This is a genomic window from Salinarimonas ramus (genome assembly GCF_014645695.1).
GTDB lineage: Bacteria > Pseudomonadota > Alphaproteobacteria > Rhizobiales > Beijerinckiaceae > Salinarimonas > Salinarimonas ramus.
This window is the reverse complement of record NZ_BMMF01000018.1, coordinates 1-51162: the sequence shown is the minus strand read 5'-3', so window position 1 is coordinate 51162 and position 51162 is coordinate 1. Positions and strand designations below refer to the sequence as shown.

41 protein-coding genes and 1 pseudogene are annotated in these 51162 nt (G+C 70.6%); 26 read left to right on the top strand and 16 right to left on the bottom strand.

Annotated elements, in window-relative coordinates; genetic code table 11:
* A pseudogene (locus IEX89_RS24560) lies at window positions 1-172 on the bottom strand (porin); the annotation flags it as partial.
* Window positions 173-1075: 903 nt separating this feature from the next.
* On the opposite strand from IEX89_RS24560, the gene IEX89_RS23100 reads away from it, so the two are divergent.
* Entirely contained in the window at window positions 1076-1540 is a 465-nt protein-coding gene (locus tag IEX89_RS23100; protein WP_188915648.1) for a Ros/MucR family transcriptional regulator, read from the top strand.
* 108 nt (window positions 1541-1648) lie between these two features.
* On the opposite strand, the gene folD is transcribed toward IEX89_RS23100, so the two are convergent.
* On the bottom strand, window positions 1649-2524 hold the full coding sequence (gene folD, locus IEX89_RS23095; RefSeq protein WP_188915647.1) for a bifunctional methylenetetrahydrofolate dehydrogenase/methenyltetrahydrofolate cyclohydrolase FolD: 876 nt from the start codon (window positions 2522-2524) through the stop codon (window positions 1649-1651).
* A 76-nt stretch (window positions 2525-2600) separates the two neighbouring features.
* Here folD and IEX89_RS23090 point away from each other — a divergent pair, with 76 nt between their 5' ends.
* On the top strand, window positions 2601-3857 hold the full coding sequence (locus IEX89_RS23090; RefSeq protein ID WP_188915652.1) for a porin: 1257 nt from the start codon (window positions 2601-2603) through the stop codon (window positions 3855-3857).
* 159 nt (window positions 3858-4016) lie between these two features.
* Here IEX89_RS23090 and IEX89_RS23085 read toward each other — a convergent pair whose 3' ends face one another.
* Window positions 4017-4433, bottom strand: a complete 417-nt coding sequence (locus tag IEX89_RS23085; protein WP_188915646.1) for a hypothetical protein — start codon at window positions 4431-4433, stop codon at window positions 4017-4019.
* A 298-nt stretch (window positions 4434-4731) separates the two neighbouring features.
* Here IEX89_RS23085 and ruvB point away from each other — a divergent pair, with 298 nt between their 5' ends.
* The 6 genes from ruvB (at window position 4732) to tolB (ending at window position 10275) form a co-directional block, all read left to right on the top strand.
* Window positions 4732-5781, top strand: a complete 1050-nt coding sequence (ruvB, locus tag IEX89_RS23080; RefSeq protein WP_188915645.1) for a Holliday junction branch migration DNA helicase RuvB — start codon at window positions 4732-4734, stop codon at window positions 5779-5781.
* A gap of 47 nt (window positions 5782-5828) precedes the next feature.
* Window positions 5829-6242 (top strand): tol-pal system-associated acyl-CoA thioesterase, encoded by a 414-nt coding sequence (ybgC, locus tag IEX89_RS23075; protein ID WP_280513934.1) that lies wholly within the window; start codon window positions 5829-5831, stop codon window positions 6240-6242.
* Between the two features lie 269 nt (window positions 6243-6511).
* On the top strand, window positions 6512-7216 hold the full coding sequence (tolQ, locus tag IEX89_RS23070; protein ID WP_188915644.1) for a protein TolQ: 705 nt from the start codon (window positions 6512-6514) through the stop codon (window positions 7214-7216).
* Window positions 7217-7232: 16 nt separating this feature from the next.
* Window positions 7233-7679: an ExbD/TolR family protein gene (locus IEX89_RS23065; RefSeq protein ID WP_188915643.1), complete on the top strand. Its 447-nt coding sequence runs from the start codon at window positions 7233-7235 to the stop codon at window positions 7677-7679.
* A 4-nt stretch (window positions 7680-7683) separates the two neighbouring features.
* Window positions 7684-8847 (top strand): cell envelope integrity protein TolA, encoded by a 1164-nt coding sequence (gene tolA / locus IEX89_RS23060; RefSeq protein ID WP_188915642.1) that lies wholly within the window; start codon window positions 7684-7686, stop codon window positions 8845-8847.
* An 84-nt stretch (window positions 8848-8931) separates the two neighbouring features.
* Window positions 8932-10275 (top strand): Tol-Pal system beta propeller repeat protein TolB, encoded by a 1344-nt coding sequence (gene tolB, locus IEX89_RS23055; protein ID WP_188915641.1) that lies wholly within the window; start codon window positions 8932-8934, stop codon window positions 10273-10275.
* 7 nt (window positions 10276-10282) lie between these two features.
* Here the strand turns inward: tolB and IEX89_RS23050 are convergent, their stop codons facing one another.
* On the bottom strand, window positions 10283-12058 hold the full coding sequence (locus tag IEX89_RS23050) for a glucan ABC transporter ATP-binding protein/ permease (protein ID WP_188915650.1): 1776 nt from the start codon (window positions 12056-12058) through the stop codon (window positions 10283-10285).
* Between the two features lie 231 nt (window positions 12059-12289).
* On the opposite strand from IEX89_RS23050, the gene IEX89_RS23045 reads away from it, so the two are divergent.
* Together IEX89_RS23045 and IEX89_RS23040 are read left to right on the top strand one after the other, a co-directional pair.
* The gene (locus IEX89_RS23045) at window positions 12290-13057 is read left to right on the top strand and encodes a motility protein A (protein WP_188915640.1); all 768 of its coding nucleotides are present in this window, start codon (window positions 12290-12292) and stop codon (window positions 13055-13057) included.
* A 34-nt stretch (window positions 13058-13091) separates the two neighbouring features.
* Entirely contained in the window at window positions 13092-13922 is an 831-nt protein-coding gene (locus tag IEX89_RS23040; protein ID WP_188915639.1) for an OmpA/MotB family protein, read from the top strand.
* A 7-nt stretch (window positions 13923-13929) separates the two neighbouring features.
* On the opposite strand, the gene IEX89_RS23035 is transcribed toward IEX89_RS23040, so the two are convergent.
* The 3 genes from IEX89_RS23035 to IEX89_RS23025 all read right to left on the bottom strand — a co-directional run bounded on the left by IEX89_RS23035 (window position 13930) and on the right by IEX89_RS23025 (window position 18284).
* Window positions 13930-16812: an EAL domain-containing protein gene (locus IEX89_RS23035; RefSeq protein ID WP_188915638.1), complete on the bottom strand. Its 2883-nt coding sequence runs from the start codon at window positions 16810-16812 to the stop codon at window positions 13930-13932.
* Window positions 16813-17011: 199 nt separating this feature from the next.
* Window positions 17012-17587 carry a hypothetical protein gene (locus IEX89_RS23030; RefSeq protein WP_188915637.1) on the bottom strand — a complete coding sequence of 192 codons (576 nt, stop codon included), beginning with the start codon at window positions 17585-17587 and terminating at the stop codon, window positions 17012-17014.
* Between the two features lie 82 nt (window positions 17588-17669).
* Window positions 17670-18284, bottom strand: coding sequence for an invasion associated locus B family protein (locus IEX89_RS23025; protein ID WP_188915636.1), 615 nt, complete (start codon window positions 18282-18284; stop codon window positions 17670-17672).
* A gap of 410 nt (window positions 18285-18694) precedes the next feature.
* Here IEX89_RS23025 and coxB point away from each other — a divergent pair, with 410 nt between their 5' ends.
* The 8 genes from coxB (at window position 18695) to IEX89_RS22985 (ending at window position 25504) form a co-directional block, all read left to right on the top strand.
* Entirely contained in the window at window positions 18695-19576 is an 882-nt protein-coding gene (gene coxB / locus IEX89_RS23020) for a cytochrome c oxidase subunit II (protein ID WP_188915635.1), read from the top strand.
* A gap of 109 nt (window positions 19577-19685) precedes the next feature.
* On the top strand, window positions 19686-21302 hold the full coding sequence (ctaD, locus tag IEX89_RS23015; protein ID WP_188915634.1) for a cytochrome c oxidase subunit I: 1617 nt from the start codon (window positions 19686-19688) through the stop codon (window positions 21300-21302).
* Window positions 21303-21510: 208 nt separating this feature from the next.
* Window positions 21511-22488 (top strand): heme o synthase, encoded by a 978-nt coding sequence (locus IEX89_RS23010; protein WP_188915633.1) that lies wholly within the window; start codon window positions 21511-21513, stop codon window positions 22486-22488.
* On the top strand, window positions 22488-22682 hold the full coding sequence (locus IEX89_RS23005; RefSeq protein ID WP_188915632.1) for a cytochrome c oxidase system small membrane protein: 195 nt from the start codon (window positions 22488-22490) through the stop codon (window positions 22680-22682). Before IEX89_RS23010 ends, IEX89_RS23005 begins: the two co-directional genes overlap by 1 nt.
* A gap of 31 nt (window positions 22683-22713) precedes the next feature.
* Window positions 22714-23346: a cytochrome c oxidase assembly protein gene (locus tag IEX89_RS23000; RefSeq protein ID WP_188915631.1), complete on the top strand. Its 633-nt coding sequence runs from the start codon at window positions 22714-22716 to the stop codon at window positions 23344-23346.
* 64 nt (window positions 23347-23410) lie between these two features.
* On the top strand, window positions 23411-24256 hold the full coding sequence (locus IEX89_RS22995) for a cytochrome c oxidase subunit 3 (RefSeq protein WP_188915630.1): 846 nt from the start codon (window positions 23411-23413) through the stop codon (window positions 24254-24256).
* Window positions 24257-24341: 85 nt separating this feature from the next.
* Window positions 24342-24719 (top strand): DUF983 domain-containing protein, encoded by a 378-nt coding sequence (locus tag IEX89_RS22990; RefSeq protein ID WP_188915629.1) that lies wholly within the window; start codon window positions 24342-24344, stop codon window positions 24717-24719.
* A gap of 11 nt (window positions 24720-24730) precedes the next feature.
* Window positions 24731-25504, top strand: a complete 774-nt coding sequence (locus IEX89_RS22985; RefSeq protein WP_188915628.1) for an SURF1 family protein — start codon at window positions 24731-24733, stop codon at window positions 25502-25504.
* Between the two features lie 24 nt (window positions 25505-25528).
* Here IEX89_RS22985 and ligD read toward each other — a convergent pair whose 3' ends face one another.
* From ligD to IEX89_RS22965, 4 genes are all read right to left on the bottom strand, one after another.
* A complete protein-coding gene (ligD, locus tag IEX89_RS22980) occupies window positions 25529-28246 on the bottom strand; it encodes a DNA ligase D (protein ID WP_188915627.1) in 2718 nt (905 codons plus the stop codon).
* A 10-nt stretch (window positions 28247-28256) separates the two neighbouring features.
* A complete protein-coding gene (ku, locus tag IEX89_RS22975) occupies window positions 28257-29363 on the bottom strand; it encodes a non-homologous end joining protein Ku (protein WP_188915626.1) in 1107 nt (368 codons plus the stop codon).
* 213 nt (window positions 29364-29576) lie between these two features.
* Window positions 29577-30584, bottom strand: coding sequence for a glucokinase (locus IEX89_RS22970; RefSeq protein WP_188915625.1), 1008 nt, complete (start codon window positions 30582-30584; stop codon window positions 29577-29579).
* 98 nt (window positions 30585-30682) lie between these two features.
* The gene (locus IEX89_RS22965) at window positions 30683-31546 is read right to left on the bottom strand and encodes a YihY/virulence factor BrkB family protein (protein ID WP_188915624.1); all 864 of its coding nucleotides are present in this window, start codon (window positions 31544-31546) and stop codon (window positions 30683-30685) included.
* Window positions 31547-31668: 122 nt separating this feature from the next.
* On the opposite strand from IEX89_RS22965, the gene IEX89_RS22960 reads away from it, so the two are divergent.
* Complete coding sequence (locus IEX89_RS22960; RefSeq protein ID WP_188915623.1) at window positions 31669-32571, top strand: DMT family transporter; 903 nt, start codon at window positions 31669-31671, stop codon at window positions 32569-32571.
* Between the two features lie 6 nt (window positions 32572-32577).
* On the opposite strand, the gene IEX89_RS22955 is transcribed toward IEX89_RS22960, so the two are convergent.
* A complete protein-coding gene (locus IEX89_RS22955; RefSeq protein ID WP_188915622.1) occupies window positions 32578-35472 on the bottom strand; it encodes a PAS domain-containing protein in 2895 nt (964 codons plus the stop codon).
* A gap of 153 nt (window positions 35473-35625) precedes the next feature.
* The gene (locus IEX89_RS22950; RefSeq protein WP_188915621.1) at window positions 35626-36363 is read right to left on the bottom strand and encodes an Abi family protein; all 738 of its coding nucleotides are present in this window, start codon (window positions 36361-36363) and stop codon (window positions 35626-35628) included.
* 456 nt (window positions 36364-36819) lie between these two features.
* Here IEX89_RS22950 and recQ point away from each other — a divergent pair, with 456 nt between their 5' ends.
* From recQ to IEX89_RS22925, 5 genes are all read left to right on the top strand, one after another.
* On the top strand, window positions 36820-38625 hold the full coding sequence (gene recQ / locus IEX89_RS22945; protein WP_188915620.1) for a DNA helicase RecQ: 1806 nt from the start codon (window positions 36820-36822) through the stop codon (window positions 38623-38625).
* A 158-nt stretch (window positions 38626-38783) separates the two neighbouring features.
* A complete protein-coding gene (locus IEX89_RS22940) occupies window positions 38784-40184 on the top strand; it encodes a TadE/TadG family type IV pilus assembly protein (RefSeq protein WP_188915619.1) in 1401 nt (466 codons plus the stop codon).
* Between the two features lie 161 nt (window positions 40185-40345).
* On the top strand, window positions 40346-41518 hold the full coding sequence (locus tag IEX89_RS22935; RefSeq protein ID WP_188915618.1) for a zinc-dependent alcohol dehydrogenase: 1173 nt from the start codon (window positions 40346-40348) through the stop codon (window positions 41516-41518).
* A gap of 40 nt (window positions 41519-41558) precedes the next feature.
* The gene (locus IEX89_RS22930) at window positions 41559-42062 is read left to right on the top strand and encodes a cyclase dehydrase (RefSeq protein ID WP_188915617.1); all 504 of its coding nucleotides are present in this window, start codon (window positions 41559-41561) and stop codon (window positions 42060-42062) included.
* A 77-nt stretch (window positions 42063-42139) separates the two neighbouring features.
* Window positions 42140-43177 (top strand): nucleotidyltransferase family protein, encoded by a 1038-nt coding sequence (locus IEX89_RS22925; protein WP_188915616.1) that lies wholly within the window; start codon window positions 42140-42142, stop codon window positions 43175-43177.
* A 10-nt stretch (window positions 43178-43187) separates the two neighbouring features.
* Here the strand turns inward: IEX89_RS22925 and IEX89_RS22920 are convergent, their stop codons facing one another.
* Window positions 43188-43691, bottom strand: a complete 504-nt coding sequence (locus IEX89_RS22920; RefSeq protein WP_188915615.1) for an Lrp/AsnC ligand binding domain-containing protein — start codon at window positions 43689-43691, stop codon at window positions 43188-43190.
* A gap of 90 nt (window positions 43692-43781) precedes the next feature.
* Here IEX89_RS22920 and putA point away from each other — a divergent pair, with 90 nt between their 5' ends.
* Window positions 43782-46883, top strand: coding sequence for a bifunctional proline dehydrogenase/L-glutamate gamma-semialdehyde dehydrogenase PutA (gene putA / locus IEX89_RS22915; RefSeq protein ID WP_188915614.1), 3102 nt, complete (start codon window positions 43782-43784; stop codon window positions 46881-46883).
* Between the two features lie 278 nt (window positions 46884-47161).
* Window positions 47162-48778 carry an AMP-binding protein gene (locus tag IEX89_RS22910; protein ID WP_188915613.1) on the top strand — a complete coding sequence of 539 codons (1617 nt, stop codon included), beginning with the start codon at window positions 47162-47164 and terminating at the stop codon, window positions 48776-48778.
* 18 nt (window positions 48779-48796) lie between these two features.
* Here IEX89_RS22910 and IEX89_RS22905 read toward each other — a convergent pair whose 3' ends face one another.
* Both IEX89_RS22905 and IEX89_RS22900 read right to left on the bottom strand, forming a co-directional pair.
* On the bottom strand, window positions 48797-49780 hold the full coding sequence (locus IEX89_RS22905; RefSeq protein WP_188915612.1) for a CobW family GTP-binding protein: 984 nt from the start codon (window positions 49778-49780) through the stop codon (window positions 48797-48799).
* 79 nt (window positions 49781-49859) lie between these two features.
* Window positions 49860-50873 (bottom strand): metal ABC transporter solute-binding protein, Zn/Mn family, encoded by a 1014-nt coding sequence (locus tag IEX89_RS22900; protein WP_188915611.1) that lies wholly within the window; start codon window positions 50871-50873, stop codon window positions 49860-49862.
* Window positions 50874-51162: the final 289 nt, after the last annotated feature.

Genomic DNA, 51162 nt, shown 5'->3' with positions numbered 1-51162 from the left:
TCTCGGTGCCGGGGACGACGAAGAAGCCCGTGCCGCCGATCGGGGCGTTCGGGCAGGTGCGGACGTACTCGACCGGCGCCGCAGCGCGCACCGGAAGATCGGCAGCTTGAGCCCCGGTGACCGCGACGAGACCCGCGGCAGACCCGAGGAGAAGGCTCTTGGCGAGCTTCATTGATGACCTCCAAAGTTTCGAGACCCTGGGGGGCCGGGTGTTTCGCCACGAGAACTCTTCGAGACTCGAAAGCTGTCCCTTTTCCCCTGTGACCCGCCGCCGGAACGTACCGCCGACGACGGGCTGCGACCGAGGACCCCCCGTCGCGAGAAAAGGTTTGCCGTGCGCTCCGCCGCCGATCAAGCGCGATTGCGCACGCGCCCGCCCCGATGGGCCTCTTCGGATCGCTGTGTTGCACAAAGGCCACGAGAATGACGGGGTCCCGCCCCCGAAACGCCGCGGGAGATCGTGTTTTCCCGGTCGGGGACCGATCGCGGGCGCGAAATCGGCACCACGGAACGGAGCGTCCGCATGACGGGCACGCCTCACGCCGTGAGGCGCCCCGAGACGTTCGCCTCACGAATCGGCGCATCTCCCCGTCGTCGCACGCGCGTTCTCTTGCGGCGCCGAACCGTCGCTCCGTGTTCCCGACGATTCGCGAGACGAGACAGCCTGCGGAACGCCGGTGGAATGCCTGTGATCGACACGGGCCTTCTTGCCTCGACTGCGTTCAGCTTCCGACGTTTCACCGTGCGGAACGACTCCGACGCGTCGTCGACGCCCTCGCACCATGCGGAGCAAGCATTGTCGGGCCACGAAAGGACGGCGAACATCTTGAACGGGTGGCGCGGACACGAAACCGCCACGAAAGAGCCGCGCGTCATCCTCGTGAGGGGCGGACGGATCGGTGGATTTGTTCTGTATTCTATTCGAAAAGGACTTGCCGACGAGATGAAATTCACGTACCCCGAAGTCCTGACGTCATAGACGACGCGTGAGCGGGGTCGCGATTCGGTGTTCGGAGAGACGCCGCATGCAGCGCCGCTCACTGAGATCCCCTGTCTCTGCATTAGGACCGGCTCAATGAGCGATACGACTCAACCGAACAACTACATCGAGCTCGCCGCCGAGATCGTCTCGGCCTACGTCAGCAACAACTCGCTGCCGACCGCCGAGCTGCCCGGCCTGATCGACGCCGTCCACGCGGCGCTCAACAAGGTCGCGACCGGCGCGACCGAGCAGCCCGTCGAGGCGCCCGTCCCCGCCGTGCCGATCAAGAAGTCGATCACGCCGGACTACATCATCTGCCTGGAGGACGGGAAGAAGTTCAAGTCGCTCAAGCGCCATCTGCGCACGAAGTACGACATGACGCCCGACCAGTACCGCGCCAAGTGGGGCCTTCCTCCGGACTACCCCATGGTCGCCCCGAACTACGCCAGCGCCCGCTCCGAGCTCGCCAAGGCCATGGGTCTCGGCGCCCAGCGCCGCAAGGCGGAGCCCGAGACGACGACGGCCGCGCGCGGCCGGGGACGCAAGAAGGTCGCCTGATCGGATCCCGCCTCTCGGCGGATCATCCCTGCCGACAAGGGAAAGGCCGCCCTCCGGGGCGGCCTTTCTCGTTCCGGCGCTCGGCGGATGCGGCGGCGCCGCGCGCGATCAGAGCCCGCGTCGCGCCTTCGCCGCCTGCAGCGTGTTGGCGAGGAGGCAGGCGATCGTCATCGGCCCCACGCCGCCCGGCACCGGCGTGATCGCGCCGGCGACCTCTTTCGCCTCGTCGAAGGCCACGTCGCCCACGAGCCGCGTCTTCCCGTCTTCCGCCTGCGGGTTCGGCACGCGGTTGATGCCGACGTCGACGACGACGGCGCCCGGCTTGATCCAGTCCCCGCGCACCATCTCCGGCCGGCCCACCGCCGCGACCAGGATGTCCGCGCGCCGGCACACGTCCGCGAGGTCGCGCGTGCGCGAATGGGCGATCGTCACGGTGGCGGAGCGCTGGAGAAGGAGCTGCGCCATCGGCTTGCCGACGATGTTCGAGCGCCCGATCACCACCGCCTCGAGCCCGGCGACGTCCGGCCGCACGCTGTCGATGAGCATGGACGCGCCGAGCGGCGTGCAGGGCACGAGGCCGGGCATGCCGGTGGCGAGGCGCCCCACGTTCGCGGGATGGAAGCCGTCCACGTCCTTCTCCGGCGCGATCGCCTCGATGATCGCCTGTGCGTCGATCCCCGCGGGCAGCGGCAATTGCACGAGGATGCCGTCCACCGCGTCGTCGGCGTTGAGCGTGTGGACGAGGGCGAGGAGCTCGGCCTGGCTCGTCGTCGCCGGCAGGCGGTGCTGGAAGGAGCGCATGCCCGCCTCCACCGTCTGCGCCGCCTTGTTGCGCACGTAGACCTGGCTCGCCGGGTCCTCGCCCACCAGCACGACGGCGAGACCCGGGGCGATGCCTCGCTCGGCGAGGCCGCGCACGTCCTCGGCGACGCGCGCCCGCAGGCCGGCGGCGAAGGCCTTGCCGTCGATGATGGTCGCGCTCATTCGCCTCTCCTCGGGGCTTTCTCCCGGCCGCCCCCGGGCCGGATCGCTCGCGCGCCTCTGATGACGCGTCGACGCCCTGGTTTCAACCCCGCGACGAAGCGTTCGCATCCGCGATCGGAGGGCCCCGACGACTGCCGATCTTCCGGTCCGCGCCGCGGCGCCGGTCGAGTACGTCCGCACCTGCCCGAACGCCCCGATCGGCGGCACGGGCTTCTTCGTCATCCCCGGCACCGAGACCTGCCTGCAGATCTCCGGCTACGTCCGCGCGGAGTATCGGTTCGGCGAGAACCTCGATACGGCGACGGATCGCTCGCAGGACGACATCAACTTCTTCGCTCGTGGCCGCATCGCTCTCGACGCGCGCACGGCGACGGAGTACGGCACGCTCCGTTCGTTCATCGCGGTCCATGCGAACCGCACTGACGGCGTCGGCGTCGCCGAGCTCGACCAGGGCTTCATCCAGTTCGCTGGCCTGACCGCTGGTCGCATCACGTCGTTCTTCTCGTTCTTCGGCGGCAACCTCATGTCCGGCGGCGCCGCCGGCGTGACCGACCCGTCCGTCGAGCTGCTCGCCTACACCGCCACGTTCGGCTCGGGCTTCTCCGCGACGGTCGCGGTCGAGAACGGCCGCGCTCGCCGTAACGGCATCGCCGGCGGCCCGGTCTACGGCGGTCAGGAGCTTCCCGACCTCGTCGCCAACCTGAACGTCGCTCAGGGCTGGGGTTCGGCCCAGATCATGGGTGCGATCCACCAGGTTCGTCACAACGTCGCGGGTGTCGCGGTCGACGACGAGCTCGGCTGGGCGATCGGCGCGGGCGTGAACGTCCGTCTGCCGATGATCGCGGCCGGCGACGCTCTGTGGCTGCAGGCCACCTACGCCGACGGCGCCACCTCCTACGTCGGCGCGCCGACGACCGTCACCGAGTTCGGCGTCGGCATCAACGATGCCTACCTGAACGCGGCCGGCACGTCGCTCTCGACGACCGAGGCCTGGTCGATCATGGCCGCCTTCCGTCACTTCTGGACCCCGACCATCTGGCAGGACATCCAGGGTTCGTACGGTGAAGTCGACGCTCCGGCCGTCCCGGCCGTCGCGGCTGTCGGTCCGGTCCTGACCGGCACCAATGCCGACTACACCTGGTGGCAGCTCGGTACCCGCCTCAACTGGCGTCCGGTGTCCGGCCTCACCTTCTCGGCCGACGTCGTGTACACCGAGATCGACGCGGACGTGACCTTCCGTTCCTACAACGACGGCACGCTCGTCGCTCTGCCGGTCACCAACGACGACGGTTCGCGTTGGGAAGGCCGTCTGCGCATCCAGCGCGACTTCTGATCCGTCCTGCACGGTTCGAGAGAGGGGCCTCGGCGAAAGCCGGGGCCCTTTTTCGTGCCCGAGCCGCAAGCGCGGGCGCGCATACGAGAAGAGCCCCGGCCGTTTCCGGCCGGGGCTCCGCTTTGATCCGTTCGCCCGCTCGTGCGGGCGAGGAAGACCTTACTGACGCTCGATCAGCTGGCCGGACGGAGCCGCCGTGGCGTCGTCCGAGGTGTTGAGGCGGCGACGCTCCTGGACGCCGATGGCGGTATCCGGAACGGCCGGAGCCGAATCGACGACCGGGTCGGGCGCCGCACCGCCGACGGAACCGGTGGCGAGACCCTCGTAGTTCTCGCAGGACACGCCCGGATCCGTGCAGTCGACGTACCAGCTGCCCGACTGCTCGCCGATCAGCATGCCCGACGGAGCCGCCGTGGCGTCGTCCGAGGTCATCAGGCGACGACGCTCCTGGACGCCGATCGCGGTCTCCGGAACGGCCGGGGCCGAATCGACGACCGGCGCGGGAGCGGTGGTCTGGGCGCCTGCGGGGGCGACGAGGAAGAGGGCGGCGGCGGAGGTGAGAAGAATGCGCTTCATGGATAATCTCCATCTCATCTTGGGCGCGCCGCGGCCGGACCGCGACGCCGTGATGTGCTGCCAACGACCCGAGCGGATTCGTGTTCCGGGATTTTCTTCCGCAGTGTCCGCGGAACCGGTGCCGGCATTGGGTGCGCACCCGGAAATAGCCGTGCTTTCAAAGGCTTGGCCATTGAGGCGCGACGTCGTGTCCCGGCCGCATTTTTTCATCGGCGATGGAGCCGCCTCGCCGAACGGGGCTGTCGCGGTGCCCGCGAGCGTGTAGAACGCGGTGATCGGCACGAGAGCGAGCGCCCCCTTGAGCGAACAGAACCGCCTCATCTCACCCGCCAAGCGCGAGGACGACATCGACGCCTCCCTGCGACCGCTGTCGCTCGCCGACTTCACCGGTCAGAAGGCCGCGCGCGCCAACCTGCAGGTCTTCATCGGCGCGGCGAAGGCGCGGGGCGACGCGCTCGATCACGTGCTCTTCGTGGGACCGCCGGGGCTGGGCAAGACCACGCTCGCGCAGATCATCGCCCGCGAGCTCGGCGTGAATTTCCGCTCCACCTCGGGTCCCGTCATCGCCAAGGCCGGCGATCTCGCGGCCCAGCTGACGAACCTGGAGGAGCGCGACGTCCTGTTCATCGACGAGATCCACCGCCTGAACCCGGCGGTGGAGGAGATCCTCTATCCGGCCATGGAGGACTTCCAGCTCGACCTGATCATCGGCGAGGGGCCGGCGGCGCGCTCGGTGAAGATCGAGCTGCCGCCCTTCACGCTGGTGGGCGCGACGACGCGCGCGGGCCTGCTGACGACGCCGCTGCGCGACCGCTTCGGCATTCCCGTGCGGCTCGAGTTCTACGACGTCTCCGAGCTCGAGCTCATCGTCAAGCGCGGCGCGCGGGTGCTCGGGCTCGGCATGTCGGACGAGGGCGCCAACGAGATCGCCAAGCGCGCCCGCGGCACGCCGCGCATCGCCGGGCGCCTGCTGCGGCGGGTGCGCGACTTCGCCGTGGTGGAGAACGTCGAGACGGTGGGCCGCGCGCTGGCGGACAAGGCGCTCGGCCTTCTCGACGTCGATCCGATCGGCCTCGACGTGATGGACCGCAAGTACCTCACCATGGTCGCCACGAATTTCGGCGGCGGCCCCGTGGGCATCGAGACCATCGCCGCCGCGCTCTCCGAGCCCCGCGACGCCATCGAGGAGATCATCGAGCCCTACCTGATCCAGAAGGGCTTCGTGCAGCGCACGCCGCGCGGGCGCCTGCTCACCCCCCACGCCTTCCGTCATCTCGGCATGCCGGAGCCCGCGGCCGACCCGAGCCGGACGCAGTTCGGGCTGTTCTCCGCAGGCGACGAACAGTGAGCGGGGACCGGACGCCGCGCGACGCGGGAGACGACGGGCTCGTCCCCATCGCGGGCCGCTTCGAGGACGGCGTGCATCGCCTGCGCGTTCGCGTCTACTACGAGGACACGGATTTCTCCGGGATCGTCTATCACGCCAATTACCTGAAGTACCTGGAGCGCGGGCGCACCGACCAGCTGCGCCTCGCGGGCGTGGCGCAGTCGGAGCTCCACGCGGACGGCGAGGGCATCGCCTTCGCGGTGCGGCGCATGACCCTCGATTGGCTGAAACCCGCGCGCATGGACGACATCCTCACGGTGGAGACCCGCACCGATGTCGTGAAAGGCGCGTCCATCGCGCTGGCGCAGCGCATCCTGCGCGCCGACGAGGTGCTGCTCACCGCCGACGTCACCGTCGCCGCGGTCCGCGCCGGGCGCCCCGCGCGCATCCCCGAGATCCTGCGCGCGCGGCTCGGCGGCTGACGCCGGACGACGGGTGCGGCGAGGGGTGCGGCGTCGTCGGCGAACGCTGCCATAAGGGAGCCTTAACCTTAATCGTGTCCCCTCGGACACAGGGAGCGCGTCGCCGCCGCGCCTCCCGGAAAAGCTCATATTTTCGACATGTTGCGGCGCGAACCACGGTCGCGGGGGCCGTTTCGAGCCATCAAGGCCTGTTCGGAAACGCCGATCCCCGCTCGGACCCGCCGGTGCCGCCGGCGGGGTCACCTGGCGATCTCGAGGACCATCCGCGGATGCCGCACGATCTCTCCCTCTGGGGCCTGTTCTGGCAGGCGCACATCGTCGTGAAGCTCGTGATGATCGGGCTCGTCGCGGCCTCGGTCTATTCCTGGGCGATCATCATCGACAAGACGCTGCTCTTCCGGCGCCTGACCCGGGCGATGGATCGGTTCGAGGAGGTGTTCTGGTCGGGACGCTCCCTCGAGGAGCTCTACCGCTCGCTGGAGGAGCGCCCGACGACGGGCCTCGCCTCCGTCTTCGTCGCGGCCATGCGCGAATGGAAGCGCTCCTTCGGCGGCTCCGGCCGCTCGGTGGCGAGCCTGCCGGCGCGCATCGACAAGGTGCTCGACGTCACCATCCAGCGCGAGGTCGAGCGGCTCGAATCGAAGCTGATCTTCCTCGCCTCCGTGGGCTCGGCGGGGCCGTATCTCGGCCTCTTCGGCACGGTCTGGGGCGTCATGACCTCCTTCGTCGCCATCGCGGGCTCGAACAACACCTCGCTCGCCGTCGTCGCGCCGGGCATCGCGGAGGCGCTCTTCGCCACCGCGATCGGCCTGATCGCGGCCATCCCGGCGGTCATCGCCTACAACAAGTTCCAGGCCGAGGTCGCCAAGGCGCAGGTGCGCCTCGAGGGTTTCGCCGACGAGTTCTCCGCGATCCTGGCCCGCCAGGTCGACGAGCGGCTCGCCCAGGCCACCCACGCCCCGCAAGCGGCCTGAACGGGAGCGCGCGATCATGTTCTCCCACGGCGGACCCGGAACGGGCGGCGGCGGGCGGCGCAGGCGCCGCGGGCGTGCGCGCGCCATCAACGAGATCAACATGACGCCGTTCATCGACGTCATGCTGGTGCTCCTCATCGTCTTCATGGTCTCGGCGCCGCTGCTCTCGGCGGGCGTGCCCCTCGACCTGCCGCAGGCGAGCGCCGGCCAGCTCAACGTCGACGCAAAGCCCGTGGCACTCTCCATCGACGCCGAGGGCCGCGTCTATCTCGACGACGTCGTGATCGACGACGCCGAGATCGTCTCGGCCATCGCCGCGCGCATCGAGGAGGGGGCGGAGCCCCGCGTCTTCGTGCGCGGCGATCGCGCCGTGGAATACGGGCGGGTCGCCGAGGTGATGGCGCTCGTCACCCAAGGCGGCTTCAGCCGCGTCGCCCTCGTCACCCTGCCGGACGCCCAGTAGCGCCATGCCCCTCCCGCGCGGCCTCCCCTCCCTTCGCGAGCCGGGCCTCCTCCTGTCGGGGGTGGCGCACGTGGCGCTCGTCGTCGCGGCTCTCGTCGGGATCTCGGGCGTCGCCCAGCTGCCGGCGGTGGAGGAGGGCATTCCCGTCGAGATGATCACGGACGCGCAGTTCTCCGAGATCACCCGCGGCGAGGAGGATGCGGCAGAGGTACTGCCCGTGCCCGTCCCGCGCGCCGAGCGGGTCGCCGAGAGGCAGGAGCTGCGCCCCGCCGGCGAGGCCGAGCGCGACACCGAGACGCCCGCGACGCGCACGGCCGAGATGGAGGTCGCCGACACCCCCGTCGCCGCCGCGAGCGAGCCGCCGCCGCCGCCTCCCCCGCCGCCGGCACCGGTGGCGCAGGCCGAGCCGACGCCGCCCGCGCCGCCGCCCGTCGTGCCGGAGCCGACGCCCGCCCCGCCGGAGCCCGTGCCCGCGGCACCGGTCGTCGCCGATGCGCCGGCCCCGCTGCCGCCCTCGCGCTCCGCGCAGGCCCAGGCGCGCGCGGACGCGGCGCGCGTCGCCGCCGCGGATGCCGAGCGCCGTCGCGTGGCGGAGGCCGAGGATCGCACCCGCCGCGAGCGCGAGGAGCGCGAGGCCCGCGACCGGGCCGACGCGGCGCGCGTCGCCGAGGCGCGCCGTCGCGAGGAGGAGGCCCGCGCGAGCCGCGTCGCCGAGGAGGCGGATCGCTTCGATCCGTCCGACATCGCCTCCATCCTGCGCTCGACGGAGGAGGCCGCCTCCACCGGCGCCAGCGCGGAGCAGGTGAGCCGCACGGCGTCCCTGGGCACCCAGACGGGCAGCGCCGCGCGCCTCAACCCGAGCCTGCGCGATCAGCTCGTAGGGCTGATCACCGCGCAGCTGCGCGCCTGCTGGGACGTGCCGATCGCCGCGCAGACGCTGCAGAACCCGCCGGTGGCGGCGGTGCGCATCGCGCTCGCGCCCGACGGATCCCTCGCCACCGATCCGCAGGTGGCGAACGATTCGGGCGACCCGCTCTTCAGGTCCGTGGCCGATTCGGCGCTGCGCGCCACGCGCCGCTGCGCGCCGCTCCAGATTCCGGCCCAATTCGCCCCCTATTACGAGGACTGGAGGAACCTGACGGTGAACTTCAATCCGCTCTATTCGTGACCCCGGCGTAACGGCCGCGCGCGTCATGCGCCTCCCACCCTTTCCCGGCGGCCGACCGCGCCGCTCATCTCGGACACTCGACCCATGCGCCTCGTTCTGAACGCCCTGCGGATCGGCCTCGTCGCCGCCGGGGTCGCCGGCCTCGCCGGCCTCGTTCCCGCGCTCGCGCCCTCGCCGGCGCGGGCCGAGCTCGTCATCGACCTCCAGGGCGGCCAGTTCCAGCCCATGCCCATCGCCGTCGCGGAATTCGCGGGCGAGGGCAATCTCGGGCCGCAGATCTCGAGCATCATCGCGGCGAACCTGAACCGCTCGGGCTATTTCTCGCCCCTCGACCAGAGCCGCTTCCCCGAGCGCTCGCCGGCCTTCGACGCCGCGCCCCAGTTCGACGTGTGGCGCCAGGCGGGCGTGCAGGGCCTCGTCACCGGGCGGGTCACCCGCGACGGCCAGGGTCGCCTGCGCACCGAGTTCCGCCTCTGGGACGTGCAGTCGGGCCAGCAGATCACCGGCCAGCAATATTTCACCGATCCCAACAATTGGCGGCGGGTCGGCCACATCATCTCGGATGCGATCTTCACCCGCATCACCGGGCTCGCGGGCTTCTTCGACACGCGCATCGTCTTCGTGGACGAGACCGGGCCCAAGGAGAACCGCCTCAAGCGCCTCGCCATCATGGATCAGGACGGCGCCAACGTGCGCTACCTGACGCCGGGCGACAACTCGGTGGTGACGCCGCGCTTCTCGCCGCGCGCCCAGGAGATCGCCTTCATGGCGCAGGTCTCGGGCGAGCAGCCGCGGGTGCAGGTGCTCAACCTCGAGACCGGGGCGCGGCAGGCGGTGGGGAACTTCCCCAACATGACCTCCTCCCCGCGCTTCTCGCCCAACGGCAGCTCCATCGTGATGACGCTCCAGCAGGGCGGAAACGCGAACCTCTACCTCATCGATCTCGTCTCGCGCACGATGACGCGCCTGACCTCCACGCTCGCCATCGACACGTCGCCCTCCTTCTCGCCGGACGGCTCGCAGATCGTGTTCGAGAGCGACCGCGGCGGCTCGCAGCAGCTCTACACGATGGCCGCCGACGGCTCGAACCCGCAGCGCATCTCCTTCGGGCAGGGGACCTACTCGCAGCCGGTCTGGTCGCCGCGCGGGGACTGGATCGCCTTCACCAAGATGCAGGGCGGGCGCTTCGCCATCGGCGTGATGCGCCCCGACGGCTCGGGCGAGCGCATCCTCACCGAGGGCTTCCACAACGAGAGCCCGGCCTGGGCGCCCAACGGGCAGTATCTCGTCTTCTTCCGCGATCCCGGCGGCCAGTCCGGCGGGCAGCTCTACATGGTCGACATCACCGGCCGGGTCGAGGTGCCGATCCCCACGCCGGGCTACGCCTCCGATCCGACCTGGTCGCCGCTCCTCTCGGACGTGCGCTGAGGCGGGCTCACGCCTCTTCGGTCTCGAGCCGCTGGAGCAGGTGCTGCGAGGCGGCGAGGCGCGCGAAGCGCCCGCCGCGTGCGAGGAGCGCGTCGTAGCTCCCCTCCTCGACGATGCGCCCCTCGTGCAGGACGAGGATGCGATCGGCGTCGCGCACGGTCGCGAGCCTGTGCGCGATGACGAAGGTGGTGCGCCCGCGCATGGCCTCGGCGAGCGCCTCCTTCAGGCGCGCCTCCGTGACGGCGTCGAGCGCGCTCGTCGCCTCGTCGAGGACGAGGATCGGCGCGTCCTTCAGGAGCGCGCGGGCGATGGCGACGCGCTGGCGCTCGCCCCCGGACAGCGACCGGCCGCGCTCCCCGATCTGCGTATCGAGCCCCCGCGGCAGGCGGGCGAGGAAGGCGCCGGCCTGCGCGCGCTCGAGCGCCGCGACGAGCTCGGCATCGCTCGCCTCCGGCGCGCCGACGAGGAGGTTCTCGCGCAGCGAGCGGGCGAAGAGCATCGGCTCCTGGAAGACGACGGCGATGTTGCGGCGCAGCCCCTCCAGCGTCCAGTCCCGCGCGTCGCGCCCGTCGAGGAGGATGCGTCCCGCATCCGGGTCGAAGGCGCGGTGGAGGAGAGACAGCGCGGTCGACTTGCCCGACCCCGTCTCGCCGACGAGGGCGATGGTCTCGCCGGGTTCGACCCGGAAGGCGAGATCGCGCACCGCCGGGCGCTCACCGTCGTAGGAATAGGATACCTCCTCGAAGGCGACGGCGCCCGTGAGCCGCCCCGGCTCGCGCGCGCCCGGGTGATCGGCGACGGCGGGGCGCGTGTCGCGCACGGCGAAGAGCTCGGCGATCTTCGGCGCGGCGAGGAGGAGGCCGTTCGTGAAGAAGACGAGCTGCTCGAGGCGCCCGATCAGCATCGTCGCGATGGCCACGAAGGAGACGATCTCGCCGATGGTCGCGAGCCCCTCGCGGAAGAGCGCGACGCCGAGCAGAAGCAGCGTCAGCACGGTCAGCGTCCCGGCGCAGCGCGTCGCCACCGACGCGATCGCCCACCAGGACAGGACCGGCGTCTGCGCCGCGAGGAGCTCCGACACGATGCCGCGCATGTGGCGCAGCTCCGCGTCCATGCGCGTGAAGGACTGGACGACGGCGACGTTGCCGAGCGCGTCCGACGCGTTGCCCGCGAGCGCGGTGTGATGGCTCTCCACCGTGCCCTGCATCCGCTCGGTGCGGCGCAGCACCGCGTGGGTGAGGAGCCCGCTCGCCAGGACCAGCACCACGAGGACGAGGCCGAGACGCCAATTGAGGAAGAGCGTCGCGGGAAGCAGTACGACGACCGCGACGAGCGCCGCCGCCTGATCGCGCAGGAAGGTGAGCCATAGCCCGAACAGCGCCCCGGCGCCGTCGATCATCACCTTGAGCGCACGGCCTGAATGCGTGCCCGCGTGGAAGGCGAGGGGAAGCGCGAGCGCGTGCTCGAAGAAATCCGCCATGGCGGCCAGCCGGCGGCGATGCGCGAGGCGATCGGCGTGGAGTGCCACGAGGACGCCGGCAGCGATGGTGAACAAGCCGAAGCCGACCCAGGCGGCGAGGAGCGGGCCCAGCCCTTCGAGCGACGCCGCCGCGTCGCTGCTCGCCTGCGCCCGCGCCAGACGGTCGACGATCATCCCGAACAGGACGGGCTCGGCGAAGGCCGCCCCCGCGAGCGCCACGTTGGCGAGCGCGAGCGTCGTCGCGAGGCGCCGCTCGGGGGCGAGCAGGGCGATGGTGCGCACGAGGACGCGCGAGAGCGGCATCCGTGCAGGCAGGTCGGGCGATGACAGGTCGGGCGAGGATCGTTCGGGCGAGGTCTGGGTCTTCATGGTCTCGTCCGAGGCGGGCGGGGAGGGCTGCGGCATCGCGGAAGCTAGGGCGCGTGCGGCGTCCCGTCACCGGAAGGCGCGCTAAACCTTTTCTTCAGCACGATGACGGTAGCGTTTGCGCGATGCGGAACCGGGCGACATGCCGCCCGCGCCGGAGCACGACACATGGATTTCGCCACCGCGCTCGGCCTCGTCGCCGGCGTCGCGACCGTCCTCGGGATGATCCTCATCGGCGGTGGGAGCCTCGCCTCCTACTACGACACGGTCGCGCTCGTGTGCGTCGTCGGCGGCGCCTTCGCGTCCACGATGGTGCGCTTCACCTTCCCCATCATGATGAGCGGCCTGCCCATGGGCATCCGCTACGGCCTGAGCATGCAGAAGACCACGCCGCGCGCGATGCTGGAGGAGATCACCCAGGTCGCCGACGTGGTGCGAAAGTCCGGCCCGATGGGGCTCGAGAACGTCAAGGTGGAGAACCCGACGCTCGCCCAGGGCCTGCGCTACATCGCCGACGGCTACGATCGCGACTTCATCAAGGACGCGCTCGAGAAGGACCGCGACAATTTCGTCCAGCGCCTCGACGACGGCTCGAAGGTGTGGCGCGGCATCGGCGACGTGGCGCCGGCCTGGGGCATGATCTCCACCGTCGTGGGCATGATCATGATGTTCGCCAACATGGAGGATCCCTCCAAGCTCGGCCCCGCCATGGCGGTCTCGCTCTTGGGCACGCTCTACGGCTCGCTCGTGGCGAACCTCATCGCGCTGCCCATCGCCGACAAGCTGAGCCTGCGTCTCACGTCCGAGGACGTGCTGCGCTCCATGATCATCGACGGCGTCCTCCAGATCCGCGACCAGCGCTCGCCCACCATCGTGCGCGAGATGCTCACCGCGTACCTGCCCGAGCACCATCGAGAAGAGATGGCGGAAGCCTGATCCGCCGGCGCACAGAGGGACGGGTCGACGGCTCATGGGAAAGAAGCGCAAGCAGGACGCGCCGGTCGGGGCGCCGGCATGGTTCGTCACCTTCGCGGACCTGATGGCGCTCCTGATGAGCTTCTTCGTCATCCTGGTCGCCTATTCGACGCAGGATCAGCGCAAGATGCAGGTCGTCGCGGGCTCCGTGCGCGAGGCCTTCGGCACGAACCCCGAGACGCGCTTCTCCGGCATCATCGAGCAGGACGGCCTGCCGACGCTCACCGCGCTCCAGAACGTCCGCCAAGTGGAGCCCGAGGAGGCCTCCGACCACACGGTGCCCAACGAGCTCGACAACCAGGAGCACGGGCTGTTCTCGGTCACCTTCGACCGCGGCTTCGGCACGGCGGCGGCCTCGCTGCGGCAGGCCCTGCAGGACATGCCGGAGATCGCCGAGCTCTCGCGCAACCTCGTCATCCAGGAGACGGAGGAGGGGCTCGACGTCTCCCTCGTCGACCAGGACGGGCGCTCCATGTTTCCGGAGGGCTCGGTCTACCCCTACGAGCGCACGCGCCTCGTGCTCGAGGCGATCGCGCCCGTCATCCGGCGCCTGCCGAACCGGCTCGCAATTCGCGGGCACACCGCGGCGATGCGGCCCGGCGAGACGGCGCAGGTCGACGGCTGGAGCCTGACGGCGGGGCGCGCGCTCGCCGTGCGCGAGATCCTGTCCGGTGCGGGCATGCCCGAGGAGCGCTTCGCCTCGGTCACGGGCAAGGCGGACACCGAGCCGGCCTTCCCGGACAATCCCTACATCGCCCCCAACGGCCGCGTGACCGTGACGCTGCTCCACGAGGAGCCCCCGATCCCGCCGAGCTTCCGGCCGTGATCGGCGCTCAGGCCGCCTCGGGCGTCGCGCCGACGAGGCGGCGCGCCTGGATGGGGGACATCGGGTCGCCGAAGACGGGCCCCTGCGCGTAGTCGCAGCCGATCTCGGAGAGGGCGTTCGCCTCCTCCTCGGTCTCCGCGCCCTCCGCCACCACGTCCATGCCGAGCTCGCCCGCGAGCTTGACGATGGCCCGCAGGATCGCCGGGCGGCCGTTGCGGGAGAGGTCGCGCACGAAGGAGCGATCGATGCGGATCGTGTCGAAGGGAAAGCGCTGGAGGTACGCGAGCGAGGAATAGCCCGTTCCGAAATCGTCGAGCGAGAGCCCGGCGCCGAGGTCGCGCAGACGCGCCAGCATCTGCGCGGCGTATTCCGGGTTCTCCATGACGAGGCTCTCGGCGAGCTCGAGCTTGAGCGAGCCGGGGAGGACGCCCGCGCGGGCGAGCACGGTCTTCACCTCGTTGAGGAAGTCCTGGCGCAAGAGCTGACGCGAGGGCAGGCGGACGCAGGCGAACATCGGCGGCTCGACGTCGAGCGCGCTCTGCCAGGCGGCGAGCTCCTGGGCCGCGCGCTCCAGCAGGAAGGCGGAGAGCGAGCCGATCGTGCCGGTCTCTTCCGCGATGGGCACGAAGGTCGCGGGCGAGAGGCGGCCGAGGCGCGGGTGATCCCAGCGCAGCAGCGCCTCGAAGCCGGCCACCGTGCGATCCTCGAGACGCACGACGGCCTGGAACTCGACGCGCATCTCGCCGCGCTCCAGCGCCCGGCGCAGGTCGGCGGCGAGCGTCAGGCGGTCGTCGCGCCCGGTCTGCATCGTCGGCTTGAAGATCTCGATGCGGTTGCCGCCCTGGCGCTTGGCGTGGGCGGTGGCGATCTCCGCCTTGCGGATCACGTCCTCGCGGCGGGTATCGGCGGTCTGGTCGTGGAGCGCGACGCCGATGGAGGCGGTGAGGAACATCTCCCGGTCGGCATGGGTGACGGGCGTCGCCAGCGCCCGGCGCATCATCTCGCCGAAGGCCATGACGCGCTCGGGGTCGCGCTCGGAGAGCAGGATGACGGCGAACGAATCGCCCGCCATGCGCGCCAGCGTGTCCTGCGGGCGCAGGAGGCGCCCGAGCCGCCGCGCGAGGGTCAGCAGGATCGCGTCACCGCCGGCGAGGCCCGCGGCCTCGTTGACGGCCTTGAAGCGATCCATGTCGACCATCAGCACCGCCGGGCGCAGGCTCGGGTCCTGAGCCGCGAAGGCGAGGGCGGCGTCGAGGCGGTCCTCGAAGAGCTGGCGATTGGGCAGGCCCGTGAGGTTGTCGTGCACCGCGTCGACGAGGAGGCGCTCCTCGGAGGTCTTGTTCTCGGTGACGTCACTGAGCGTGCCCACGATGCGAATCGCCTCGCCGTCGGTGCCGACGACGGGACGGGCCTTGAGGCGGAACCAGTGATAGCTGCCCTGCGCGGCGCGCAGGCGGAAATCCTGCGTCACGCGCCCGCGCCGCTGCTCGATGAGCGCATCGAGGGCGGCGCCGGTACGATCGCGGTCGAAGGGGTGAATGGCGTCGATGAAGTCCTTCGCGGGGCCCGTGAGCGTGCCGCGGTCGAGGCCGAGCAGGTTCTCGACCTCGGGGGAGACGTAGATGCGGTCCGAGACCACGTCCCAGTCGAAGACGACGTCGCCCGAGCCCGAGAGCGCGAGCGCACGGCGCTCCGCCTCGCTCGCCGAGCCGTGGGAGAGCCCGCCCCCGGCGAAGGCGTGCTGCATCACCGTGAAGCCGATGAGCATGACGATGAGGACGAGCCCGCCGATCAAGGCCGGGGCGACGAGGTCGCCGTCGAGGCGGCCGGTCACGGTGAAGCCCGCCGCCGTCACCCACACGAGGAGCAGGAGCCAGGTGGGGATGAGCATCACCGCGCGATCGTAGCCGTGGGTCGCCAGATGCAGGACGAGCACGAAGCCGATGCCGGCGACCGCGGCGAGCGAGATGCGCGCGACGCCCGCCGCCACCGGCGGGTCGATCACGGCGAGCCCGACGAGGCCGGCGAGGAAGGCGAGCCACAGGAGCGTCACGTGGCCGTAGCGCACGTGCCAGCGATTGAGGTTGAGATAGGCGAACAGGAAGACGAGCAGCGTGGCGGCGAGGATCGCCTCGGCGGCGGCGCGGTAGACGCGCTCGGCGTCCTCGGCCAGCGGGAAGACGCGCTCGAAGAAGCCGAAGTCGATGCCGGCATAGGCGAGCACCGCCCAGGCGAGCGCCGCCGCGGCGGGAAAGATCAGCGCGCCCTTGACGACGAAGATCACCGTGAGGAAGAGCGCCAAGAGCCCGGCGATGCCGATGATGATGCCCTTGTAGAGGGTGAGCCCGTTCTCCTTGTCGCGATAGACGCCCTCCTCGAAGAGCAGGAGCTGGGGCACGTCCGGCCCGCGCAGCTCGGCGACGAAGGTGACGGTGGTGCCGGGATCCAGCGTGATCAGGAAGAGATCGGCCTCGGGGTCCTCGACGCGATCGGGGCGGATGCCCTGGCTCGCGGTGATGGCGGCGATGCGCGAGGCGCCGAGATCGGGCCAGATCACCCCGGAGCCCGGCAGGATGAAGTGGGGCGCGACGAGGAGGCGGTCGATCTGCTCGTCGCCATCGTTCGTGAGCGCAAAGACGATCCAGTCCGGCCGGGTGCCGGCCTCGCGCGCGCTCACGGCGATGCGCCTGACGATGCCGTCGGCGCCGGGCGCGGTGGAGATCTGGATGACGTCGCCGTCCGAGCGGTAGCGCTCGATGGCGGGGGTGAGGTCGATCGCCGTCGCGTCCCGGTTCACCCGCACCGCGTCGACGGCGAGGGCCGGGGCCGCGGCGCCGATCAGCGCGAGCGCGCAGAGGAGGATGGCGAGGGCGAGTTGGGCGACGCGCAACGCTCGTTACTCTCGTGCGCCCGGGCCTGATCGGCGCGGGCGTCGGCTCGGGAACACGGCCGGCCGCGGGAGGACGGCCGCTCTTTCCTTGAGGTTGGTAAAGCGGGCGGGCGGGACGCGCAAGCGTGTGGTCTCGCCCATCCCGCCTCGAGCGAGCCCTGCGCCCGATTTGCGGCCGATCTGAGGAGCGCGCGCCCGCTCAGCCCTCGATTCCCGCCTCGATGATGAAATTGTCGCCGATGGAGAGCGGCACCTCGAGGCCTTCCTCGACGAGGACGAAATCGCCGATGGTCTGGCCGGCGGGCACGGTGACGCTGACGCGTCGGCTCACGTCCTCGTAGACCGTCGAGGTGGTGCGCACGCGAATGCGCACCGGCGCGGTGAAGCTGCCGGGCGCGCCCGCCGGCCCGATGAGGACGCGGCCCTGCACGCCGAGCTTGATGCGGTTCTGCCCCTCGGGCGTCGCCACGCATTCGCGGGCGAGGTCGAAGATCGAGATCTGGTAGCGCAGGTCCTGGTTCGAGCCCGCGCGCCCCCCGCGATAGGCGCGGAAGGCGGGCGCGCCCTGGATCACCTCCGGCGCCGGGCAGGCGACGGGGTCCGACCCGACGAAATCCTCGAAGGTCGTCGCCTGCGCGCTCTCGACGGGCTCCGGCGCCCCGCCGCCGAACAGGCCCGAGAACGGCCCGCCGCCGCCTGAGACGGAGCTGCAGCCCGAGAGCGCCAGGAGCGCGGCGAGCCCCGCGCTGGCTGCGATACCACGATGCCCGGACACGGCGACTGCCCCCCTCACGCGTGACGTTACCAAGATGCGCTCAAGCTCTAGCGGGGCGCGGGCCGGGTGTCGAGAAGAGCCGTCATTGCGGCGCGGGGGCGGCGTCGCTCTCCGGGAGCGTCGCGAAGCCTTCCGCGAAGCCGTCGAGCGAGACCGGGATGCCGATCCCCTCCTCCGGCGTCTGGAAGATGATGAAGGTCGCCTCCTCCCCGCCGGCGAGGAGGTCGATGAGCGCCTGGTCCATGATCACCTCGGCGACGCAGCCCGTGGGCAGGCAGCGCACGAAGCCGGCCGAGCCGACGTCCGTGCCGTCGACGCGCAGGCCGAGGCCGGCGGGCAGCAGCACGCCCAGCGGCGCGACGACCCGCAGGAGCGTCTGGTTGGTGTCGGCGGTGGCGAGCACGATGACGAGGAGCGTGACGTTGGGCCGATCCTCGGCTGCGACGTTCTGCACGATGGCGCATTGCTCGGCCTGGGCGCCCGCCGGCGTCTCGCAGCGCTGCTGCCAATCGCCGTAGGTGCCGCGCACGACGCCCTGCGCCGCCGCCTGCGGGGCGAGGCCCGTCGTTCCCAGGAGAGCGGCGAGCGCGGCCGCCGCGATCCCTGCGACAAGGCCGCGCAGGGAGCGGCGACCGCGGGGGCGCTCGGCGCCTGCGCGGGCGGAGGCGCTCGAAACGGCGAAGACGCTGCCGGCCATGGACGGGTCCTTCATCTCGCGGAGGCGCGCGGCGCTCCGGATGGTCTCGCGACACCTGCAGGAAACGGCATGTGTTCCCGCGGCCTCACCCCTTCCCGAACACCGGCGCGACGCTTTGTCAAGAAAGCCGATCGCGGGCGCCGCGGCGGCGTCGGACCGGGTCCTCCCGCCGCGCGGCGGGAGGACGCGCCCGTGTGGGCACCGCGGGCTCGAGACCCATCTTCTCGGGTGTGAGCGGCGAAAGCACGGCGAAAGTCGCGTGAGGCTGCGACGACGGAGGCGTTGCGTCCGTCACCCTATTGTGATTTTGACGTGGATCAAATCCACCGCGCACGCCAGCCGGCCCGCCAGATTCCCCCGCGAGGCGGGTGCGAGGCGCGCGGGAGGCACGAGGAGCTTCGAGGTAGACGATGCGGATTGGTCAGTTCAGGTGCTTCACGGCGGCTCGCCGGACGCTCGCCGCGGCCCTCGCGGGTGCGACGGCTCTGGCGGCATCGACGGCGGCGCTCGCCCAGGTCGGCCAGCCCGTCGATTGGCAGATCGCGATGCAGACGCCGGTGACGGCGACGGCGCAGGACATGTACGGCTTCCACACGGCACTCGTGTGGGTGATCACCGTGATCACGCTGTTCGTGGGCGCGCTCCTGCTCATCGTCATCGTGCGCTACAACGAGCGCAAGAACCCGACGCCGTCGAAGACCTCGCACAACACGATGATCGAGGTCGCCTGGACGGTGATCCCGATCCTCATCCTGGTCGGCATCGCCATCCCGTCCTTCCGCATCCTGCGCGAGCAGCTCGTGATCCCCGAGCCGGACGTGATCGTGAAGGCCACGGGCCATTCCTGGTACTGGTCCTACGAGTATCCCTCGGATCAGGGCGGCTTCGTCTTCGATTCGCTGATGCTCGAGGACGACGAGGCGGCCGCCGCCGGCCTGCCGCGGCTCCTGGCCGTGGACAACGAGGTCGTCGTGCCGGTCGACCAGGTGGTGAAGCTGCAGGTCACCTCGGCGGACGTGCTCCACGCCTTCGCGATGCCGTCCTTCGGCCTCAAGATCGACGCCGTGCCGGGCCGCCTGAACGAGACCTGGTTCCGCGCCGAGCGCGAGGGCGTCTATTACGGCCAGTGCTCCGAGCTGTGCGGTGCGCGCCACGCCTTCATGCCGATCGCGATCCGCGTGGTCTCGCAGGAGGAGTACGCCTCCTGGCTCGCCGAAGCGCAGACGCGCTTCGCCTCCACCGAATACGGCGCGACCCGCGTCGCCGCCACCATCGAGGAGACGGCGCGCTGATCGCGCCGCTCCGCTGAGCTTTTCGGCGGCGCGCCTCCCCCCGCGCCGCCGACGATCCGTCGACACGCCAGAGACCGGCCCGGCAGGGGCCGAAGAGGGTTTAGACGCCATGGCTACCGCGACCCACGCCGCGCACGAGGGCGCGCACGACCATCCCACCGGATGGCGGCGCTGGATCTACTCCACGAACCACAAGGACATCGGCACGATGTACCTGATCTTCGCGTTCATCGCGGGTCTGGTCGGCGGCGCCTTGTCCATCGGGATTCGCCTGGAGCTCCAGGAGCCCGGGATGCAGTTCTTCACGAACCCGCAGACCTACAACGTGTTCGTGACCGGCCACGGCCTCATCATGGTGTTCTTCATGGTGATGCCCGCCCTCATCGGCGGATTCGGCAACTGGTTCGTGCCGATCATGATCGGTGCGCCGGACATGGCGTTCCCGCGCATGAACAACATCTCCTTCTGGCTCACGGTCGCGGCCTTCTGCCTGCTCGTGCTCTCCCTCTTCGTCGAGGGCGCGCCCGGCTCGCTCGGCTTCGGCGGCGGCTGGACGGTGTATCCGCCGCTGTCGACGATGGGTCACCCCGGCCCGGCGCTCGACTTCGCGATCCTGTCGCTGCACCTCGCCGGCGCGGCCTCGATCCTGGGCGCGATCAACTTCATCACCACGATCCTGAACATGCGCGCCCCGGGCATGACGCTGCACAAGATGCCGCTCTTCGCCTGGTCGATGCTGGTCACCGCCTTCCTGCTGCTGCTCGCGCTCCCGGTTCTCGCCGGCGCGATCACCATGCTGCTGACGGACCGCAATTTCGGCACGACGTTCTTCGATCCCGCCGGCGGCGGCGACCCGATTCTCTACCAGCACCTGTTCTGGTTCTTCGGGCACCCCGAGGTGTACATCATGATCCTGCCGGCCTTCGGGATCGTGTCGCACATCATCGCGACGTTCTCGAGGAAGCCCATCTTCGGCTATCTCGGCATGGCCTACGCCATGGTCGCCATCGGCGTCGTCGGCTTCGTCGTGTGGGCGCACCACATGTACACCGTCGGCCTCTCGCTGCAGACGCAGGCCTACTTCGTGTTCGCGACGATGGTGATCGCGGTCCCCACCGGCATCAAGATCTTCTCCTGGATCGCGACGATGTGGGGCGGCTCGATCCGCTTCACCGCGGCCATGCAGTGGGCGGTGGGCTTCATCTTCCTGTTCACGGTGGGCGGCGTCACCGGCGTCGTGCTCGCCAACGCCTCCATCGACCGCTACATGCACGACACCTACTACGTCGTGGCGCACTTCCACTACGTGCTGTCGCTGGGTGCCGTTTTCATCATCTTCGCGGGCGTGTACTACTGGTTCCCGAAGATGACCGGCTACGTCATGCCGGAATGGATCGGCAAGCTGCACTTCTGGATCGCCTTCATCGGCGCCAACGTGCTGTTCTTCCCGATGCACTTCCTCGGGCTGGCCGGCATGCCGCGCCGCTACGCGGACTATCCGGACGCCTTCGCGGGCTGGAACCTGGTCTCCTCGATCGGCTCCTACATCTTCGCGGTCGGTCTCCTCGTCTTCCTCTACGGGGTCGTCACGGCCTTCCGCCGCAAGGAAGTCGCCGGCGCCAATCCGTGGGGCGAGGGTGCGACGACGCTGGAGTGGACCCTGTCCTCTCCCCCGCCCTTCCACCAGTTCGAAGAGCTGCCGAAGATCGCGGACACCCGCCACTGACATGGATCCGGGCCGGGCGACACAAGCCGCCCGGCTCCTCCCCGGAGCGCCGCACGCTGCCGGCGTTCCGGGGAGGGGCTTTCCCCCGAGCCTCCCCTTCGCGATCCGCGCGGACGCCCGCGCGGATCGAGCCCATGAGACGGGGCACGCCGCCGCCGGCTACGCCGCCGCGGGCGACGGCCCCACGAGAGAGACGACGCACGATCTCATGACCGTGATGACCCACGAACCCGCGCCCCAGGCGCCCGTCCTGCCGACCGCCATCGGCGGCTCGACGGCGGAGGCCGGCGACTACCTGGCGCTGCTCAAGCCGCGGGTGATGTTCCTCGTCGTGTTCACGGCGCTCGTCGGCATGGTCGTCGTCGAGAGCGCGGTCCACCCGATCGTCGCCTTCGCCTCGCTCTTGGCCATCGCCGTGGGCGCGGGCGCGTCCGGCGCGCTCAACATGTGGTGGGACGCGGACATCGACGCGGTGATGACCCGCACGGCGCAGCGCCCGATCCCCGCGGGCCGCGTCACCGGCGGCGAGGCGCTCGCCTTCGGGCTGACCCTGTCGATCGGCTCGGTGCTGACGCTCGGCCTCGTGGCGAACTGGCTCGCCGCCGGCTTCCTCGCCTTCACGATCTTTTTCTACGCCGTCGTGTACTCGATGTGGCTCAAGCGCGCGACGCCGCAGAACATCGTCATCGGCGGCGCGGCCGGCGCCTTCCCGCCCATGGTGGCGGATGCCGCCGTGACGGGCTCGCTCGGCATCGAGACGCTGGTGCTCTTCGCCATCATCTTCCTGTGGACGCCGCCGCATTTCTGGGCGCTGGCGCTGGTCAAGTCCGGCGACTACGCTCGCGCGGGCGTGCCCATGCTGCCCAACGTCGCCGGCCCCGACGAGACGCGCCGGCAGATCTGGCTCTACACGCTCGTCTTCGTGCCGGTGACGCTCCTGCCGATCCCGCTCGGCTTCGGCGGGCTCGTCTACACGATCGTCGGCGGCGCGACGGCGTTCGCCATGCTCGGCCTCGCCTGGCGCGTCTACCGCATCCGCGAGGGGGAGGAGGCCGCCAAGGCCGCGCAGCGGCTCTTCGGCTTCACCATCCTCCACCTCTTCATCCTGTTCGCCGTGCTCCTCGCCGAGCACGCGCTCGGGCTCTACAGCGCGGTGCCCGCGCTCGTTCTCCCGGGGCTCGCGTGATGGCGAAGGCGGGCGAGAACGGCGAGGCGACCGGCCGCGAGCCGACGCCGGCGGAGCGGGAGGCGGAGGCCTTCCGCAAGCGCCGGCGCGGGCGCTCCATCGCCCTCGCCGTCGTGCTGGCGGCGCTCGTCGCGCTCTTCTACGCCGTGACCATCGTCAAGATGGGCCCCGGCGTGCTCGACCGGCCGATGTGAGGTGTCCTGACGTGACGAGGGAGGTGTTCCCATGACGCAGACGACCGAGACGAACGACGCCACCCAGGCCCGCGCCGTGCGCCGCACGGTCGTGACCTGCGTGAGCGTGGTCGCGGGCATGATCGGCCTCGCCTACGCCTCCGTGCCGCTCTACGACCTGTTCTGCCGCATCACCGGCTTCGGCGGCACGCCGATCGTCGGCACGGCGGAGGCGGGCACGATCCTCGACGAGACCGTGAAGGTGCGCTTCGACGCCAACGTCTCGCGCGATCTCGGCTGGCGCTTCGCCGCCGAGGCGCCGCAGGTCGAGGTGCGCATCGGCGAGACGCAGACGGTGTTCTACCGCGTCTCCAATCCGGCCGAGGAGCCGCGGGCGGGGGTCGCGACCTTCAACGTCACGCCGGCCGTCGCGGGGCAGTACTTCGTCAAGCTGCAATGCTTCTGCTTCACGGAGAACACGCTGGCCGCCGGCGAGACGATGGATTCCGCCGTGATGTTCTACATCGACCCGGCGATCGTGGACGACCCCGCCGCGCGGGACATCTCCACGATCACCTTGTCCTACACCTACTTTCCGTCCAAGAACGGGGAGCCGCTCGAGGGCGGCGAGCCGATCACCAACGCGGCGGCGCCCGTCCCCACGGTAACGCCGCCCACCCTCTGACAGCGACGCGGGACGTCCTCCGAGCGAGGGGGACGCGAGAGAGGCACCGGAGACCTAGAGAGCCATGGCCGACGCTCACGCCAAGAAGCACGACTACCACCTCGTCGACCCGAGCCCGTGGCCGTTCATCGGCTCGCTCAGCGCCTTCGTCCTCGCGGTCGGGTTCATCACCTTCATCCGCGACATGCCGATCGCAGGCCTGCAGATCGGCGGCCTGATCTTCGGGCTGGGCCTGATCGGCGTCCTCTACACCATGGCCGCGTGGTGGATGGACGTGATCAAGGAAGCCAATCACGGCGACCACACCCGCGTGGTGCAGCTGCACCACCGCTACGGCATGATCATGTTCATCGCCTCCGAGGTGATGTTCTTCGTCGCCTGGTTCTGGGCCTATTTCGACGTGGCGCTCTTCCCCGCCGCCGAGAACCAGTTCCTGCGCACCGAGCTGACGGGCGGCGCCTGGCCGCCGGCGGGCATCGAGACGTTCGACCCCTGGCACCTGCCGCTCTTCGGCACGCTCGTGCTCCTGACGTCGGGCACGACGGTGACCTGGGCGCACCACGCGCTGCTCGAGGACGATCGCCAGGGCCTCAAGTGGGCTTTGTGGCTCACGGTGATCCTGGGCGTGCTCTTCACGTTCCTGCAGATCTACGAGTACAGCCACGCGCATTTCGAGTTCTCGGGCCACATCTACGGCGCGACCTTCTTCATGGCGACGGGCTTCCACGGGGCGCACGTCGTGATCGGGACGATCTTCCTCGCCGTGTGCCTGTGGCGCGTCTATCTCGGCCACTTCACCACGAAGCAGCATCTCGGCTTCGAGTTCGCCGCCTGGTACTGGCACTTCGTCGACGTGGTGTGGCTGTTCCTGTTCGCGGCGATCTACGTCTACGGCTACGGCGGCCACTGACGCCGGGCCCCATCATCCCCATATGAAGGGCGGCGGCTTCGCCGCCCTTCTGCGTTTTATGACAGAGAGAAAGGTCGTTCTCGGCATGGCCCATCGCCCCGGAACCGAGCCGCCACCGATCCCCACCGGCTTCAAGGGCGCGTGCCCGCGCTGCGGCGAGGGACACATGTTCGACGGCTTCCTCACCGTGCGGCAGCGCTGCGAGGTCTGCGATCTCGACTACGGCTTCGCCGACGCGGCCGACGGGCCGGCCGTGTTCGTGATGTTCATCGTGGGCTTCCTCGTGGTGGGCCTCGCGCTGTGGGTCGAATTCGCCTACACGCCGCCGATCTGGCTGCACGTCGCTTTGTGGTTCCCGCTCACCGCGATCGCGAGCCTCGCGACGATCCGCCCTCTCAAGGGCATCATGATCGCGCTCCAATATCACCACAGGGCCGAGGAAGGCCGGCTGGAGAGCGAGTGAGGGAGGGCGCCATGGCCACGCAGACGCTGCGCGAGGAGACCGGCACGCCGCGCCCGCGCTGGCGCGCGCTGATCATGGCGGGCATCGCCACCCTCGTGTCGCTGGCGATCCTGGTCGGGCTCGGCACCTGGCAGCTCCAGCGCCTCGCCTGGAAGGAGGGCCTGATCGCGCAGATCGAGGCCCGGGCCTACGGCGAGCCGGGCGAGATCCTGCCCGAGAGCGCGTGGGGGACGTTCTCCCGCGACGACCAGGAATATCGCCGCGTCGTCGTCTCGGGCGAGTACCTCCTCGACGAGGAGATCGCCGTGCACGGCCTCCTGCCGGGCGAGACGCGCGGGCAGCCGCTGCAAGGCTATTACCTCCTCACGCCGTTGCGGCTCGAGACCGGGGCGATCGTCGTCGTCAACCGCGGCTTCGTCCCCACGCCGCTGCTGGAGGAGGCCGCCGAGCCCGAAGGCGCCGTCACCGTCGAGGGCCTGGTTCGCGCCAGCGAGGAGCAGCCGCCCTTCGTGCCCGACAACGATCCCGCCGCGGGGCAATGGTTCACGCGCGATCTGGACGCCATTGCGCAGGCGCGCGGGCTCGAGCGCGTGGCGCCCTTCTACGTCGACGCGGTGCGCGACGAAGCGGCCCCGGCTGACGCCTGGCCGCGCGGCGGCGCGACCGTTCTCGAGCCGCCCAACAACCACCTGCAATACGCCTTCACCTGGTTCGGCCTCGCCGCCGTGCTCGCGGTGGTGTTCACGGTCTTCTCGTGGAAGTGGGTGCGCGGCCAAGAGCTGTGAGGGCGCGCGGCGCAGAGCGCCGCCTCAGCCGGGCTTGCGGCGCGGCTTCGCCTTCGACGAAGTCTTTGCTTTCGGCAGCGTCTGCTTCACCGCGTCGAGGCCCGCCCACGGGTCGCGCGTGAGATGGGCTAGCCGGATGGGGATGTCCGTCACCGAATAATGGTCCGGCGCGATCTCGGGGCCGAGCTCCTCCCAGGCGAGCGGCGTCGCCACGGGCGCGCCGGGACGGGCACGGGTGGAATAGGCGGCGACGGCGGTGGCGCCGCGGCCGTTGCGCAAGTAGTCGACGAAGATCCGGCCCGTGCGCGCCTTCTTCGCCAGCGTGTCGGTGAAGCGGGCGGGCTCGTCCTTCGCCATCGCGGCCGCGAGCCCCGCCGCGTACGCCTTGGCCTCGTCCCAGCCCGCCTTCGGCACGAGGGGCACGACGACGTGCAGCCCCTTGCCGCCGGTCGTCTTGACGACGCTTTCCAGCCCGTCCGCCGCGAGGCGCTCGCGCACGGTGCGCGCCGCATCCACGATCTCGGGAAAGCCGACGCCCTCGCCGGGATCGAGGTCGAAGACCAGGCGGTCCGGCCGCTCCGGATCGTCGAGGGTGGAGCCCCAGGGGTGGATCTCCAGCGTGCCGAACTGGACGAGGCTCATGAGCCCGCGCAGGTCGCGGATGGCGACGATCGCATCGTCCCCGATCGTGGGGGTGAGCACCGCCTCGTCGAGCCCCGCCCAAGGGTGCTTGGCGAAGAAGCATTCCTTCTGCGACCCCGCGGGGCAGCGGATCAGCGCCAGCGGGCGGTTCGCGATCTGCGGCAGGATCCAGTCGGCGATCTCGGCACAATAGTCGGCCAGCCCCTGCTTGGTGATGCCCTGACCCTCCCAGAGCACGCGGTCCGGGCTCGTCAGCCTGATGCCGGCATAGGGGTCCTGCGCCACCGTTCTCGCCCTCGTCTTCTTCGCCGCGCTCGTTTCGTCCGCCGGCGGCGCCTCCCGCGTTGCCTCGCGCGGGTCCTTGTCCTCGCGCAGGCCCTTGTAGGAGGCATGCCGCAACAGCCCGTCCGCCGTCCAGCCGCGCAGCTCGATCTCGGCGACGAGCGCGGGCCTCGCCCAGCGAACCTTGGCCGCGGCGGCGCGCGGCAGCGGCGCGGCGAAGGGCGGCGCGTCGGCGTGGACCGCCTCGATGGCGTCGTGGAGCGCCTTGGCGTCCGCCTCCGTGAAGCCCGTGCCGACGCGCCCGACATGGACGAGGTCCGTGCCCTCGTAGACGCCGAGCACGAGCGAGCCCACGGCCTTGCGCCGGTTCGTCGCCGGCACGTAGCCAGCGATCACGAATTCCTGGCGCGCGGAGCACTTCGTCTTGCGCCAATCCTCGCCCCGCCCGGAGCGGTAGGGCCGATCCGCGCGCTTGGAGACGATGCCTTCGAGCCCGATGCGGCAGGCGTGGCGCTTCATCGCCTCGCCGTTGCCCGGAATGTGCTCCGACAGGCGCACGGCCCCGCCCGCCGGCGCGTCGTCGAGGAGGAGGGCGAGGAGGCGCTTGCGCTCCGCGAGCGGCGCGCCCGTCAGGTCGACGCCGTCGAGATGGAGGAGGTCAAAGGCGTGGTAGACCACGCAGCCCGTGTCCCCCGCCTTCAGGGCCGCCTGCAGCGCGCCGAAGTCGGAGACGCCGCGGGTATCCTCGACCACCGCCTCACCGTCGACCACGGCGCTGCCGGGCACGATCTGGGATAGCGCGTGCGCCAGGGGCTCGAACTTCGAGGTCCAGTCGAGGCCCTTGCGGGTGAGGAGCGTCGCGCGCCCGTTCGCGATGCGGGCCTGGATCCGGTAGCCGTCGAACTTGATCTCGTGCAGCCACGCTTCGCCCGTGGGCGCGACCTCGGAAAGGGTGGCGAGGCAGGGCTCCACGAAGGGGGGGAGCTTTCCCCGCTTCGCGCCCGTCACGGTCGCGGGGTCGAGCGCGGCGCGCGGGTCGGCAGCCGGCTTCTCTTTCGCCGCTCTCGCCGCCTTCGCCTTCGTGGATGACGTCGTGCGCGCGGACGGCTTCGCCTTCGGGTCGGCCTGCTTCTCGTCCCAGTCCGCGCGCCTGACGCCCTCGCTCTTCAAATCCTCGATCGTGCGGCCTGAGCGAACGGAGGTGTCCGCCTCGGCCAGGATGTCCGCATCCCCGGCGGCGCGGGCCGCCTCGTCGTCGGATTTCAGGAGGAGCCAGTTCTCCTTCGTGCTCGCCCGGCGCTCCTTGCCGGCGCCGGTGCGCACCAGGTGCCAGCGTCCGGCGAGGCGCTCGCCCTCCAGGCGAAAGGTGAGGCGGCCGCGGCGCATGCCCTCGGCAGGATCGCCCTCGGGCTCCCAGGTGCCCTCGTCCCACACGATCATGGCGCCGCCGCCGTAGGAGCCCTCCGGGATCAGGCCCTCGAACGTGAGGTAGTCGAGCGGGTGGTCCTCGGTGTGGACCGCGAGGCGCTTCTCGCCGGGCACGAGGCTCGGGCCACGAGTGACGGCCCAGGAGAGGAGGACGCCGTCGAGCTCGAGGCGCAGGTCGTAATGCAGGCGCCGCGCCGCGTGCTTCTGCACGCAGAAGCGAAGCCGCGCGGGCGCCGGCTTCTTCGGCGCGCCCCGGCGACCCGCGGCACCGCGCCCGCGCGGCTCCGGCGTCGCGGCGAAATCGCGCTTCTCGCGATAGCGCGCGAGCGCGTCCGCCCCACGCTCGGCGGGAGCGGACGCCGCCGCCTGCTTCGTCGCCCGTCGCGGCATCGGCGCCGCCTCAGCTCGCCTTGCGCTGCTTCGCAGCCGGTTGCTTCGTGGCGGAGGATTTGCTCCTCGAGGATTTGCTCTCCGAAGGCTTGCTCTCTGGAGACTTGGACTTGGACTTGGACTTGGACGATGCGGACGTCTTCGCCGACGTCTTGCCTGTCGTCTTGCTCGTGGCCTTGCGCGCGGGCGTCTCCTCCTCGTCGTCGTCGGCTTCCGGCGCGGCGCTGGTCTTCACGGCGCCCTTGCCGCTGCTCTTGGCCGCCGCCCGCGTCGACCCGCCCTTGCCGGACGCCTTACCCGAAGACTTCGCCGCCGACTTGCCCGCTCTCTCGCCGCCGCCCTCGGCCGCCAGCGAGCGCTTGAGCGCGTCCATCAGGTTGACGACGTTCGACGGCTCGCGGGCCTTGGGCGCCGGCAGGTCCTTGGCGCCCGCCTGCTTCGCCTTGATCATGTCGACGAGGGCGTTCTCGTAGCGGTCCTCGAAGGTCTCGGGCTCGAAATGCCCGGTCTTGGTCTCGACGATGTGCAGCGCGAGGTCCTTCACCTCCTTGGGGTAGGACACGTCCGGAATGTCCTCGAACACCTCGCTTTCGCCGCGGATCTCGTAGGCGTAATGCAAGGTCGTGCCCATCAGCCCGTCGTCGAGGGCCTCGAGCAGGATCAGGCGCTCGCGGCGCGCCATCACCACGCGGCCGATGGCCGCCATCTTCTTCTCGCGGATCGCATCGCGGATGACGGCGAAGGCTTCCTGCGCCACGCGGTCGTCGGGCACGAGGTAATAGGGACTGTCGAGATAGCGCTCGTCCACTTCCTTGCGCGGCACGAAGGTCTCGATGTCGATCGTGTGCGTGGACTCGAGCTTGAGCGCGTCGATTTCCTCGTCCTCGATCTGGATGTATTCGTTCTTGCCGACCTTGTATCCCTTGACCTGATCTTCCGGCTCCACCGGATCACCGGTCTCCGCATCGACGTAGACCCGCTTCACCCTGTTGCCGGTCTCGCGATTGAGGGTGTTGAAGCGCACCTTCGACGACGAGGTCGCGGCGGGATAGAGCGCCACGGCGCAGGACACCAAGGACAGCTTCAAGTAACCTTTCCAGATGGCGCGCGCTGCCATGAGTCTATCTCCCGGTCGGACCCCGCATTCGCGAGTCCCAGAGACTCGCGCCGGAGTCGTTCGACTCCGGGAGCGAATCGAACGTGACTCTGCGCGAGTCGTTCCGAGGGCACGAAGACTCTGGAATACGTGCACGCGACCGACGAAAGTCGGTCGATCACGTCGAGGGGCGCCCGGCTTCCTCGCCGAGCACGTCGGCGCCCGAGCGCCGCCTCAGATACGCCAGAGGCGGGCGGGGTAGTCGATGACGAAGCGGTCGGGGTCGGCGCCGACCGCCGCCATCGCCCGCAGGATCACGTCGTCGGAGGGCAGCCGCATCAGCGGCACGGCGCGCGCCAGCGCCTCGACCGGCGCCTTCTCCTCGAAGAGCGTGCGAAAGCGCGTCTCCTCGACCAGCGGCGCCAGCGAGGCCATGACCCCGCCGCGGATGACGACGCCGCCGGTCGCCGCGAAGACGATGCCCATGTCGCCCGAGAAACGCGCGAGGTGCTTGAGGAACGCGTCCACCGTCGCGCGGGCGTGGGCGCATTCCCCCGAGAGCGCGCGGGCCGCGACGATCGGCGGGTCGCTCTCGACCGCGTCGGGGTCGCGTCCGAAATCGGCGGCCATCGCCTTGTAGAGGCGCGCGAGGCCCGGCCCCGAGAGGATCGCCTCCGGGGTGATGCGCCCGAAATGCCGCTCCATGCGCGGGAAGACGCGGAAATCCTCCTCGTCGAGGGGACCGAAGCCGATGTGCCCCGCCTCGCCGGGCAGCGGCGCCGCGCGGCCGGCCACCGTGACGAGCGCGGCCATGCCGAGCCCCGTGCCGGGGCCGAGTACGAGCTTGGGCCCGCCGCCGGGCGGGACGGGCCGGCCGATGGGGATCGCGTCCTGCGGCTCGAGCACGGCGAGCGCCAGAGCCGCCGCCTCGAAATCGTTGAGGAGCAGCCCCTGCGCCAGCCCGAAATGCTCCGCGAGGTCGGCGCCGTCGAAAACCCACTGCGCGTTCGTCAGCCGCGCCTCGCGCCCGAGAACGGGCCCCGCCGCGCACAGGACGAGCGTCTTCGCGCGAACGGGCGCGGCGGCGAGCGCCTGCTCCACGGCGTCGTAGACGGTGGGCGTCTCCTTGGTCCGCAGGCGGCAGACGGGAACGAGCGGCGCGCCGGGGCTCTCGGAGAGCGAGAACCGCGCATTCGTGCCGCCGACGTCGGCGACGAGGAGGGGATGCGGAAGCGAAGTCATGACCTCTCAACGCGCGAGGAGCGGGATGGGGCTCCCTGCAGGTGATAGGCGAGGGGGCCCGAGGGGGCAACAGGGGGGAGCGTCCGCGCCGCGCGCGCTCACTCGCCGCGTGCGCGGCTCTTCTTGGCGCTCTTGCGCAGCGCGATGGCGGCGCCGTTGATCTCGCCGCCGACGATGAAGATCACCGCGATCGTGTAGAGGAAGATGAGCGACATCATCGCGGTGGCGAGCCCGCCATAGGTCGAGGCGTAGGCGCTCGGGAACTGGGCGAGGTAGATGCCGAAGGCGAGCCCGCCGACGATCCACAGGACGAGCGTCACCGCGACGCCGGGCAGGACGTGGGAGACGGGGCGCGACCCCGCCGCCAGGAACTTGTGGGTGACGACGAGCGCGATGGCGATGAGCAGCGTCGTGGTGCCCAGCCGCAGGAAGCCCACCGTCTGCGAGAAGGGCGTGAGCGCGGGGAAGAAGCCCGTCGCGGCGCGCCACAGCAGCGGCCCCAGCACGACGGCGAGCGAGAACGCCATCATCACGGCGGCGATGATGACGACGAAGACGATTGATTCGACGCGCGTCACGTACCACGCCCGGTTCTCGCGCACGCCGTAGGCGCGGTTGAGGCCCACGCGAAGCGCCTCAATGCCGTTCGACGAGAACCACAGAGCCAAAGCCGCGCCGATGGTGAGGAGATCGCCGCGCCATTCGGTCAGCACGGTGCGCACCTCGGCGGCCAGCGGCTCGGCGATCTCGACGGGCAGGACGTCGAGGATGATCTCGGTGGCGTTGTCGGCGAGCGTGCCGAACTCGAACGTCGAGGCGAGCGCGGTGAGCAGGATCAGGAACGGGAAGAACGAGAACAGGGCCGAGAGGGCGATATGGCTCGCGATCGCCCAGCCGTCGTGCAGCAGGAAGCGATTGTAGGCCAGGTTCAGAACGGCCAGGATCGTGCGCGCACGCGCCAAGGCGTCGGGCCTCCTCTCGGCCGCCCTCGCTCAGGGCCGGCGGCTCCACCCCTCGACATGGCGCAATCGTGCACGCTCTGCAAGCTGGCGGATCGTGCGCCGGCGCGCTAGACGCTCGCCTCATGAACCGACGCGAGCCCTCCACTCCGGCCACGGCACCCTCCGACCTCGGCGCGCGTCTCGCGCCCGCGATCTTCGTCGTCATCTGGGCGACGGGCTTCATCGTGGCGCGCCTGGTGGCGGGCGACGCCGAGCCGCTGACCTTCCTGTGGATCCGCTACGCGCTCGCCATCGCGGTGCTCGCCGTCGCCGCGTGGCTCGCGGGCGCGGCCTGGCCGTCGACCTGGGCGGGCTGGCGCGACGGGCTCGTCGCCGGCGTGCTGCTGCACGGCGCCTATCTGGGGGGCGTGTTCTGGTCGGTCTCGCACGGGCTGCCGGCGGGCATCGCGGCGCTCGTGGCGGGCCTGCAGCCCCTCCTGACGGGGCTCCTGGTCGCGCCGCTGATCGGGGAGACGGTCTCGGCCAGGCGCTGGCTCGGCATCGCGGTGGGCTTCGCCGGCGTGCTCCTCGTCGTCGTGCCGCGGCTCGGGGAGGGATCCGGCATCCCGCCGATCCCGCTCGCGGTCTGCTTTTCCGGCGTGCTCGCCATCACGCTCGGCACGATCTGGCAGAAGCGCACGGCGAGCAAGCTCGACCTGCGCACCAACACGGTCGTGCAATATTGCGGGGCGCTGCTGTTCACGCTGCCGCTCGCGCTCCTGATCGAGGAGGGACGGATCGTCTTCACGACGGAGGTGGTGATCGGGCTCGCCTGGGCCGTGCTCGGGCTCTCGATCGGCGCGATCTCGCTCCTCCTCGTGCTCATCCGCCGCGGCGCGGTCGCGGGCGTCGCCTCGCTGCTGTTCCTGGTGCCGCCCTGCTCGGCGCTGATGGCCTACCTGCTGTTCGGCGAGACGCTGGCGCCGATCCAGATGCTCGGCATGGGCGTCGCCGCCCTCGGCGTCGCCCTCGCCAGCCGTGGCTGAGCGTCGTCAGGCGCCCGCCGCGCGCGCCTTGCCGCACAGCGCCCGGGAGAGGTCCTCCGCGCCGTAGGGCTTGCGCACGAGCTCGAAGCCGAAAAGCCCCTCCTCGGCCAGCGCGTGGCTGTAGCCGGTGGTGAGCACGATGGGCAGGCCGGGCTCGCGCCGGCGGATCTCGCGAGCGAGGGTGAGCCCGTCGATGCCCGGCATGACGACGTCGGAGAACACCACGTCGAAGCGCCCCGCATCGGCGTCGACCAGCGCGAGCGCCTCCTCGCCGCTCGTCACCCAGGTCGTGGCGAAGCCGAGATCCTGCAGCGTCTGCGTGGCGAAGCCGCCCACCTCGCGATTGTCCTCGACGACGAGGACGCGGGTGCCCCGCCCGTCGGCCAGGGGCGCGGGCTCCACGGCACGCGCGCCGTGCGGGTGGCGGGCGGGCTCGGTGCGCGGCAGGCACAGCGTTATCTTCGCCCCGCTGCCGAGCCGGCTGTCGACGAGGACGTCGCCCCCGGACTGGCGGGCGAAGCCGAAGACCTGCGAGAGGCCGAGCCCCGTGCCGCGGCCGACCTCCTTCGTCGTGTAGAAGGGCTCGAAGATGCGCTCCAGCGCGTCGGGCGCGATGCCGCAGCCCGTGTCGGCGAGGGAGACGGCGACGTGCTCGCCGTCGTGCGCGACGCGGATCGTCAGGAGCCCGGCGCCGTCCATCGCGTCCTTGGCGTTGAGCGCCATGTTGACGATGGCGGTGTCGAACTGGGCGACGTCGGCCTCGATCCAGCAGGGCTCGTCGGCGGTCTCGACCACGATCTCGATCGCGGCGCCGAGGACGGAGGAGAGCATCTCCGCCGTCGTCGAGACCCGCGTACGGACCTCGAAGGGCTCGGGCTGGAGCGTCTGGCGCCGGGCGAAGGCGAGAAGCTGGCCCGTGAGCTTGGCGCCGCGATCCACCGCCTCTGCGATGGCCTCGACGTAGCGACGGCGGCGCTCCTCGGCGAGCCCCTCGCGGCGCAGGAAGCCCACTGACGTGCGCACGATGGTGAGCAGGTTGTTGAAGTCGTGGGCGACGCCGCCGGTGAGCTGGCCGATGGCCTCGATCTTCTGGGACTGGCGCAATTGCTCCTGCGCCGCCTCGAGCTCGGCCGCGCGGGCGCGCTCGTCGGTCACGTCGCGGCCGACCGCATAGATGTGCTCGCCCTGCGCCACCGCGGCCCAGGAGATCAGGCGATAGCCGCCCTGCTTGTGGAGGTAGCGGTTGACGTGCCCGCTCACCGGCGTCCCCGCGCGCAGGAGCGCCAGCCCGCTCTCCTTGGCCGCGACGTCGTCGGGATGGAGGAAGCGCCAGTGGCGTCGCCCCACCACCTCGTGCGGCTCCCAGGCGAGAATGCGCGTGAAGGCGGGGTTGAGGCTGACGAAGGTGCCCTCGAGATCCAGGACGAGGAAGATGTCCTGGCCGAGCCGCCACATGCCGTCGCGCTCCTCCGTGCGCTGGGCGACCTCGGCCTCCAGCGTGCGGGTGAGGCGGTGGAGCGCGTCCTGCGCGTGGCGCTGGGCCGTGACGTCCGTGTTCGTGCCGAACCAGCGCACGATGGCGCCGGTCTCGTCGCGGATGGGGCGGGCGCGGCTGAGGAACCAGCGATAGGTCCCGTCCTTCGCCCGGAGCGGGAACGTGTCCTCCCAGGGCTCGCCGGTCTCGAAGGCGTGCGACACGCTCGCCACGACGCGCTCGACGTGGTCGGGATGATGGACGGCGCGCCAGCCCCAGCCGCGCATCTCCTCCAGCGTCGTGCCCGTGTAGTCGAACCAGCGCTTGTTGTACCAGGTGATGGCACCCTGCGCGTCGGTGGTCCAGACCAGCTGGCTGACGTTGTCGGCGAGCTCGCGCAGCCGCGCCTCGCTCTCGCGCAGCTCCATCTGCGCGCGGGCGCGCTCCACCGCTTCCCAGGTGCGCTCGCCGACGTCGCGCACGAGGGCGAGGTCGTCGCTCGACCAGCGCCGCGCGGCGCGCGCATGCACGTAGAGCACGGCGGCGAGGCGCCCGCCCTTGATCAGCGGCAGCGCCACGTGCGCGGCGATCTCGAGCGCGGCATAGGCCGCGACCGTCGCGGGAGCCGTCGTCGCCGGGTCGGCGGAGACGTCCTCGACCGCGACCGTCCGCCCTGTCGCCAGGGCGTCCGCGACGCCGGGACCGAACCGGGCGAGCGGATGGCGGCCGGCGGCCGAGGCGACACCCGCCGCGCTCCAGTCGGACTGGACGCTGGCGACGGGCGTGCCCGCCTCGATCTCGGCATAGCCGACCCGGTCGACCCGCAGCCTCTGCCCGAGCATCTCGGCTGCGGCCTTCATGATGTCGGCCGGCGCCTCGAGCTCGCGAAGCCGCGTCTCGAGCGCGCTGCGGAAGGCGGCACGGCGCTCCGCCGTCACGCGTTCGGTGATCTCGGTGCATGCGCAGTAGACGCCCTCGACGCGCCCCGTTCCCTCGTCCCGCAGCGGCGCGTAGAAGAACGAGAAGTGCGTCGGCTCGGGATAGCCCTTGCGGAGCATGACGAGCTCGAGATGATCCATCGTCGTCGGCTCGCCCGCATAGCCCCGCTCCATGATCGGGCTCACGCTTTCGACGAGCTCGGACCAGGTCTCGAAGAAGGGCCGGCCCAGAGCGGCCGGGTGCTTGGCGCCGAGGATCTCCGCGTAGGCGTCGTTGTAGAGCATGGTGCGCTCGGGACCCCAGACGACGAACATCGCCTGGTTCGCGGCCAGCACCACGCCGACGATGGTCTTGAGCGGCTGAGGCCAGCCTTCGGGCTCCCCGAGCGGTGTCCTCGCCCAGTCGTGCGCGCGCATGCGCGCCCCCATCTCTCCGCCGCCGGCGATGAAGGCGGGCACGGCGTCGCGCGTGCGGGCGGGGAGAGTCATCGCTGGCCTTCGGGTCTCGTGCGCGGCGTCTCACGTCTCGCTCGCCGGCTCACCTTACGTGAAAGACGCGACGCACGCGAGCGGCCGCGCAGCGCGCGTGCGCAAACGAGCCTGCGGTGCGTCGTCCACCGCCGGACCGTCGGGTGTCGTGTCTCAGTTCGAATTCTCACTAGATGGGGGCGCGGGCGCACCTGTCTGCGACAAGATCGTCCAATGGTGGGCGAATGTGCATGCATGAGCGGCGAAAGCTGCACTCGCTCGGCACATACCCTCGATCTGCTCGTCGAGTTGGCGTTTCAGCAAAGCGAGGTCTAAGTGGTAGATGGGTTCATGGTGCGCAATTCGGTTCCTGAGGTCCAGGAGGGCGCTGCAGATATCAGATGCCTCGGCTCTCTTGATGCCGGCAGCATGTGGGTAAACCTGAGATAGATTATATCTCCAAGAGAATGGCACGTCATAGCTCTTTGCCAGCAGCGAAACCCAGAAACCGGCGGATAGGTCTGCGACGATGGCTCCAGTCGGAGGATGGGGCACTTTGCGCGCTTCTGATTGGCGTGTGATCGCCTCATTCAGCCGCCGTCGATCGTTCGCCGTCAGGTTCCGCTGAAGGCGCGTGTCTTTCGGCCAGCTTCCATTGTACTTCCAGCAAAGGAAGTCGTTTAGCTTGTTCCGCAAGCAGACCTCCCAAATTTGGATCAGCAAGTAAAGGGATTGCGAAAGTTTTGAGTTCGGCAAATACAAATCGATTACCTCCCGCTTGTTTCCTCTGCACGCCTTCAGATACCGGGAAAACCGCGGCTGGCTCACGGCCTTTATGAAAGCATTAACGGATTCTTCATCATCTAAAAAAACTGCTTGCAGCGCTTGCAAGGATGGGCTATCCAACTTCATGTGAGCCTCAAGAAACGGTCACTGCGCTTCGACGCACACCCCTTGGGGACAGGATTCGAAAGGCGAGCCTCGAAAGGTTCGCCTTTCGTCTGTTCGGCTCCATCCTGACAAGTCATCGCGCCTCCTGCTGCCGCTCGCAATTCGGCATGCGCACACTTGGCTCCGGCGCACTCGCTCCAAGGCTTGCAGCGCCCCTCTTGGAACAAAGCGGACCCGACACCCTCGCCGCGGTCGCAGGCGTGAGTGCGTACGTTTTGCGAATCTCCACGAATTCATACCATGCGGTTGAGGGTGCGGCCAGATGAGCGTTGTTCTTGAACGCGATTGGGCCACCACACTTCGCCGCGAGCCTTCCCCGCGCCGGTCGATCCGTGGCAGAAGGGGCCGCCGGCGCGTGCCCGATCGGATGCGCGGCCGCCACCCTCCGTTCCACGCCCGAGACCGCATCCCAGCTCCATGCCCACGATCGACGACGCCCTGCGGGTCCTCTCGACGACGTTCGGCTATTCCGCCTTCCGACCGGGGCAGGAGGACGTGGTGCGCGCTGTGCTCGACGGCGAGGACGTGCTCGCGGTCATGCCCACCGGCGCCGGCAAGTCGCTCTGCTACCAGCTCCCCGCCCTGGTGCGCGAGGGCCTCACGATCGTCGTCTCGCCGCTCATCGCGCTCATGCGCGACCAGGTGGCGGCGTTGCGCAACAACGGCGTCGCGGCGGGCGCGCTCAATTCCGCCAACGACGAGGAGGAGGCCTCGCGCGTGCGCGCGGCGATGCGCGAGGGCACGCTCAAGCTCCTCTACGTCTCCCCCGAGCGGCTCTCCTCGGAGAGCCTCGCCGATTTCCTGGCCCGGCGCGGGGTCTCGCTGCTGGCCATCGACGAGGCGCATTGCGTCTCGCAATGGGGTCACGACTTTCGCCCGGAATACGCGCGTCTCGGCGAGGTGCGCCGCCGGCTCGGCGACGTGCAGACGATGGCGCTCACCGCCACGGCCGACGGCGCCACGCGCGAGGACATCGCCCAGCGCCTGTTCCCGCGCGCGCCGCGCACCTTCGTGCAGGGCTTCGACCGGCCCAACCTGCGCCTCGCCATGAGCCCCAAGACCGACGCGCCCCGCCAGCTCTCCGCCTTCCTCGGGCGCCATCGCGAGGAGAGCGGCATCGTCTATTGCGCCACGCGCAACGCGGTCGAGAAGCTCGCCGAGAAGCTCGGCGATCTCGGCTATCGCGCGCTGCCCTACCATGCGGGTCTCGAGCAGGCGGTGCGCCAGGCGAACCAGGACACCTTCCTGCAGGAGGACGGCGTCGTCATGGTGGCGACGGTGGCCTTCGGCATGGGTGTCGACAAGCCCGACGTGCGCTTCGTGGCGCATGCCGCCATGCCCAAGACCATCGAGGCGTACTATCAGGAGATCGGCCGCGCCGGCCGCGACGGCGCGCCGGCGGATACGCTCACGCTGTACGGCCTCGACGACATGCGGCTGCGCCGCCAGCAGATCGCCGAGAGCCAGGCGCCCGAGGAGGTCAAGCGCATCGAGTATCGCCGCTTCGACGCGCTCGTGGCCTTGTGCGAGGCGCCGCGCTGCCGGCGCCAGACGCTGCTCGCCTATTTCGGCGAGACCTCCGAGCCTTGCGGCCATTGCGACCTGTGCGAGGGCGGCGTCACGCTCTTCGACGCCACGCGCGAGACGCAGATGATCCTCTCGGCGATCGCCCGCACGGGCGAGCGCTTCGGCTCGGAGCACATCGTCTCGATCCTCGTCGGCGACGAGACCGAGCAGGTGCGCCGCCTCGGGCACGATACGCTGCGCACCTTCGGGGTGGGGCGCGACAAGGCCAAGAACGAGTGGCGCGGGCTGATCCGCCAGGTCTATGCCGGCGGCCTCGTCGAGAACGACATCACGGGCTACGGCGCGTGGCGCATCACCGAGCGGGGCGACGCGGTGCTGCGCGGGCGCGAAACGGTGACGCTGCGCGCCGACGTGCATGCGCCCAAGGACACGAAGAAGGCGAGGCGCGCCGCCGCGCTCGCCGATTCCGGCCCGTCGAGCGATCCGCTGCTGAAGGCCCTGCGGGCGCTGCGCACGCGCCTCGCCAAGGACGAGGGCGTGCCCGCCTACGTCGTCTTCACCGACCGCACGATGATCGACATCGTCGAGCGGCGCCCCGACGATCTCGGCGCGCTCGGCGCCTGCCACGGCGTCGGCAAGGCGAAGCTCGAGCGCTACGGCGAGGAGATACTCGCGACGATACGCGAGGCCGGCTGAGGCGCACGCCGACGATTGCCGGCACACGGGAAATGAATACATTTTGCGTCAACTATGCCGCATGAAGCGGCGATAGGCCGTGTTCGTCGCATATTCCTTTAGGGCACCCTTAAGAGCCGCGGGCGCAACCATCTGCTCCTCTCGAGGAGGTACATAAGATGAGCTTGCGTCGTCACTTGCGCGACGCCGTCGCGAACAGAAGCGGCAACGTCGCCATCGCGTTCGGTCTCGTCCTCGTCCCGTTGCTCGGCATGGCCGGCGCGACGATCGATTACACGCGGGCGCGAAACACCGCCGAGACCATCCAGCTCGCGCTCGACAACGCGGCGCTCGCCGCCGTGCGCGATCCCGACGAGACGACCCGCGAGGAGATGCTCGAGTTCGCCCGAAAGCAGCTCGAGGGCGTGCTCGGGAACGACGCGAAGCTGAGCGTCGTCTCGCTCACCGGCGACAAGGTCGACGAGACCGTCTGGCTCGAGGCGGAGGTCCGCGTCGAGACGACGTTCCTGCGCGTCGTCAACATCGACGACGTCACCGTCTCGCGCTTCGCGGAGGCGAGCTACGGGCGTCGCCAGATCGAGATCGCTCTCGTCCTCGACAATACGGGCTCGATGAGCTCCCGCAACAAGATGCGCGAGCTCAAGCGCGCTCTGTGCGGCGACGCCTCCTGCTCCTCGAGCCAGCCGTCGAGCGGCTTCGTGCACGTGATGCGCGAGGCGGCCCGCGGCGCCGACCGCATCCGCGTGGGCCTCGTGCCCTTCGACACGACCGTGCGCGTGCCGCTCGCGATCGAGGAAGCCGTCGCGGACGAGACGCCGCTGACGAGCAACGTCACCGTCCCGCCTCGCGGGCGCGGCGGCTTCTGTACCGGCAACGCCGTCCCGACGCGGGTCGAGCGCGTGTCCTGGCTGCGCTTCGCCGCCGCCGACAAGGACGCGGGCGACGGCTGCGACACCAACCGCCGCGCGACGCCCACGGACTGGGACGGCTGCGTGTGGGATCGCGACCGCATCCCCGACGATTTCGACGTCACGCACGCGGGCGTCGACCTCGACGATCCCCGCACGCTCCACCCCGCCTCCAATTGCCGCGCGAACCTCGCCCGCATGGCGCCTCTCACCGACGTGTGGACGTCGGGCGGCGCCATCGTCTCGGCCATCGGCTCGATGCAGCCGTCGGGCAACACCAACGTCACGATCGGCGCGGTGTGGGGCGCGGCCATGCTCTCGCCCTCCGAGCCCTTCACCGAGTCCCTCTCCGGCGAGGACGAGGAGGAGGTCGAGCGTTTCATGATCCTCCTCACCGACGGCGACAACACCGAGAACAAGTTCGGCGACAACAACCGCACCATGGACGAGCGCACCGAAGCCGCGTGCACGAGCGCCAAGGATGCGGGCATCACCGTCGTCACGGTGCGCGTCATCAACGGGAATGCGGGCCTGCTGCGCCGCTGCGCCTCGTCGTCCGAGCTCTACTACGACGTCTCGCAGGCGTCCGACCTCGGCCCGGTCTTCGACGAGATCGCCCGGCGCATCGGCTCCGTCCGCCTGACGCAGTGAGGCATAGCTGACCTCACGACGGCCGCGCGTGCTCGAAGCGCGGCCGTCGGAACGCTCCCCCGCTCCGCGTGTTCGCCCGCCGCGGCCGCCCCCGACTGCCCTCCCGAAGGGTTTCGCCGGGGCCGCCGCGATCGGTCGAGACGAGCGCGGGAGACGAGCGCATGAGAGCGTTGAGCTGGCACGGCAAGCACGACATCCGCTGCGAGAGCGTGCCGGATCCGCAGATCGAGCATCCCCGCGACGCCGTCATTCGCGTGACGAGCTGCGCCATCTGCGGATCGGACCTCCACCTCTACGACAACTTCATCCCCGGCATGACGCCCGGCGACGTCATGGGCCACGAATGCATGGGCGAGGTGGTCGAGGTCGGCCCGGAATCGCGCCACGCGCTGAAGGTCGGCGACCGGGTGGTGATCCCCTTCACCATCTCCTGCGGCGCGTGCCCGCAATGCCTGCGCGGCAACTTCTCCGTCTGCGAGCGCTCCAACCGGAACGCCTCCTTGGCGCAAAAGGCCTTCGGGCGCACCACAGCGGGGCTCTTCGGCTACACCCAGCTCACCGGCGGGTACCAGGGCGGGCAGGCGGAGTACATCCGCGTGCCCTTCGCCGACAAGACGCACGTCAAGGTGCCCTCCAACCTCTCCGACGAGAAGCTGCTCTTCCTCTCCGACATCCTGCCCACCGGCTGGCAGGCGGCGGTGCAGCTCGGAATCGAGGAGACCGACACGGTCGCCGTGTGGGGCTGCGGGCCCGTGGGCCAGTTCGCCATCCGCTCGGCGGTGCTGCTCGGCGCCAAGCAGGTGATCGCCATCGACCGCGTGCCCGAGCGCCTGGAGATGGCGGCGGCCGGCGGGGCGATCCCGATCAACTTCGAGGTCGAGAGCGTCATGGAGCGCATCGACGCGCTCACCGACGGCAAGGGCCCGGAGAAGTGCATCGATGCGGTGGGCCTCGAGGCGCACGTGTCGGGGCACATCGACTCGATGTACGACCGCGCCAAGCAGGCCGTCATGGCCGAGAGCGACCGCATCCACGCGCTGCGCGAGATCATCTACCTGATCCGCCCGGCGGGCACGATCTCCATGCCCGGCGTCTACGGCGGCCTCGCCGACAAGGTGCCGCTGGGCGCCTTGATGAACAAGGGCATCACCGTGCGCACGGGCCAGACGCACACGCAGCGCTGGACCGACGATCTCCTGCGCCGGATCGAGGAGGGGCAGATCGACCCGACCTTCGTCATCACCCACGTCGCCGACCTCGCCGACGGGCCGGCCCTCTACGAGACCTTCCGCGACAAGAAGGACGGCTGCGTCAAGGTCGTGCTCAAGCCGTGACGGCGCCCGTCCCGAAATCCCTGCGCCGAGGAGACTGCTCATGCGCTACGAACCCCAAGGCTCGCCCCGGCGCGGCCATCCGGACCGCGAGACCGATCGCCTCGCGCGCGGTCTCGGCCTGTTCTCGCTGGCGCTCGGCCTCGCCGAGATCGCGGCCCCGCGCGCGGTGGCGCGCAGCGTCGGCCTGTCGGGCCGCGAGGGCTACGTGCGGGCCTGCGGCGCCCGCGAGGTGGCCACCGGCATCGCGCTGCTCGCCGCCGACGATCCCATGCCCTGGATGTGGGGCCGCGTCGTCGGCGACGCCGTCGATCTCGGGCTGCTCGCCAGTGCCCTCGACGAGGGGCCGCAGCGCCGCGAGCGCGCCGGGCTCGCCATGGGCGCCGTCGCCGCGGTGACGCTCCTCGACTTCGCGGTGGCCAAGACGCTCAGCGCCGAGGACCGCCGCCCCGCCCGCCCGCTGAAGGACTACCGCCGCCGCCGCGGCTTCCCCCGCCCGCCGGAGGCGATGCGAGGGGAGGCGCGGGAGATGGCCGGGGTTTATTGAGGGAGGGCGGCTGATCGCGTCGGTCCTGACGAAATTCTTGCCACACAAACTTTGGGTTCGTGTGGCAAGATGGATCCATGACCGCAGCACCCTTCACCCGCACCTCGCTCGCCGCCCAGGCCGCCTACCAGGATCTCGTCGCGCTGCATCTCGACGAGGCCGTCGTCGAGCTTCGCGGCAAGGCGACCCGGCGCACGCGCAACGGGCGCGGCTATTGGTACGACCGCTATCGCGTCGGCACCGAGGTGAAGGAGCGCTACATCGGCGAGGACGTGCCGGAGATCGCCGAGCGCCTCGCGAGCATCGACGCCGTACGCGCCCGCGCCGCCGGGCGACGTCAGCGCGCCGCCGCGCTCGTGCGCGTCCTGCGCGCCGAGCGCTACCTGCCGCTGGACACGAATACGGGAAGCCTGCTGTCCGCCATGGCGACGGCCGGCGTCTTTCGGCTCGGCGGCGTCGTCGTCGGGACGCAGGCGTTTCGCCTCTACGCGGCCGAGCTCGGCGTCGCGATTCCCGTCGGCGGGTCGGCGATGACGCAGGACATCGACATCGCGAGCTTCGAGCGCCTCTCGATCGCGCTGGGGGACGTGGTCGAGCGGCCGATCGCCGAGATCCTCTCCGACTTCGCCTTCGACGACGTGCCGGGCCTCGATCCGCGCGCGCCCGCCTGGCGCTGGCGCCAGACGGCGGGGGAGCTCCTCGTCGAGTTCCTCACTCCGTCCTTCCGAGAAGACGAAGACGTGCGTCCGCTCCCCGCTCTCGGGGTGCACGCGCAGTCGCTGCACCACCTCGATTTCCTCTTGTCCGCCCCGATCCCGGCTGTCGGCCTCTATCGCCACGGCGTCCTCGTGCGCATCCCTCGCCCGGAGCGCTTCGCCGTGCACAAGCTCATCGTCGCCGACCGCCGCCGTGCCCGCGGCGACGCGCTGCGCGCGCACAAGGACCGCGAGCAGGCCCGCTTCCTCGTCGGCGTTCTCGCGAGCGACCGCCCCGACGATCTCGCCGAAGCCTACGAGACGGCCCGAACCCGCGGCCCCCGCTGGTCCGCCCGCCTCGACGCGACGCTGACCCTGATGCCGGACGTTCGGGACGTCTTGGAGGAGGTTTCGCGTTGAGGGGGCGTTCTCACACCGGCAGCGGCCCGTCCGTCTTCACCTCCTCCATCACCGCGTAGGTGCGGGTCTCACGCACGCCCGGGAGCGCCAGGAGGACGTCGCCGAGGAAGCGACGGTAGGCGGTCATGTCGCCGATGCGGGTCTTGACGAGGTAGTCGAAGCCCCCCGCCACCATGTGGCATTCGAGGACCTCGGGGGCGTGGCGCACGGCCTCGGCGAACTTCTCGAAGACGTCGGGCGTCGTCTTGTCGAGGGACACCTCGACGAAGACGAGGAGGCCGAGATCGATGCGGTGCGGGTCGAGCCGGGCGGTGAAGCCCGCGATGATGCCGTCCTTCTGCAGCCGGCGCAGGCGCTCGCCCGTCGCGGTCGGCGAGAGGCCGATGCGCTCGGCGAGGTCGACGGCGGAGATGCGGCCGTCCTCCTGGAGCACGGCGAGGATGCGTCTGTCGGTCCGGTCCAATTCCGTCGGTTTCACGGTAATGCCCCCATCGCGCCGCGTATCGTGCGGCATCGGGCAGAATACGTCAGTGGAAGCGCGGCGCAAGCTGCGATATGCTTCGCAATCACCCGAAAGCCATCCGGCCTTCGACGGAGACCCGCCATGGACGCACTCTCCCCCGCCTTTCCGCCCTTCACCGCCCCCTACGCCGAGGACGACGTCGCCCTCGCCAAGCGCCTGTTCGCGGAGGTGCGCACCGCGCCGGCGACGGAGGACGCGGCGGACGCGCTCGCCCGCGACCTGATCGGCGCCATCCGGGAGGAGGAGCGCGGATTCGGCGGGGTGGAGGATCTCCTGCGGGAATACGCGCTGTCGACGCGCGAGGGCTTGGCGCTCATGGTGCTGGCCGAGGCGCTCCTGCGCGTGCCCGACGGCGCCACCGCCGATCGGCTCATCGAGGACAAGCTCGGGCAGGGCGACTTCGCGCATCACGAGGCGAAATCGGGCGCGTTCCTGGTCTCGGCGTCCGCCTGGGCGCTCGGCATCACCGCGCGCGTCATCCGCCCCGGCGAGACGCCGGAGGGCATCCTCCAGCAGATGACGAAGCGGCTGGGGCTGCCCACCGTGCGCACGGCGACGCGCCAGGCGATGCGCGTGCTCGGCTCGCATTTCGTGCTCGGCCAGACCATCGAGGAGGCGCTCTCGCGCGCCCGCTCCGGCAAGGGCCGGGTCTATCGTTATTCCTTCGACATGCTGGGCGAGGGCGCCCGCACGGCGGACGACGCGCAGCGCTACTTCAAGAGCTACGCGGACGCCATCGACGCCATCGGCCGCGGGGCCGGCGACAAGCGCCTGCCCGAGCGCCCCGGCATCTCGGTGAAGCTCTCCGCGCTGCATCCGCGCTACGAGGCGCTCTCGCGCGAGCGCGTCCTCGCCGAGCTGACGCCGCGCGTCATCGACCTCGCCCGCAAGGCGAAGGGCTACGACCTCAACTTCACCGTGGACGCCGAGGAGGCGGACCGGCTCGAGCTCTCGCTCGAGGTGATCGCGGCGGTCGCCGCCGACCCCTCGCTCGCCGGCTGGGACGGCTTCGGCCTCGCGGTCCAGGCCTACCAGAAGCGCGCGCCCGCCGTGATCGACTACGTCGCGGCGCTGGCCGAGCGGCTCGATCGGCGCTTCATGGTGCGCCTCGTCAAGGGCGCCTACTGGGACACCGAGGTGAAGCGCGCCCAGGAGCGCGGCCTGCCGGATTATCCCGTCTTCACCCGCAAGGCGATGACGGACCTCTCCTTCATCGCCTGCGCCGACAGGCTGCTCGCCGCGCGCCCGCGGCTGTTCCCCCAGTTCGCCACCCACAACGCGCTGACGGTGGCCGAGATCGTGGCGCGGGCCGGCGACGGCGCCGGCTACGAGTTCCAGCGCCTGCACGGCATGGGCGAAGCGCTCTACGGGCGCCTGCTGGAGCGCCATCCCGGGCTCGGCTGCCGGGTCTACGCGCCCGTCGGCGGGCACCGCGACCTCCTCGCCTATCTGGTGCGTCGCCTCCTGGAGAACGGTGCGAACTCCTCCTTCGTCTCCGTGGCCGCCGATCCGAACGTCCCGGTCGAGCGCCTGCTCGAGCGCCCGCAGGCCATCATCGGCACGCCCCAGCGCGCGCGCCATTCGAAGTTGCCCTTGCCGCGCGACCTGTTCGGCGGCGCGCGAGCGAACTCGCAGGGTGTCGAGCTCGGCGATCGCGCCGCGCTCGCGGCCTTCGCGTCCGCCATCGAGGTCGGGCGCTCCGGCGCGGCCCTCGCGCGGCCGGTGATCGGCGGGCGGGCCCGCGACGGCGCCGCGCGCGACGTGACGAGCCCCATCGACGGGCGCACGGTCGCCGGGCGCGTCGTCGAGGCCTCGCTCGAGGATTCCGACGCCGCCATGGCCACCGCGCATGCGGCCCATCCCGCCTGGGCGGCGACACCGGCCGCGACCCGCGCGGCGGCGCTGCGGCGCATGGGCGACCTGATGGAGCGCGATACCGGAAGGCTCGTGCACCTCATGCAGGTAGAGGCCGGCAAGACCGTCGACGACGCGCTGGCCGAGATTCGCGAGGCGGTGGATTTCTGCCGCTATTACGCGGCGGAGGCGGAACGCGTCTTCGGTGCGCCCATCGATTTCCCCGGCCCCACCGGCGAGACGAACCGCATGACGCTGCGCGGGCGCGGCGTGTTCGTGGCGATCTCGCCCTGGAACTTCCCGCTCGCGATCTTCGTGGGCCAGATCTCGGCGGCGCTCGTCGCCGGCAACACCGTCGTCGCCAAGCCCGCCGAGCAGACCCCGCTCGTCGCCGCCCATGCGACGGCGCTCTTCCTCGAGGCCGGCATTCCCGCGGGTGCGCTCGCCTTCGTGCCCGGCGACGGGACGATCGGCGCGCGGCTCGTGGCGGATCCCCGCGTCGCGGGCGTCGTCTTCACCGGCTCGACGGAGGTGGCGCGCATCATCAACCGCACGCTCGCCGGCAAGGACGGGCCGATCGTGCCGCTGATCGCCGAGACCGGCGGCATCAACGCCATGATCGTCGACGCCACCGCGCTCCCCGAGCAGGTGGCCGACGACGTCGTCATGTCCGCCTTCCGCTCCGCCGGCCAGCGCTGCTCGGCGCTGCGGCTCTTGTGCGTCCAGGCGGACGTCGCCGATAAGATGATCGAGATGATCGCCGGCGCCGCCCGCGAGCTGAAGGTGGGCGACCCCCGCGACCTCTCCGTCCAGGTCGGCCCCGTCATCGACGCGGAGGCGAAGGCGACGCTCGTCGCCCACGTGGAGGCGACGAAGGCGCGCGCGCGCCGCACGCATCTCGCCATGCAGGCGCCGGCGGAGGGCACCTACGTCGCGCCGCACCTCTTCGAGCTGGGCAAGCCCGAGGACCTCGGCGAGGAGATCTTCGGCCCCGTCCTCCACGTGGTGCGCTACGAGGCCGGCCGGCTCGACGCGCTCCTCGACGCCATCGACGCCAAGGGCTACGGCCTGACGCTCGGCGTGCATTCGCGCATCGAGGCGACGATCGAGAAGGTCGTTCGCCGCATGACGACGGGCAACGTCTACGTCAACCGCAACATGATCGGCGCGGTCGTCGGCGTGCAGCCCTTCGGCGGCCACGGCCTGTCCGGCACCGGCCCAAAGGCCGGCGGCCCCCACTACCTCCACCGCTTCGCCACCGAGCAGGTGGTGACGGTGAACACCGCGGCCGCCGGCGGCAACGCGGCGCTCATCGCCATGGAGGAGTGAGGCGCCGCGCACGGCCACCTTCTCCTTCCCTGTAGGGGAAGGTGGCGCGCCGCGAAGCGGCGTGACGGATGGGGCACGCCTCGGGCGTGTTCCGCGAAGCGGAAACCTCGGTGTCCGGGTTCGCACGTCGATTTCGGCTTCGCCGAACGCGCGTGCCGCGCGCCCCATCCGTCTCGGCTGCGCCGAGCCACCTTCCCCTCCAGGGAAGGAGAGAGACGGCTTTGCCGCATGCGTGCGACGCGCTACACCTCGCCTCCGAAGAAGGAGGCCCGAGGGCGATGCTGAACGAGGCCCGTGATTACGAGACCCTGCGGCGCACGTTCCGCTGGCGGGTGCCCGAGCGCTACAATATCGGCGTCGACGTCTGCGACCGCTGGGCGGCCGTCGCGCCGGAGCGCGTCGCCATCCTCGACGTCGATGCCGCCGGCGGGGTGGAGCCGTGGAGCTACGGGCGGCTGCGCGAGGCCTCGAACCGCCTCGCCAACGCCCTCGTCGCCCGCGGCATCGGGCCGGGCGACCGCGTCGCGATCCTGCTGCCGCAATCGGCCGCCGTGGCGATCGCGCACGTCGCCCTCTACAAGATCGGCGCGGTGGCGCTGCCGCTGGCGCTGCTCTTCGGCGTCGACGCGCTGGGCTACCGCCTCTCGGACGCCGGCGCGAAGGGGCTGATCGCCACCGGCGCGGGCATCGAGAAGATCGCGGGCCTCGGCCTGCCGGATCTCGCTTGCGTGCTCAGCGTCGACGGCTCCCTCACCGGCCCCGGCCGGGAGGCGGCGTCCTTCCACGAAGCGCTCGAGGCGGCGAGCCCCGATTTCACCGCTCGCGACACGGCCGCCGACGATCCGGCGATGATGATCTACACGTCCGGTACGACGGGCCAACCCAAGGGTGCGCTCCACGCCCATCGCGTGCTGCCGGGGCATCTGCCGGGCGTGCAGATGCACCACGAGTTCCTGCCGCGCGCGGGCGATCGGCTCTGGACGCCAGCGGACTGGGCCTGGGCCGGCGGGCTCCTCAACGTGCTCCTGCCGGGCCTGCATTTCGGCGTGCCGGTCGTCGCGCGCAAGTTCGAGAAGTTCGAGCCGGACGCCGCCTGGCGGCTGATGGTCGAGCAGGGCGTCGCCAACGCCTTCATTCCGCCGACCGCGCTGCGCATGCTGCGTGCGGCGGGCAAGGCGCCGTCGGGCCTCGCGCTGCGCACCGTCGGCTCCGGCGGCGAGGCGCTGGGCGCCGAGACCTTCGCCTGGGGGCGCGAGGCGCTCGGCCTGACCATCAACGAGTTCTATGGCCAGACGGAGTGCAATCTCGTCCTCTCCTCCTGCGCCGCCATCGGCGTCGCTCGCGCCGGCGCCATCGGCAAGGCGGTCCCGGGCCACGACGTGGCCGTGATCCGCGAGGACGGCACCCTGTGCGAGCCCGAGGAGCCGGGCCAGATCGCTGTGCGCCGGCCCGACCCCGTGATGTTCCTCGGCTACTGGAACCGCGAGGAGGCGACCCGCGCCAAGTTCGTCGGCGACTGGATGACGACGGGCGACCAGGGCGTCGCCGACGCGGACGGCTACGTCCGCTTCGTCGGGCGCGACGACGACCTGATCACCTCGGCCGGCTATCGCATCGGCCCCGCCGAGATCGAGGACTGCCTATTGCGCCACCCCGCGGTCTCGCTCGCCGCCGTCGTCGGCAAGCCGGACCCGGTGCGCACGCAGATCGTCAAGGCCTTCGTCGTGCCCCGCGCGGGCGTCACGCCGTCGGATGCGCTGGTCGAGGACATCCGCGCCTTCGTTCGCACGCGGCTGTCGGCCCACGAATATCCCCGCGAGATCGTCTTCCGCGACAGCCTCCCGCTGACGACGACGGGCAAGGTGATCCGGCGCCTCCTGCGCGAGGAGGGCTGAGGCCCAGGCTCCAGTGCGTCACGCCGCGCAGGCGAGGAAGCCTTCGCGGATCTCGTCGGGCTTCAGGTCGCGGCCGATGAAGACGACGCGGGAGCGCCGCGTCTCGTCCGCGCGCCATTCGCCCTGGACGTCGCCGTCGAGGATCATGTGCACGCCCTGGAAGACGAAGCGCTTGGGCTCGTCGGGGAAGGCGACGATGCCCTTGCAGCGCAGGATGCTCGGGCCCTCGACCTGGGTGTAGTTCGAGATCCAGGGCATGAACTTGTTCGGGTCCACCTCGCCCTCGATCGTCACCGAGACGGATTGCATGTCCTCGTCGTGGTGATGGTGATGCCCCTCCTCGAGGAAGTCGGGCTCGAGGTCGAGGATGCGCTCGAGGTCGAAGGCGTTGCGGCCGAGCACCTCGTCGATGGGGATCGAGCAACGCTCCGTCCGGTGGAGCCGGGCATAGGGGTTGATCGCGCGGATGCGGCTCTCGACCTCGGCGAGCTCGTCGGCCGAGACGAGATCGACCTTGTTCAAGAGGATCACGTCGGCGAAGGCGATCTGGTTCTTCGCCTCGGGGGCGTCCTTCAGCCGCTCGGCGAGCCACTTCGCGTCCGCCACCGTGACCACCGCGTCGAGGCGGGCATTGTCGGAGACGTCCTGGTCGACGAAGAAGGTCTGCGCCACGGGCGCGGGATCGGCGAGCCCGGTCGTCTCGACGATGATGGCGTCGAAGCGGCCCTTGCGCTTCATCAGCCCGTCCATGATGCGGATGAGGTCGCCGCGCACGGTGCAGCAGATGCAGCCGTTGTTCATCTCGAAGACTTCCTCGTCGGCGCCCACGACGAGGTCGTTGTCGATGCCCACCTCGCCGAACTCGTTCACGACGACGGCATAGCGCTTGCCGTGCTCCTCCGAGAGGATGCGGTTCAGGAGGGTCGTCTTGCCCGCACCGAGATAGCCGGTGAGGACGGTGACGGGGATCTTCTCTTCGGAGGAGGTCTTCGCTTCGGACATGGTCGCTCGCTCTCGCGATGCGCCCCGGCGCCGCGCGCCGGGGCTCTTTCGGGACGAATTCGCGCGAAGGCGCCCCGGCTCAGGAGCCGAGCGCCTCGCTCAGGGTCCTTATATTGTGGCGCATCATCTCGATGTAAGTGGGCGCCGGTCCGTCGGCGGGGGAGAGCGCGTCGGAATACAGCGTGCCGCCGATGGCGGCGCCGGTCTCCTCCGCGATGCGGCGCATGAGGCGCTCGTCGGTGATGGTCTCGACGAAGACGGCGTCGGCGCCCGTCTCGCGGATCTGCGTGATCAGCATGGCGACGTCGCGCGCCGACGCCTCGGCTTCCGTCGAGACGCCCTGGGGCGCCACGAATTCCAGGCCGTAGGCGTGCTCGAAATAGCCGAAGGCGTCGTGGCTCGTGACGACCGTGCGGCGTTCCTCGGGGATCGCCGCGACGGCGGCCGCGATCTCTTCGTCGAGCACCCGAAGCGCGGCGATGTAGCTCTCCGCATTGGCGCGGTAGGTGTCCGCGCCCTCCGGATCGGCGGCGATCAGCGCATCGCGGACGTTGGTCGCGTAGACGACGACGTTCTCCACGTCCTGCCAGGCATGGGGGTCGTAGAAGCCGTGCGCATGGTCGTCGTGCGCATGGTCGTCGTGATCGTGGGCGTGCGCGTGATCGTGGTCGTGCGCGTGATCGTCGTCGTGCGCGTGGTCGTGATCGTGCGCATCTTCTTCGTGACCGTGCCCGTCGTCGGTCTCCAGCAGGCTGGCGCCCTCGCTCGCCACGGCGATCGTGGCATCCGTGCCGGCCGAGGCGATCAGCCGGTCGATCCAGCCCTCGAACTCGAGCCCGTTGACGAACACGATCTCGGCCTCCGCCACGCGACGGGCGTCCGCGGGCGTCGGCGAGTAGACGTGCCCGTCGCCGTCGGGCCCCACCAGCGTCGTCAGCGTCACCCGCTCGCCGCCGACCTGGGCGACCACGTCGCCCAGGATCGAGAACGTGGCGACCACCGGCAGTCGCTCCTGCGCGACGCCGGGCGCCGCGAGGAGCAGCGCCGTCGCGGCGGTAGAAAGCAATGTTACAACGTTACGACCCGAGGACATGAAGCATCCCTTTCCTGTCACTGAGAAACACGTGCGCTGGCGCTTTCGCGTCCTCCCCGGAGGGGAGGAGTCCGTGCGCAGCACGGGCGGTGGGGCCGGGCGACCATTCCGCGGGCCGGCCCGCCGCCCTCCCCACGCTCGGCCTTCGGCCTTCGTCCTCCCCTGCGGGGAGGTGGCGGCTTCGGGCCGAGGCTGTGTGGAAACTCGCGGCGCCGCCGGTAGATGGGATCCGTGATCGGCGCGAGGCAGCGGTATTCCTCATCTCCTCAGCGCCGCGGCGAGCGGGGCG

What these genes read in the sequence shown, in the direction of transcription:
- ku (WP_188915626.1), bottom strand. Translation starts at nt 29,363, where the DNA reads ATGGCAGCGCGCGCCATCTGGAAAGGTTACTTGAAGCTGTCCTTGGTG.
- IEX89_RS23085 (WP_188915646.1), bottom strand. Translation starts at nt 4,433, where the DNA reads ATGAAGCGCATTCTTCTCACCTCCGCCGCCGCCCTCTTCCTCGTCGCC.
- IEX89_RS23005 (WP_188915632.1), top strand. Translation starts at nt 22,488, where the DNA reads ATGGCGAAGGCGGGCGAGAACGGCGAGGCGACCGGCCGCGAGCCGACG.
- IEX89_RS23040 (WP_188915639.1), top strand. Translation starts at nt 13,092, where the DNA reads ATGGGAAAGAAGCGCAAGCAGGACGCGCCGGTCGGGGCGCCGGCATGG.
- IEX89_RS22925 (WP_188915616.1), top strand. Translation starts at nt 42,140, where the DNA reads ATGACCGCAGCACCCTTCACCCGCACCTCGCTCGCCGCCCAGGCCGCC.
- IEX89_RS22920 (WP_188915615.1), bottom strand. Translation starts at nt 43,691, where the DNA reads ATGCCGCACGATACGCGGCGCGATGGGGGCATTACCGTGAAACCGACG.
- folD (WP_188915647.1), bottom strand. Translation starts at nt 2,524, where the DNA reads ATGAGCGCGACCATCATCGACGGCAAGGCCTTCGCCGCCGGCCTGCGG.
- IEX89_RS22910 (WP_188915613.1), top strand. Translation starts at nt 47,162, where the DNA reads ATGCTGAACGAGGCCCGTGATTACGAGACCCTGCGGCGCACGTTCCGC.
- IEX89_RS23045 (WP_188915640.1), top strand. Translation starts at nt 12,290, where the DNA reads ATGGATTTCGCCACCGCGCTCGGCCTCGTCGCCGGCGTCGCGACCGTC.
- tolQ (WP_188915644.1), top strand. Translation starts at nt 6,512, where the DNA reads ATGCCGCACGATCTCTCCCTCTGGGGCCTGTTCTGGCAGGCGCACATC.
- IEX89_RS22940 (WP_188915619.1), top strand. Translation starts at nt 38,784, where the DNA reads ATGAGCTTGCGTCGTCACTTGCGCGACGCCGTCGCGAACAGAAGCGGC.
- ctaD (WP_188915634.1), top strand. Translation starts at nt 19,686, where the DNA reads ATGGCTACCGCGACCCACGCCGCGCACGAGGGCGCGCACGACCATCCC.
- IEX89_RS22990 (WP_188915629.1), top strand. Translation starts at nt 24,342, where the DNA reads ATGGCCCATCGCCCCGGAACCGAGCCGCCACCGATCCCCACCGGCTTC.
- IEX89_RS22905 (WP_188915612.1), bottom strand. Translation starts at nt 49,780, where the DNA reads ATGTCCGAAGCGAAGACCTCCTCCGAAGAGAAGATCCCCGTCACCGTC.
- recQ (WP_188915620.1), top strand. Translation starts at nt 36,820, where the DNA reads ATGCCCACGATCGACGACGCCCTGCGGGTCCTCTCGACGACGTTCGGC.
- IEX89_RS23010 (WP_188915633.1), top strand. Translation starts at nt 21,511, where the DNA reads ATGACCGTGATGACCCACGAACCCGCGCCCCAGGCGCCCGTCCTGCCG.
- IEX89_RS23100 (WP_188915648.1), top strand. Translation starts at nt 1,076, where the DNA reads ATGAGCGATACGACTCAACCGAACAACTACATCGAGCTCGCCGCCGAG.
- IEX89_RS22995 (WP_188915630.1), top strand. Translation starts at nt 23,411, where the DNA reads ATGGCCGACGCTCACGCCAAGAAGCACGACTACCACCTCGTCGACCCG.
- IEX89_RS22935 (WP_188915618.1), top strand. Translation starts at nt 40,346, where the DNA reads ATGAGAGCGTTGAGCTGGCACGGCAAGCACGACATCCGCTGCGAGAGC.
- IEX89_RS23065 (WP_188915643.1), top strand. Translation starts at nt 7,233, where the DNA reads ATGTTCTCCCACGGCGGACCCGGAACGGGCGGCGGCGGGCGGCGCAGG.
- ligD (WP_188915627.1), bottom strand. Translation starts at nt 28,246, where the DNA reads ATGCCGCGACGGGCGACGAAGCAGGCGGCGGCGTCCGCTCCCGCCGAG.
- IEX89_RS23000 (WP_188915631.1), top strand. Translation starts at nt 22,714, where the DNA reads ATGACGCAGACGACCGAGACGAACGACGCCACCCAGGCCCGCGCCGTG.
- putA (WP_188915614.1), top strand. Translation starts at nt 43,782, where the DNA reads ATGGACGCACTCTCCCCCGCCTTTCCGCCCTTCACCGCCCCCTACGCC.
- coxB (WP_188915635.1), top strand. Translation starts at nt 18,695, where the DNA reads ATGCGGATTGGTCAGTTCAGGTGCTTCACGGCGGCTCGCCGGACGCTC.
- IEX89_RS22960 (WP_188915623.1), top strand. Translation starts at nt 31,669, where the DNA reads ATGAACCGACGCGAGCCCTCCACTCCGGCCACGGCACCCTCCGACCTC.
- tolA (WP_188915642.1), top strand. Translation starts at nt 7,684, where the DNA reads ATGCCCCTCCCGCGCGGCCTCCCCTCCCTTCGCGAGCCGGGCCTCCTC.
- IEX89_RS22930 (WP_188915617.1), top strand. Translation starts at nt 41,559, where the DNA reads ATGCGCTACGAACCCCAAGGCTCGCCCCGGCGCGGCCATCCGGACCGC.
- IEX89_RS22955 (WP_188915622.1), bottom strand. Translation starts at nt 35,472, where the DNA reads ATGACTCTCCCCGCCCGCACGCGCGACGCCGTGCCCGCCTTCATCGCC.
- IEX89_RS22985 (WP_188915628.1), top strand. Translation starts at nt 24,731, where the DNA reads ATGGCCACGCAGACGCTGCGCGAGGAGACCGGCACGCCGCGCCCGCGC.
- IEX89_RS22900 (WP_188915611.1), bottom strand. Translation starts at nt 50,873, where the DNA reads ATGTCCTCGGGTCGTAACGTTGTAACATTGCTTTCTACCGCCGCGACG.
- IEX89_RS23025 (WP_188915636.1), bottom strand. Translation starts at nt 18,284, where the DNA reads ATGGCCGGCAGCGTCTTCGCCGTTTCGAGCGCCTCCGCCCGCGCAGGC.
- IEX89_RS22970 (WP_188915625.1), bottom strand. Translation starts at nt 30,584, where the DNA reads ATGACTTCGCTTCCGCATCCCCTCCTCGTCGCCGACGTCGGCGGCACG.
- tolB (WP_188915641.1), top strand. Translation starts at nt 8,932, where the DNA reads ATGCGCCTCGTTCTGAACGCCCTGCGGATCGGCCTCGTCGCCGCCGGG.
- IEX89_RS23050 (WP_188915650.1), bottom strand. Translation starts at nt 12,058, where the DNA reads ATGCCGCTCTCGCGCGTCCTCGTGCGCACCATCGCCCTGCTCGCCCCC.
- IEX89_RS22950 (WP_188915621.1), bottom strand. Translation starts at nt 36,363, where the DNA reads ATGAAGTTGGATAGCCCATCCTTGCAAGCGCTGCAAGCAGTTTTTTTA.